Source organism: Haloquadratum walsbyi C23 (assembly GCF_000237865.1).
GTDB lineage: Archaea > Halobacteriota > Halobacteria > Halobacteriales > Haloferacaceae > Haloquadratum > Haloquadratum walsbyi.
Genome location: NC_017459.1, coordinates 1,957,936 through 2,015,606, shown reverse-complemented (window position 1 = coordinate 2,015,606; position 57,671 = coordinate 1,957,936). Strand labels below are relative to the sequence as shown.

At 47.1% G+C, this 57,671-nt stretch carries 44 protein-coding genes and 2 pseudogenes (2 of these 46 only partly in view); 16 read left to right on the top strand and 30 right to left on the bottom strand.

The annotated features are described in order from the left end of the window. Together HQRW_RS08845 and HQRW_RS08840 are read left to right on the top strand one after the other, a co-directional pair. Positions 1 to 1,818 carry the 3' portion of an ATP-dependent DNA ligase gene (locus HQRW_RS08845; RefSeq protein WP_014556319.1) on the top strand. Its footprint begins 39 nt before the window's first position, so only the last 1,818 of its 1,857 coding nucleotides appear in the window; the start codon falls outside the window, past its left edge; its stop codon occupies positions 1,816 to 1,818. A 196-nt stretch (positions 1,819 to 2,014) separates the two neighbouring features. After that, complete coding sequence (locus tag HQRW_RS08840; protein ID WP_014556318.1) at positions 2,015 to 2,731, top strand: MBL fold metallo-hydrolase; 717 nt, start codon at positions 2,015 to 2,017, stop codon at positions 2,729 to 2,731. 111 nt (positions 2,732 to 2,842) lie between these two features. Here HQRW_RS08840 and thiD read toward each other — a convergent pair whose 3' ends face one another. The 5 genes from thiD to HQRW_RS08815 all read right to left on the bottom strand — a co-directional run bounded on the left by thiD (position 2,843) and on the right by HQRW_RS08815 (position 10,955). Beyond that, positions 2,843 to 3,664, bottom strand: coding sequence for a bifunctional hydroxymethylpyrimidine kinase/phosphomethylpyrimidine kinase (gene thiD, locus HQRW_RS08835; protein WP_014556317.1), 822 nt, complete (start codon positions 3,662 to 3,664; stop codon positions 2,843 to 2,845). A 201-nt stretch (positions 3,665 to 3,865) separates the two neighbouring features. Then, a complete protein-coding gene (thiM, locus tag HQRW_RS08830) occupies positions 3,866 to 4,732 on the bottom strand; it encodes a hydroxyethylthiazole kinase (RefSeq protein ID WP_014556316.1) in 867 nt (288 codons plus the stop codon). Next, positions 4,732 to 5,403: a thiamine phosphate synthase gene (gene thiE, locus HQRW_RS08825; protein WP_014556315.1), complete on the bottom strand. Its 672-nt coding sequence runs from the start codon at positions 5,401 to 5,403 to the stop codon at positions 4,732 to 4,734. The genes thiM and thiE overlap by 1 nt, the downstream gene beginning before the upstream one ends. Positions 5,404 to 5,640: 237 nt before the next feature. Continuing rightward, a complete protein-coding gene (locus HQRW_RS08820) occupies positions 5,641 to 6,735 on the bottom strand; it encodes a DNA topoisomerase IV subunit A (protein ID WP_011571881.1) in 1,095 nt (364 codons plus the stop codon). Between the two features lie 305 nt (positions 6,736 to 7,040). Next, on the bottom strand, positions 7,041 to 10,955 hold the full coding sequence (locus HQRW_RS08815; protein ID WP_014556314.1) for an ATP-binding protein: 3,915 nt from the start codon (positions 10,953 to 10,955) through the stop codon (positions 7,041 to 7,043). A 175-nt stretch (positions 10,956 to 11,130) separates the two neighbouring features. Here HQRW_RS08815 and gyrB point away from each other — a divergent pair, with 175 nt between their 5' ends. Together gyrB and gyrA are read left to right on the top strand one after the other, a co-directional pair. After that, entirely contained in the window at positions 11,131 to 13,680 is a 2,550-nt protein-coding gene (gyrB, locus tag HQRW_RS08810; protein ID WP_014556313.1) for a DNA topoisomerase (ATP-hydrolyzing) subunit B, read from the top strand. Beyond that, complete coding sequence (gyrA, locus tag HQRW_RS08805; protein WP_014556312.1) at positions 13,680 to 16,250, top strand: DNA gyrase subunit A; 2,571 nt, start codon at positions 13,680 to 13,682, stop codon at positions 16,248 to 16,250. Before gyrB ends, gyrA begins: the two co-directional genes overlap by 1 nt. Positions 16,251 to 16,432: 182 nt before the next feature. Here the strand turns inward: gyrA and HQRW_RS08800 are convergent, their stop codons facing one another. Continuing rightward, positions 16,433 to 17,350, bottom strand: coding sequence for an NAD-dependent epimerase/dehydratase family protein (locus HQRW_RS08800; RefSeq protein WP_011571877.1), 918 nt, complete (start codon positions 17,348 to 17,350; stop codon positions 16,433 to 16,435). Between the two features lie 81 nt (positions 17,351 to 17,431). On the opposite strand from HQRW_RS08800, the gene HQRW_RS08795 reads away from it, so the two are divergent. Further along, the gene (locus HQRW_RS08795) at positions 17,432 to 17,965 is read left to right on the top strand and encodes an Rrf2 family transcriptional regulator (RefSeq protein ID WP_011571876.1); all 534 of its coding nucleotides are present in this window, start codon (positions 17,432 to 17,434) and stop codon (positions 17,963 to 17,965) included. 298 nt (positions 17,966 to 18,263) lie between these two features. On the opposite strand, the gene HQRW_RS08790 is transcribed toward HQRW_RS08795, so the two are convergent. The 3 genes from HQRW_RS08790 to cdd all read right to left on the bottom strand — a co-directional run bounded on the left by HQRW_RS08790 (position 18,264) and on the right by cdd (position 21,191). Next, a complete protein-coding gene (locus HQRW_RS08790) occupies positions 18,264 to 19,460 on the bottom strand; it encodes an NAD(P)/FAD-dependent oxidoreductase (RefSeq protein WP_014556311.1) in 1,197 nt (398 codons plus the stop codon). Positions 19,461 to 19,667: 207 nt separating this feature from the next. After that, positions 19,668 to 20,492 carry a nucleoside phosphorylase gene (locus tag HQRW_RS08785; RefSeq protein WP_014556310.1) on the bottom strand — a complete coding sequence of 275 codons (825 nt, stop codon included), beginning with the start codon at positions 20,490 to 20,492 and terminating at the stop codon, positions 19,668 to 19,670. 282 nt (positions 20,493 to 20,774) lie between these two features. Continuing rightward, entirely contained in the window at positions 20,775 to 21,191 is a 417-nt protein-coding gene (gene cdd, locus HQRW_RS08780; protein WP_014556309.1) for a cytidine deaminase, read from the bottom strand. 615 nt (positions 21,192 to 21,806) lie between these two features. On the opposite strand from cdd, the pseudogene HQRW_RS08775 reads away from it, so the two are divergent. The 3 genes and pseudogenes from HQRW_RS08775 (at position 21,807) to HQRW_RS08765 (ending at position 24,384) form a co-directional block, all read left to right on the top strand. After that, positions 21,807 to 23,061, top strand: a pseudogene (locus HQRW_RS08775) (IS4 family transposase). 406 nt (positions 23,062 to 23,467) lie between these two features. Then, positions 23,468 to 23,914 carry a hypothetical protein gene (locus HQRW_RS08770; protein ID WP_014556307.1) on the top strand — a complete coding sequence of 149 codons (447 nt, stop codon included), beginning with the start codon at positions 23,468 to 23,470 and terminating at the stop codon, positions 23,912 to 23,914. A 194-nt stretch (positions 23,915 to 24,108) separates the two neighbouring features. Next, positions 24,109 to 24,384, top strand: a complete 276-nt coding sequence (locus HQRW_RS08765) for a hypothetical protein (RefSeq protein ID WP_049892294.1) — start codon at positions 24,109 to 24,111, stop codon at positions 24,382 to 24,384. Between the two features lie 691 nt (positions 24,385 to 25,075). Here HQRW_RS08765 and HQRW_RS08760 read toward each other — a convergent pair. The 6 genes and pseudogenes from HQRW_RS08760 to HQRW_RS08730 all read right to left on the bottom strand — a co-directional run bounded on the left by HQRW_RS08760 (position 25,076) and on the right by HQRW_RS08730 (position 32,286). Next, positions 25,076 to 25,675 (bottom strand): GNAT family N-acetyltransferase, encoded by a 600-nt coding sequence (locus HQRW_RS08760; RefSeq protein ID WP_014556305.1) that lies wholly within the window; start codon positions 25,673 to 25,675, stop codon positions 25,076 to 25,078. A 151-nt stretch (positions 25,676 to 25,826) separates the two neighbouring features. Then, on the bottom strand, positions 25,827 to 26,624 hold the full coding sequence (locus HQRW_RS08755) for an acyl-CoA synthetase family protein (protein ID WP_014556304.1): 798 nt from the start codon (positions 26,622 to 26,624) through the stop codon (positions 25,827 to 25,829). 130 nt (positions 26,625 to 26,754) lie between these two features. Then, entirely contained in the window at positions 26,755 to 27,918 is a 1,164-nt protein-coding gene (dnaJ, locus tag HQRW_RS08750; RefSeq protein ID WP_011571868.1) for a molecular chaperone DnaJ, read from the bottom strand. 619 nt (positions 27,919 to 28,537) lie between these two features. Next, complete coding sequence (dnaK, locus tag HQRW_RS08740) at positions 28,538 to 30,463, bottom strand: molecular chaperone DnaK (RefSeq protein WP_014556303.1); 1,926 nt, start codon at positions 30,461 to 30,463, stop codon at positions 28,538 to 28,540. Positions 30,464 to 30,746: 283 nt separating this feature from the next. After that, positions 30,747 to 31,439: pseudogene (locus tag HQRW_RS08735) on the bottom strand (nucleotide exchange factor GrpE); the annotation flags it as partial. 100 nt (positions 31,440 to 31,539) lie between these two features. Next, positions 31,540 to 32,286, bottom strand: a complete 747-nt coding sequence (locus HQRW_RS08730) for a proteasome assembly chaperone family protein (RefSeq protein WP_014556301.1) — start codon at positions 32,284 to 32,286, stop codon at positions 31,540 to 31,542. A 159-nt stretch (positions 32,287 to 32,445) separates the two neighbouring features. Between HQRW_RS08730 and HQRW_RS08725 the strand changes: the two genes are divergently transcribed. Beyond that, positions 32,446 to 33,384 (top strand): RsmB/NOP family class I SAM-dependent RNA methyltransferase, encoded by a 939-nt coding sequence (locus HQRW_RS08725; RefSeq protein WP_014556300.1) that lies wholly within the window; start codon positions 32,446 to 32,448, stop codon positions 33,382 to 33,384. Next, complete coding sequence (locus HQRW_RS08720) at positions 33,381 to 33,902, top strand: DUF7122 family protein (RefSeq protein ID WP_014556299.1); 522 nt, start codon at positions 33,381 to 33,383, stop codon at positions 33,900 to 33,902. The genes HQRW_RS08725 and HQRW_RS08720 overlap by 4 nt, the downstream gene beginning before the upstream one ends. Positions 33,903 to 34,051: 149 nt before the next feature. Here the strand turns inward: HQRW_RS08720 and HQRW_RS08715 are convergent, their stop codons facing one another. Together HQRW_RS08715 and HQRW_RS08710 are read right to left on the bottom strand one after the other, a co-directional pair. Beyond that, a complete protein-coding gene (locus HQRW_RS08715; RefSeq protein WP_014556298.1) occupies positions 34,052 to 35,560 on the bottom strand; it encodes a DUF790 family protein in 1,509 nt (502 codons plus the stop codon). A 6-nt stretch (positions 35,561 to 35,566) separates the two neighbouring features. Next, entirely contained in the window at positions 35,567 to 36,889 is a 1,323-nt protein-coding gene (locus HQRW_RS08710; RefSeq protein WP_014556297.1) for a DEAD/DEAH box helicase, read from the bottom strand. A 141-nt stretch (positions 36,890 to 37,030) separates the two neighbouring features. Here HQRW_RS08710 and HQRW_RS15570 point away from each other — a divergent pair, with 141 nt between their 5' ends. Further along, complete coding sequence (locus tag HQRW_RS15570) at positions 37,031 to 37,207, top strand: hypothetical protein (protein WP_158298130.1); 177 nt, start codon at positions 37,031 to 37,033, stop codon at positions 37,205 to 37,207. An 80-nt stretch (positions 37,208 to 37,287) separates the two neighbouring features. Here the strand turns inward: HQRW_RS15570 and HQRW_RS08705 are convergent, their stop codons facing one another. Genes HQRW_RS08705 through HQRW_RS08695 form a run of 3 tightly spaced genes read right to left on the bottom strand, consistent with a single transcriptional unit; the run spans position 37,288 to position 40,081 of the window. Next, entirely contained in the window at positions 37,288 to 38,106 is an 819-nt protein-coding gene (locus HQRW_RS08705; protein ID WP_014556295.1) for an ABC transporter ATP-binding protein, read from the bottom strand. Further along, complete coding sequence (locus HQRW_RS08700; RefSeq protein ID WP_014556294.1) at positions 38,094 to 38,999, bottom strand: ABC transporter permease; 906 nt, start codon at positions 38,997 to 38,999, stop codon at positions 38,094 to 38,096. The genes HQRW_RS08705 and HQRW_RS08700 overlap by 13 nt, the downstream gene beginning before the upstream one ends. Further along, the gene (locus HQRW_RS08695; protein ID WP_014556293.1) at positions 38,996 to 40,081 is read right to left on the bottom strand and encodes an ABC transporter substrate-binding protein; all 1,086 of its coding nucleotides are present in this window, start codon (positions 40,079 to 40,081) and stop codon (positions 38,996 to 38,998) included. Before HQRW_RS08695 ends, HQRW_RS08700 begins: the two co-directional genes overlap by 4 nt. A gap of 303 nt (positions 40,082 to 40,384) precedes the next feature. On the opposite strand from HQRW_RS08695, the gene HQRW_RS08690 reads away from it, so the two are divergent. Further along, positions 40,385 to 41,506, top strand: coding sequence for a pyridoxal phosphate-dependent aminotransferase (locus tag HQRW_RS08690; RefSeq protein ID WP_014556292.1), 1,122 nt, complete (start codon positions 40,385 to 40,387; stop codon positions 41,504 to 41,506). Positions 41,507 to 41,553: 47 nt separating this feature from the next. Here HQRW_RS08690 and HQRW_RS08685 read toward each other — a convergent pair whose 3' ends face one another. Further along, positions 41,554 to 42,726: a redox-regulated ATPase YchF gene (locus tag HQRW_RS08685; RefSeq protein WP_014556291.1), complete on the bottom strand. Its 1,173-nt coding sequence runs from the start codon at positions 42,724 to 42,726 to the stop codon at positions 41,554 to 41,556. A 54-nt stretch (positions 42,727 to 42,780) separates the two neighbouring features. Beyond that, a complete protein-coding gene (locus HQRW_RS08680; RefSeq protein ID WP_020936614.1) occupies positions 42,781 to 43,662 on the bottom strand; it encodes a polymer-forming cytoskeletal protein in 882 nt (293 codons plus the stop codon). Positions 43,663 to 43,784: 122 nt separating this feature from the next. Between HQRW_RS08680 and HQRW_RS08675 the strand changes: the two genes are divergently transcribed. After that, on the top strand, positions 43,785 to 43,982 hold the full coding sequence (locus HQRW_RS08675; RefSeq protein WP_011571853.1) for a DUF5800 family protein: 198 nt from the start codon (positions 43,785 to 43,787) through the stop codon (positions 43,980 to 43,982). Here HQRW_RS08675 and HQRW_RS08670 read toward each other — a convergent pair. Both HQRW_RS08670 and HQRW_RS08665 read right to left on the bottom strand, forming a co-directional pair. Further along, complete coding sequence (locus HQRW_RS08670) at positions 43,975 to 44,676, bottom strand: dolichyl-phosphate hexose transferase (RefSeq protein ID WP_014556289.1); 702 nt, start codon at positions 44,674 to 44,676, stop codon at positions 43,975 to 43,977. The two genes, HQRW_RS08675 and HQRW_RS08670, sit on opposite strands and share 8 nt — an antisense overlap. Positions 44,677 to 44,729: 53 nt before the next feature. Next, positions 44,730 to 45,515: a ribonuclease H-like domain-containing protein gene (locus HQRW_RS08665; RefSeq protein WP_014556288.1), complete on the bottom strand. Its 786-nt coding sequence runs from the start codon at positions 45,513 to 45,515 to the stop codon at positions 44,730 to 44,732. A 216-nt stretch (positions 45,516 to 45,731) separates the two neighbouring features. On the opposite strand from HQRW_RS08665, the gene HQRW_RS08660 reads away from it, so the two are divergent. Then, entirely contained in the window at positions 45,732 to 46,475 is a 744-nt protein-coding gene (locus HQRW_RS08660; protein WP_014556287.1) for an SOS response-associated peptidase, read from the top strand. 210 nt (positions 46,476 to 46,685) lie between these two features. Here the strand turns inward: HQRW_RS08660 and HQRW_RS08655 are convergent, their stop codons facing one another. Both HQRW_RS08655 and HQRW_RS08650 read right to left on the bottom strand, forming a co-directional pair. Beyond that, positions 46,686 to 49,469, bottom strand: coding sequence for a DUF2309 domain-containing protein (locus HQRW_RS08655; protein WP_020936613.1), 2,784 nt, complete (start codon positions 49,467 to 49,469; stop codon positions 46,686 to 46,688). Further along, positions 49,459 to 51,045, bottom strand: coding sequence for a proton-conducting transporter transmembrane domain-containing protein (locus HQRW_RS08650; RefSeq protein WP_014556285.1), 1,587 nt, complete (start codon positions 51,043 to 51,045; stop codon positions 49,459 to 49,461). Before HQRW_RS08650 ends, HQRW_RS08655 begins: the two co-directional genes overlap by 11 nt. Before the next feature lie 977 nt (positions 51,046 to 52,022). Here HQRW_RS08650 and HQRW_RS08645 point away from each other — a divergent pair. Continuing rightward, positions 52,023 to 53,039: an amidohydrolase family protein gene (locus HQRW_RS08645; RefSeq protein ID WP_014556284.1), complete on the top strand. Its 1,017-nt coding sequence runs from the start codon at positions 52,023 to 52,025 to the stop codon at positions 53,037 to 53,039. 99 nt (positions 53,040 to 53,138) lie between these two features. Here the strand turns inward: HQRW_RS08645 and HQRW_RS08640 are convergent, their stop codons facing one another. From HQRW_RS08640 to HQRW_RS17165, 3 genes are all read right to left on the bottom strand, one after another. Next, positions 53,139 to 53,615 (bottom strand): Lrp/AsnC family transcriptional regulator, encoded by a 477-nt coding sequence (locus HQRW_RS08640; protein WP_011571846.1) that lies wholly within the window; start codon positions 53,613 to 53,615, stop codon positions 53,139 to 53,141. 217 nt (positions 53,616 to 53,832) lie between these two features. Further along, positions 53,833 to 55,131 (bottom strand): DUF7405 family protein, encoded by a 1,299-nt coding sequence (locus tag HQRW_RS08635; protein ID WP_014556283.1) that lies wholly within the window; start codon positions 55,129 to 55,131, stop codon positions 53,833 to 53,835. 14 nt (positions 55,132 to 55,145) lie between these two features. Continuing rightward, complete coding sequence (locus HQRW_RS17165) at positions 55,146 to 55,454, bottom strand: DUF7350 domain-containing protein (RefSeq protein ID WP_455429227.1); 309 nt, start codon at positions 55,452 to 55,454, stop codon at positions 55,146 to 55,148. Positions 55,455 to 55,639: 185 nt separating this feature from the next. Between HQRW_RS17165 and HQRW_RS08630 the strand changes: the two genes are divergently transcribed. After that, positions 55,640 to 57,058 (top strand): hypothetical protein, encoded by a 1,419-nt coding sequence (locus tag HQRW_RS08630; protein ID WP_014556282.1) that lies wholly within the window; start codon positions 55,640 to 55,642, stop codon positions 57,056 to 57,058. A gap of 216 nt (positions 57,059 to 57,274) precedes the next feature. On the opposite strand, the gene HQRW_RS08625 is transcribed toward HQRW_RS08630, so the two are convergent. Next, positions 57,275 to 57,671: the 3' portion of an ISH3 family transposase gene (locus HQRW_RS08625; RefSeq protein WP_014556281.1), read on the bottom strand. Its footprint extends 794 nt past the window's final position; only the last 397 of its 1,191 coding nucleotides appear in the window; its start codon lies off the right edge, out of view; it ends in the stop codon at positions 57,275 to 57,277.

The window sequence follows — 57,671 nt, the reverse complement described above, 5'->3', positions numbered from 1 at the left end:
GAGGCTGAATCTGCAGATCTAGAGATTACTTCACTTGTTAGTAAATTATTAACAACGGCTGGAAACATGGATGACAAAACGCTCAGTATTGTTGTTCGGTTTATTAAAGGAACGGTGTTTCCTGCATGGTCATCACAAACCCTCGATATTGGACCCGCGTTGTTACATACGACGATTGCTCAGGCTGCTGGACCGAATGTTGACTCAGCAGATGTTGAAAATCGCCTTGCAGAGTATGGCGAGATTGGGGCTGTCGCAGCGAGTTATGATCTGAACGGGCAGCAGGGATTGTCTGCATTTACTCCATCGACGCCAGATTCGCTAACCGTCGGTCACGTCGATAAAACGCTTCGTGCAGTTGCATCAGCAAGTGGTGATGGGAGCGAAAGCCGTCGTCGTAATCTGCTTTTCGGATTGTTCTCTCAGGCCTCATCATCAGAAGCTCGCGTTCTTGCACGACTCATCCTCGGTGAAATGCGAATTGGTGTTGGAACTGGAACTGTTCGTGATGCAATTATCTCAGGGTTTATCGAACCAGCGGCAGATGCCGATAAGAAAACACTAGAATCTCGTGAAGATGCCGAATCAGTGCCTCCTGCGTCCCAACCGGAGATGACTAATAAAATCAGCGGTGACACAAGCCCGAATACGTCTGAGAGTGTACAAACTAAAGAAAGCGACCCTGATACGTCTTCTAATGTAGATCCATCTGCAGTTGTTGAACGTGCGTTGCAGGTATCAAATGATTATGGCATGGTTGCTACTATTGCACGAAACCAGGGGCAAGCAGGACTTATAGATATCAGTCTTGAAGTCGGGCGACCAATCCAGGCAATGCTTGCACAAGCAGCCGACGGTGTTGATGCTGTTGATACGTGGGATGCGGTGGCTATTGAGACGAAATTTGACGGAGCACGAGTACAGATACACACAGATGGCGAGTCAGTCTCGTTGTATTCACGCAATATGGAGGATGTTACTGATCCGCTTCCCGAGATTGTTGAGTTTATTTCTCAGAAAGTTACCGTTCCAGCTATTCTTGATGCTGAGGTCGTCGCGGTAAGCGATGATGATGACCCATTGGCATTTCAGGAGGTCCTTCGTCGATTTCGGCGAAAATACGATATTGATGCAATGCGTGAGTCTGTCAATCTCAACGTATATGTGTTTGATTGTCTCCATATCGATGACGCTGATTTACTTGATATACCACTCCGTGAACGACGGGAGAGACTTCGTGAGTTATTCAATACGACTGATGCCCTCTCACCATTCCAACTCACAACTGACCCCAATGTAATTGCGCAAGCACGGAGCAAAGCCCTTTCAAATGGACATGAGGGTGTCATGCTGAAAGATCCTGACTCAACATACAACCCAGGATCCCGTGGACAACACTGGCTTAAACACAAACCCGATGTTGAAACACTTGATCTTGTTGTTACCGGTGCCGAGTGGGGCGAAGGTCGGCGTGCAAATGTGTTTGGAACGTTTGTTGTTTCTGCACGAACAACAGCAGATGAACAGCAATTTAATTCACTCGGGAAAGTTGCAACAGGACTCACAGATGACCAACTTACAACCCTAACTGAGCAATTGCGCCCACATGTTCGCTCAGAAGATGGACAGACCGTCATGATTGAACCCGCAATTGTTGTTGAAGTTGGATATGAGGAGATTCAACGCTCACCGACGTATGACTCTGGATTTGCCCTCCGGTTTCCGCGTGTTGTTGGAATCCGACATGACAAAGCAATCAGCGACGTTGATTCACTTTCTCGAATCAAACATCTCACCACAGGCGAGTCACCTGATTAGTGATACGAAGAATTACTTCAGCGCCCTTTCACCTCAAGCATAACCCCACTAATCTTTTTCATCGTATCATCTGATATTTTATATTGCTATGACCCACGGATTGGAATCACTCAATGAAATGTGTCGAAATATCAATATATTTACTTTAATTGGAGTCTCCAGAGAACTTTTTACAACAGTTTCTTGAATACATATCATGACTGTTCGTATCGAATCTCTCAGTATATCATGGCTTGGATATGCAACCGTTCGAATTGAGAGTGCAGATGGCTTTGTGACATATATTGACCCAGGTCGGTATGGCGTTCTTGACAATTACTACGCTCATGACGGCGATCTCGTGGTTGTTACTCATAACCATCATTATGATTCCGATGCTATCAATCAGGTCGCCGATGAAACGGCAACCATTGTTGCATTCGAGGGCATCAAAACAGAGCAAATCGATCGCGACGTCACAGCCGTTTCAAATCTGTCATACGACACAATCCGCATTGATGCTGAATCTCATTGTGTCGTTGGTCCAGTTGACATCTGGAGTCTTCCAGCATATAATGACCCAGATGGACCGACCGCAGAAGCAGATGGCTCTGTTGTGCATCCACGTGGGCTTGGCTGTGGATATCGACTTTCAATAAATAACCTCTCGATTTTTTGGCCTGGTGATTCAGATGTGTTGACTGGATTTCAGCGATTGCCGGTTGATGTTTTCTTAGCGAATATCGGTGGAAGCGTAGTTATGAACCGCCATGCAGCAGCATCCCTTACCGCTGCGCTTGATCCTCAACTGACAATTCCAATCCACTACGACACGATTGACTTACTCAGCACTGACGCCGATGCATTTGTTATTGATGTCGCACAACAAAACTGCCCAGTTGTTATTGAAGATCCGAATGAGCGACCCACGTAAGACTCGAAACATAAGTATGGTTAATATTTTGATTTCAATTGAATATCACTGCAATATCCAAAATAATAACATCGCACCATTCAGCCATTCACGTCTATCAAATCAGACGAATCAGTCAGCGTCCCGGGTGAACTCGACAAGATGATTTACGCTTCCATTCGCACCAATCGTGGCTGCGTCTTGTAGTGCGGTTTGAACAAACTCTACGCCATCTGATACAGCCGTTTCGATATCAACATCATGAGCAAGCCCAGCGGCAATCGCACTTGCAAGTGTACATCCTGACCCATGGGTGTGAGCTGTCTCAACGCGGTCACCGGTGATCGTAAGTTGTGTTCCTGCATCCGCACCAATGAGTATATCCTGGACGGTATTTTCATCAGTTTCTATATGACCGCCCTTGAATAATACCGCATCAACACCCCAATCAAAAAACTGCTCAGCCGCACGTTCACGCGCCTCAACAGTATCAGGCCATACACCAGTGAGTGCTTCTGTCTCATCGGCATTTGGTGTGAGGAGGGTTGCATGTGAAAATAGATCAGTGTATACATCAATCGCATTCTCTGCAAGCAGTCGATCCCCCGATGTTGCTACCATTACGGGATCAATGACAACTGGTCCATCATATTCCATGAGACAATCATCAACGGTCTCAATGGCTTCAGCAGTAGCTAACATCCCAAGTTTAATCGCATCAATGTCGATATCCTCAGCGACCGACTCAAACTGTGTGCGAATTTCTGCAGGCGGGAGAACATGTGTTGAATCAACACCTTGTGTATTCTGTGCTGTTGTTGATACAACGACAGACCCGCCATACACGCCGAATCGAGTCATTGTTTTTAGATCTGCTTGAATCCCCGCTCCTCCACTAGAATCACTGGAGGCGATTGTGAGTGCGTACGGTAGTTCTGTGGTCGTTTCGTTCATATGGTATATATCGTTATTTCACCGCATTATATTATCTGGCGTTGTATCAACACTATGCTACATTACACTGCATTACATTACACTGCATTGCATCGCGTTTGAGTAGAATATTGAGTAAGAGCGTCTCCCTATGTATGTAATAGTATTCAGATTATGATTCTCATCTGTTCTGCATACCGTATCGAAACTACAGAGATTTGTTCATTTGGCTTCTGCAAGCACACGATTAACCCGGTTATCAATATCAACAGCAGCTATCATCTCAGGGTCGGTTCCAGCTGCAGCATCAAGAACTGTTGTCTCATAGCTCGCCGGACCAGCATACTCGCCAAACTCACCATTCGCTGCAGCTTCGCCCGCAAGCCCAAATGCAACTGTCCCCGTCAGCGCGGCTGTTAATGGGTCATCTAACCCACCACAAAATGCAGCGATTGTTCCACCAAGCATACACCCCGTTCCAACGAGAGTTCCGAGCATTTCATCACCGACATTCAACTCAAATGCTGTTTCCGCTGTCGCGACAATATCAGTTACTCCTGAAGAAACGACAACCGCTTCTGTATGTTGAGCACACGCAATCGCTGTCTCGGCAGCATCGGGATGTTCACCAACCGATTCAACACCCCGAACCTCAGCATCCTCGCCGACTAACGCTGCGACTTCACCACGATTTCCATTGATGACATCAATATCGAGAGTAGTACTTAATCGCTCTGCAACCCGTGATCGGGTCGCTGTCGCGCCAGCTCCAACTGGATCAAGAACCAATCCTGCATCGTGCTCAGAGGCTGCTTGTCCCGCGGTCATCATCGCCTCCTCACCCGTTTCACTCACTGTTCCCATATTCAAGAGACACGCCTCTGCAGCGTTAACCATCTCATCAAGCTCTCTTACGTCATCCGACATGACCGGCAGCCCGCCCCAGTGTAAGATGATATTTGCAACCTGATTTACTGTTACGTCGTTCGTAATGGCATTCACGAGTGGCGTTGTCTGACCGAGTTGTCTCAGCGCAGCCTGGGTAGTCGTATTCGTTTCTTCGACAAGTGTTGTGGTATCTTCGTTCATTATGCTGATGGCTCCTCACTAGGCAATTGGCTCTCTACACTGGCTGTATCGACCGATTCTTGTAGCTTTCGCGTCGCTGCAGCCGGATCATCGGCAGTCGTAATCGCAGAAACAACTGCGACACCATCCGCGCCTGCTCGTATGACCTCCGTCGTGTTCGATGGGGTAATCCCACCGATTCCGATAACTGGGATGGAGACTGCATCTGTAATTGCGGTCACAGTTTTCGGACCTATCTCGGCGCTTTCAGCTGTGACGTCTTTTGTTCCTGTTGGATACACAGCCCCAACCCCAAGATAATCTGCGCCGATATCTTCAGCTCTCTGAGCTGCTGCTGGTGTTGAGACTGACCGTCCGATGATCGCGTCCTGACCAAGAACTTCTCGGGCAGCCGTGACTGGAAGATCATCATCGCCGAGATGAACGCCATCAGCATTAACGGCAGCAGCAAGATCTACGCGGTCGTTCACAAGAAACGTCACCCCCGCCTGGGCAGTTTGCGTACGAACTGTCTGACCGATCTCATACCGCCTCCGAGCAGTTGTCTCCTTTTCACGTAACTGCACAATATCAATCCCTCCGTCAATAGCCGCCTCAACAATCTCGGTTGTTGATCGCCCGGCTGAGCGGTCCTCCTGTGTGACAAGATATGTTTGCATCGACGTATTCATTCGTAATATTATATATTCATATCTCAGTCAAAAAAGCTGTTGAACAGTTCTTTATTTTGTCTTCTGATTTCAGTCGTTTCGCTCGTCAATACTCAATTTCGCGTTTGTGTGCGACTACAACTTAGTATAAAAACATCATATTACGTCGAATAGATACAAAGCTGTTCTCAAGAAATAACCTGCATGATATATCGATTAATTACTGAAGCGATATTTTGATTCCTTTTGAGTGTATGATCATATAACTCCCATATCGTCAAGTCGCTCTGGGAGATATGTCTCAGTTACAAAATCAAGTCCACGAGACGCAAGTGACTGTTGTTCGGCCTTCTTTTCAATGTCTAATTGTAATTCTATTTGTTCAGTCCAATACTCTGACTGGAATCGTGGGTCTTCAAGTTCGGACTCAAGTGCATTCACATCAGAGTCCGCAAGTGGATCCGTTGGAAGTTCGTATTCGACAATGTCAGTCGGTTGAATCCCAATAAATCGCGCTTCTGGTGTCGCAAGATACTCTGAGAGATGCGCGGACTTAATCGACCCATATGCGACTGATCCATAAATCCGGTATGACCATGGGTCACCATCAGTAAACACGACAACTGGAACACTCAGTTCATCATGCAGTCGCTTTGTAATTCGTCGTGTTGCCCGTGCAGGTTGACCCTTCAAATGCACAATGAGACAGTTGTACATGTCATCAAATCCATTTTCAATTAATCGGTCACGCATTCCACCAGTTTCGACACAGAGGACAAAATCAATGTCATGATCAAGAAAGTCAATTGTGTCTGGATTATTCGGGATCTGATATCCGCCCTCACCGACATCCTCTTGACAATGAATTGCTCGCTCACCCCGACGGGTCTGTTCGCGCAACTCGAGTGGTCCCATCAGTGTTGCACCGGACTCTTCAGGTCGCATATGAAAGTCCTCACGCGTTACCTTTGAGACAATCTCAAGATCTTCAACAAGCTGATTTGATTCATCCTGGTCAGAGAACTGTGCCTCTTTATTATCCCATGATTCAGAAAGATAATACAACTCACGAAGCGTCGATGACCTATCTTCTTCAAGTTGGTCAACGAGAAATTCAATTGTATATGCCGCTTTGAGCAATTTTCTGGCTCCACGAACGCTATTTGCAGACCGCGTCGAGGTGCGATCCCCATATACCCACACTTCTGAATCCTCATCAAAGACGATATTCGTCTTTGTCCGCGTTGGAATTTCCATCGCTGGAATATCTCCGCTATCGAATTGATCATAAAACTCTGCTGCGAGGTCGATGAGCCGCTCCTGCGCGAGCTCCTCGTCTTGTTTTGTACTCATAATAGATTCCTTTGTCTTATTTCTGGTTTACTGATGATTAATATCACGTTTACGACATAGACACATTACATTTCTCCTTGTCGGTATCCTGCATCTGTGATATCGATACTGTCTGATGCAGATGCACATACTGCTGGGCTATCTCATATTATGCAATATATACTCGTTGTATCATTGCAATGTCTCAGCTTATTGATGCTCATATGAGTGAACATAGAGGGCAGTATATCGCTGAGAATAATCATGGTTTTCGGCGTCGTTGTCTCCAGATATGACTGATTATTCCTTTTGATGACGGGCGTCCCTCATGCGTCAATGGTTAGTTTCTCGGTTTCAACATCGTCGACATCAAGCTCAAATGACGCACCCGTCGGAACTTCATATGTCACAGTAGCCGACTCACCAGCGTCAACGACTGGCTCCCACGTCAGGAAGTATTCATCCTCAAGTTCGACAATTTCGATTTTATCTGGAATAGTATCCGGCTTGGAATCAACAATATCAGTCAGCGTTGGTGATTCCTGACGATCTGAGTAATTCTGCACTGTTAATGTAACTGACCCGTTATCCACATCACGCTCAACACTGACATTATTCATGATTCGTGCTAGTGCATTGTCAATATCTGGGCGGTCATTCTCTGTTACGTCTGCGAGTTTGTTTGCCATCTCTGGAAGAATCCGCCCAAGCACATCCTGTTTTTCTCGCCGTTTTTGCATTGATCGGCGCTTGTTGAGATATGATTTTAGTTCGCGTGAGGCTTCTCGAACTGCAAGTTCAATTTCGTCTTCAATGGCTGGGATATTTGCAAGTGCATCCTTTGACTCACTCGTGAATGGCACATTTGTCGATGCCACGTGAATCATCACCACTGCTGGTCCATTCGGCATTCCAGACCCACCGGGTTGATCAAGTCCATAGTTTCGCCATCCAATTGATTTAATCACATCTGTTGTTGCACATGCACCCCGTTGATAAACCAATGGGACTCGATTTGCAAATCGGAGAAGCGAGATTTTTCCACCCTCGAGTTCACCACCATAGGCAATCCCAGCCTCAACAATAAATGGATCACCCCCGTGAACCTCCGCATCTCGGGTTGCAGCCGCATAGAAATCGGCATCAAACTCCTTTCGTAACCCTGCCTCAACGAGATCTGCTGTAATCGGCGATAGACAATCTGTTGGTGGCGCCAAGATATCTGTTAATCGCATTGCTTCAAGCAAATCCGAGGCGATATTACGGTCGTCTGCAACAGCCTTGACTGCTGGTAACTCATCATCAACAGTCTGCATCGCCGTCCATACCGCATCGACCACGTTTTCACGGGCAGTTTCGCCAAATGACACCTCCTCAGAGACAATCATATCTGCTGATCGATCGACATACTCACGAACTGCGTCTCGGGTCGCACGAAGGGGTTCGGAGCCATCAGCGAATTTTGTTGCAATCCGGTCTGTAACACCTCGAACTGTTTCATGATCTTTTTGCGTGCTTGTTGCATCCGCAACAAGCGGGTAGATATCTTCATCAATATCTGTGGTTAGGACATCCCATGCCGCCTCAACTGCATTCTCTCGAACGGTCGTACCGAATGTTGTCTCAAACTCATCTTCAATGTCCTCTGCAACCGTATCAACAATCCCGACAAGTTCGCCCTGTGTCGTTCCAGATCGTTGATTAACTGTCTCTGCGACGCGGCTTGCAAACGTGGTAGTTGCAGATGCACCTTTGTTTACGACCGCAGCTTCAATGATGGACTCAAGCGATGAGGTTACTTGCTCATCATCAGTGTCGTCAGCATTGTCTGGTATCGTTTCTGGCGCGGACATAGGAAGTGCCCGACCAAAGTGACGGTCGCGAAATTGATCAAGGATCTTTGTTGCCGTTTTTGACCCAACGCGGGTGAACTCCTCACGAAGGAAGCCTGACACAGAGTATGACTCCGTTGCTTCAAGCATTTTCAGTAGTGTTCCTAGTTCAACACCGTGTGGATGTGGTCGAATTTCCTCAGTTTGTGCCGGCAGTTCGGCGCCGTCGACTCGCTCGTACTGGCGAGGCTCCTCAAGCCCAGGTTCATCAAGCGTGATCCGTGCATGTGGATTCACAACCGCTGTGTCTTTCACATAATCACGAAGTTGTCCGCGAGCTCGCATATTTGCCTCCATCTCTAGCTCAATCCGCGTGCCATGTGTCGGTGATAATGATGCAGCACCAGGGTCACGCTCCTGGTCAGCGCTCACCTCAGGTTCGTTTGTGTCTGTATCAATGATGAGCTCAAAATACTGTGCTGTATCGGAACTCTGTGTTCGTGTGGTTATCCTTGCTGGCTTCCCTGAGGTAAGTTGTGAGTACAGCACTGCTGCAGAAATTCCAATACCCTGCTGTCCACGACTATTTTTGACGCAAATTGCCCCGTCATTTGCAGTCACAAAGTTCTCATCATGACCGCTTGCACCAGGCACCGAAATATCGTATACATATGGTGGTGCGTCAATCTCCTCAACACTACTCACTGATACCAAACAAAGATCGCCATCACCCTGCTGGCAGTCTGAATCGGAGCCAGCTATATCAGTCTCAATCTCAGCCCGATCGACTGATACTTCATATATCGTTGTTTGTGCGCTTTCATTTTTGATCTCATCGGACTGTGATGTCTCTGTCTGCGTATTCGCTGTCGCGACTACACCATTCATATTCCATAACGTGGTGAGCTGCCTTGCAAGCGTAGCACTTGTTGTCGTATATGTTACCGTATCATCACCAGCATTTCTTCCGTTTGATGCTTCGGGATATCGATACAACTGAGTCAATAACTGTTGTTGTTGCTTCGGGTCAGATTCAAAGACAAACGATGGAAGTTCTATCTCCCCATCATCCTCACAAATGAGCGGAATCACCGAATCAAGTGGTCTCATCGTGTCGCTAAAGGACCGATCCACCGTATTATGACTCTCTTCTGTAGTATAATCTACACTACTATCAGATACCGGCGATATATCTGATGTGGATGCTGTTGCAATGTATCTCACAAGAGAGGTAATAAACACATTATCGATAGAAACTGAGACCGGCAATCGTGATGATTCACCATCTGGAGTAACAATCTCAAGGGTATAATCAGCGACTGTGGACATTTTATTGTTTTCACATACCGATTTGATCGACAGGCACTCGTTGTTATGATGATCACCACCGGGTGTGTGTTCTTTTGATTGTCGCTGATCTGCACTGGACTGAATCTGCTGTCCGCCGGCGGATGCTATGACCTCACTCGATGCCAGCTGTGATGACGCCAACGAAGCAGATGAAGATTTATGATTTCCGCCTGAAGAGAGAGACGCTTGGTCGGCTTCGTGGATCCGGAACGTTGCTGCAGACTCTTTGAGGTCATCCGGTTTGATATGTTCAAGAATATTGATTCTCTGTGTCTGTGCTCCCGTACTCGATTGTGTTTTTTCATCTACGGTCGTACCGGTATCCACAGACTCTGAAGCCATCGGGAGTTGCTTTGGTGCAAGAATGCTATCGCCCGGTGAAAGCTCGCCGGCATTCACCTCTATTGTCTCATTATCAGAAGAAAGTGAAAACAGACTATGATTACCCGTTATCTCAAGCGTTCGACCGCATGCTGTTGAAATTCGATATACACGCTCATCTGTTCGATGACGAATCGCATTGGTCACCGGCTGCCATGTCATTTCATGCGTTGCTCGGTCAAATGATGGCACCTCAATATTGGCGTCTACTGGAATGGGAGCTGATGCTGGTCCATCCGCAGGGAGATATGAGTCACAAAAGTCGCCGATTGAAGTAAACGTCACATCGCCATCACGACGGATAAGAAGCGTTTGAGTTGGTGTCAACGACTGTTCACGGGCATGGAATCGTGATCCATACAGTAGCTTTCCAAAGACTTTCGGCACCTGTTCGCGGGTTATTCCTGGACCGTTGTCTTCAACAATAAGAGTATAATAATCGCCAGACTCACGAATTTCAATTGAGATATCCGGCTTAATCCCGGCTTCTTCGGTCGCATCAAGAGCATTATCAACTGCCTCCTTAACAGCGGTGACAAGCCCTCGAGCTCCTGAATCGAAGCCCAACATATGTTTGTTCTTTTCAAAGAACTCGGCGATTGAGATTGCCCGCTGGCTCTCCGCCAACTCGTCGGCAATCTCGCCCTCTTCGCCGAGTGTCGACTGAAACGAGGTCATTCTGTGAGGATTGCTATCCGACCGATAGTTAAGAAGGGTTCGGGAGTGCAGTGAAAGTAAACAACAGCATACAATTGCAATTCATCCTGCCGGAGCAAGGACATCTAGTTTGCTCACTTCGCGCCCGCGCGTGCGAGGGTTTATGAATAGACGCGACTTATTGTATCTATATTCAATGTCGCATGAAACAGAATACGGAGCCGGCGATATCCAGGTTTTGGAGGGTCTGGAAGCAGTGCGAAAACGTCCGGCAATGTATATCGGTTCGACGGACTCACGGGGGCTTCATCATCTCGTCTACGAAGTCGTTGATAATGCAATCGACGAGGCACTTGCTGGCCACTGTGACCAGATTGATGTGACACTCCATGAGGATGGCTCAGTCTCGGTCGCCGACAATGGCCGCGGAATTCCTGTTGATACACATGAGCAACATGACATCCCTGCCGTTGAAGTCATTATGACTGTCCTCCATGCTGGCGGGAAGTTTGATAATAAGTCATATCAAGTATCTGGTGGATTGCACGGCGTTGGGGTTTCCGTCGTCAATGCGCTCTCACGCTGGCTTGAGGTTGAAATCAAACGTGATGGTGCTCTTTGGCGAGATAGATTTGAGTATGGTGAACCACAACCTGGAGCATTTGAACGGGTTCGAGATCTTGACTCTGATGAAGAGACAGGAACAACAATTCGATTCTGGCCAAGTGATGATATCTTTGAAACAACGGAGTTTGAATTCTCAACACTCGAAAACCGTCTTCGTGAACTCGCTTTCTTGAATTCTGGTGTTGAGATTTGTATTAATGGTGAAACTGATGATATTAACTCTAAGTTTTGCTTCAATGGTGGTATCCGCGAGTTCGTGAAATATCTCGATGAGACAAAGACGGTACTTCATGATTCAGTTGTCCATTATCAAAACGAACAGGATGGGATTGAGGTTGAGGTTGCATTGCAAGCGACAGAAGAACTCCAAGGTTCAATCCATGCATTCGCGAATAATATCAATACCCGCGAGGGCGGGACGCATCTGACGGGGTTCAAAACAGCACTGACACGAGTAATTAATGACTATGGACGTGAGCATAATCTTCTTGATGGGTTTGATTCATTACAGGGTGAGGATGTCCGTGAGGGGCTTACTGCTGTTGTCTCAATAAAACATCCAGACCCGCAGTTTGAGGGGCAGACAAAGACAAAACTCGGTAATAGCGATGTAAGAGGTATTGTCGAATCAACGACGCATGAGCGACTTGGCACATATCTTGAAGAAAATCCTGACGTTGCCAAAGTCATCGTACGAAAGGCTGTTGAGGCTGCAAAGGCGCGGAAGGCTGCAAAACAGGCTGAGGAACTCACACGTCGAAAGTCTGCACTCGAATCAACATCGCTTCCTGGAAAACTCGCTGATTGTCAAAGTCGGGACCCGGCTGAATCAGAATTATTTATTGTCGAGGGTGACAGTGCCGGTGGCTGCTTTAGTGGTGACACTGAAATTGCACTTGCATCCGGTGATTCAATTACATTTGAATCACTCGTCGACGCGTACGAACGTGGTGAGACACATTATTGCTATACTATCGGCGATGATGGTCGAATCAGGATTGAGGAAATCATGAACCCACGTGTCACACAGGAAGACGCAGCATTACTGGCAGTCACACTTGATAATGGCGAGGTAATTCGCTGCACGCCAGATCATGAGTTCATGCTTCGCGATGGAAATTATTGTGAGGCACAGAATCTCACCGACGGTCAGTCATTGATGCCATTGTATCGAACCACGACTGAAATGACTGAGACAACTGAGACAACTGGGACAGCTGAAATGGTGAAACAGCCGTTTGCTCAAAATAACTGGGAGTCAGTCTCTCAGCTCGCCAACCGGTATACCCGTAGACATACAACAACTGATCATATAGTTGAGACCCAACAGATACAGTCACAACAACAATCACAGATTGAGACCGTTCAGATATCTGAGCGTGCAGACGTACACAATCATACCGTTGTCTCTGTTGAGTCGCTTACAGAAACAGCAGATGTCTATGATCTTGAGGTCCCTGTAACACACAACTTCGCGCTTGCGTCTGGGGTATTTGTCCACAATAGTGCAAAACAGGGGCGTGAAAGACGCTTCCAAGCTATCCTCCCATTGAAAGGGAAGATACTCAACGTTGAGAAACATCGACTTGACCGAATATTGGAAAATGATGAGGTTCGTGCACTTATTACCGCGATTGGCGCGGGAATTGGTGATGAATTCAATGTTGAGGACGCCCGATATAATCGTCTGATTATCCTCAGCGATGCCGACGTTGATGGAGCACACATCCGGACGCTTTTATTGACATTATTATATCGACATATGCGTCCACTTGTTGAGGCAGGATACGTCTACGCTGCGAAACCACCGCTATATCGAATTAGATATAACGGCAACACGTATGATGCCATGACAAAATCAGAACGCGATCAGATCATCTCGGACGTTTGTAATGGCAATCCAACCCAAGTACAACGATTCAAAGGACTTGGTGAAATGAACCCAGAACAACTGTGGGAAACAACAATGAATCCTGAAAACCGCGTACTCAAACAGATTACAGTTGAAGATGCCGCTGCTGCTGATAAAATGTTCTCAGTACTCATGGGTGATGCCGTCGAACCTCGAAAGGAGTTTATCAAAGATCGAGCAACAGACGCTGAGTGGGTGGATATCTGATGAGTTCAGACGCACCTGACCGTTTCGACCCTGAGACCGGAATTGCTGCTGAGGTTGAGACAGCCCGAATCGAGCGGGAAATGGAGCAATCATATATCGATTACGCAATGTCAGTGATTGCGGGTCGAGCGCTCCCAGACGCTCGTGATGGACTCAAGCCTGTTCATCGGCGGATCTTGTATGCAATGCATCAATCAGGGATTTCTGCTCGGTCTGCTCATCGTAAGTCATCATCGATTGTTGGTGAGACAATGGGTGATTATCATCCACACGGGGACTCTGCGATTTATAATGCGCTTGCACGGATGGCGCAGGACTTTTCGATGCGAAATCCGCTTGTCGACGGTCAAGGAAACTTTGGATCTGTCGACGGTGATCCACCAGCAGCGATGCGATATACCGAGGCACGTATGTCGCCAATCGCTGAGGAGTTACTGGATAACATCGAAATGGATACCGTTGAGTTCACAGCAAACTACGATGACCGACTGTCAGAACCAGCAGTCCTTCCGGCAGCCTTTCCAAATCTCTTGGTTAATGGGTCATCCGGTATCGCGGTTGGAATGTCAACAAATATTCCACCACATAATCTTGGTGAGGTGATTGATGCGACAATCCATCTGATTCATCATCCTGAGTGCACAGTTGAGGACTTGATGAATCACGTACAAGGTCCAGACTTTCCAACTGGTGCAAATATCGTCGGGCAGAATGCAATTTATAAAGCATACAAAACTGGGCGTGGACGCGTTCGTGTTCGTGCAGAATTTGATGTTCAAGATGACCGAATCGTTATCACAGAACTGCCGTTCCAGACGAACAAAGCACGGTTAGTCGAACGAATCGCTGATAATGTTAATGCTGGGACAATCGAAGGCATTCGTGACCTCCGGGATGAATCCGATCGAGACGGGATTCGCGTTGTTGTTGAACTGAAACGAGGGGCAAATCCGGATATTGTCAAAAACCAATTACTCGAACATCATCTAGAGTCAACATTTGGGGTAATCAATCTTGCACTTGTTGACGGACAACCACAGGTGCTCACGCTCAAAGAAACGCTACATGAATATCTTGAGCATCGCCGGACCGTTGTCCGTCGTCGGTCACAGTATGAACTCGATGAAAAGCGTGATCGTGCGCATATTCTTGAGGGTCGGCTTCGCGCACTTAAGCAGGTCGATGATGTCGTTGATATTATCCGTAACTCGACAGATCGCGATAATGCAAAGGCTGCACTTCGCGGTGAGCATGTTGTCGAATCAGATGAACGCGGTGAGTCACTACCAACATTTGATTTCTCTGAAGATCAGGCTAATCACATTGTTGCGATGCAACTCGGCTCGCTCACTTCGCTTGAATCTGATGAGATTGAAGATGAGTATGAATCTGTTCAAGAACGGATTGAGCGTTTACAGACGATTCTCAATAACCCCGACGAGCTTGATGCTGTTGTTGAAGATGAACTCGCCACGATTCGAAATAAATACGCCGATGAGCGGCGAACGAGAATAATTGAAGACGATGGAACAGTTACACATGAAGATCTGATTGCGCAGGAAGATGTTGTTGTCGTCGTTACCGAGGATGATTACATTAAGCGGATGTCACTTGAAGACTTCCGTAGTCAACATCGCGGCGGGAAAGGCATCATTGGAACATCACTGAAAGATGGCGATACTGTCTCATCAGTATATGTTGCAAATACTCATGATTATCTGCTGTATTTCACCAGCCATGGGCAGGTATATCAACTCAAGACATATCAAATTCCGGAAATGTCACGGACTGCCCGTGGGAAGTCGGCAGTAAATCTCTTAGAGTTAGACGATGGTGAGCAGATTACTGCCGTTGTCAATACTGCTGAGATGGATATTGATGATGACGAAGAGCGATATTTCACGATGGTGACACAATCAGGGTATATCAAACGGACGAGTGTTAACTCCTTCCAGAATATCCGCTCAACGGGTATCATCGCCATTAGCCTCGGTGCTGATGATAAGCTTATTGACGTTGAGGTAACAGATGGAAATCAAGATATCATCCTTGGAACGCGTAAGGGAATGGCTATTCGATTTAATGAGGGTGATGTCAGGTCAGTGGGGAGATCGGCCCGTGGTGTCCATGGGATCAAACTCGAGGATACTGACGCTGTTGCCGCACTTGCTGCTGTGGATGATGATCAAGACGATTGGGTGCTCACCGTTACTGAGCATGGATATGGAAAGCGAACCGACATCGATCGGTATCGACAACAGTCTCGTAATGGAAAGGGACTCATCGATATCAAGACAAACGAACGTAATGGGCACATCTGTGAGGTTGAAACAGTTGGGATAAGCGATGAACTCTTTATGATGAGTCGAAAGGGACAAATCCTCCGGACCCCTGTCGATGACATTTCAACAGTCGGTCGAAACACAATGGGAGTCATTGTAATGGATCTTGAAGACACTGATACTGTTGCAAGCGTTGATACTCACCCGCGTACAGACGACTCATCAGGAGCAGATAGCGGTGATGGTGAGAGTGAGTCTGAGAATGCAACAACGACAACACCTAGCTAACAATTAGCCCTCGAACAGAACTATACACAAGATATCTTGATTTTGGTCACGAATCAACGACCCCACCCTACTTCGCTCGCTTCATGTTGCTCGCTCGTTAAGAAAGGGGACTCCACCTCAAAGATGTTGAATCGTTTCAGTGACGTCATCGCCAATAAAGAATAATAGCTTTTTCGAACAGACTAATTCATATACGGTTCGCAAACCCGTGAGACGCCTTCTTCAAATGTGATTTTAGGTGTCCATTCGGTCGCCTCACGTATTTTCGTGCTATCAGCCATTGTATCATGAACGTACACCTCAAGTGGGTTCTCAATATATTTGGGGTCAATATCGGTCCCAAGTTCATCGTTGATCATCTCGACCATTGTGTTGAAATCATAGCTTTCGCCCGTGCCAAGATTATAAATTCCCTGTAATTCATACTCAGCAGCGTCTTCGATCCCGCGAACAATATCATCAACATGTGTGAAATCGCGCGTTTGCGTTCCATCGCCAAAGAGTGCTGGTCGCTCACCATTCGCGATTTTCTCTGCAAACTGTGCAACGGTGTTTGCATACTCGCCTTTGTGTTCCTCGGCGCCTCCATAGCCTTGATACACCGAGAAAAATCTCAATCCTGCAAGTGTCATATCATAGTGATTATTAAAATACTCCGCATACGTTTCACGAGCCAATTTGGAGGCTTCATAGCATGTCCGTGCTTCAACTGGTAAATCCTCTGGAGATGGATTTGTCCGTGAACCGTATATTGATGAGGTTGATGCGTACACAACTGTTTGACACCCATCCTCGCGTGCTTGTTCAACAGTATTGACGAACCCCTCGACGTTTACCCGGGTTGCTGTTTGTTTGTTTTCTTCAACCATCGTATATGAGGAGTATGCAGCAAGATGAAATACAACGTCGATATCAGCAGTCGGGAGATCGTCTTCAAGTACACTAGCGTTGACAAACTCGACTGTCTCATCAAGATTTGATGGTGTTCCAAGGTGGAGGTCATCGACGGCTATGACTTCGTTCGTCTCTGCAAGATGATTCGCCAGATTTGAACCAATAAAACCCGCTCCACCGGTTACGAGAACACGATTCTCATGCATATAATATATGTACGGCAGGAATTACAAATCGATACCGAATTATCCACCGGATTTAATACTGTCTGTGGTAAATAATGAAATATGTCATCAATAGAACTAACGTCAAGTCAAAAGAGTATCCTGACAGCACTCATTAATCTTCACCGAGAAGATGAGGAAGCTGTAAAGGGTGAAACGATTGCGGATGAAGTAGATCGTAACCCTGGGACAATCCGAAATCAGATGCAAAGTCTGAAAGCACTGCAACTTGTTGAGGGGGTACCAGGTCCAAAGGGTGGATACAAGCCAACAGCAAATGCATATGAGGCGCTTGAGCTGGATCAGATGGAAGACCCAGCATTCGTTCCATTGTTTCATGAAAATGAAGAAATCAATAACGCGAATGTCGAAGAGATTGATCTGTCATCTGTTCATCATCCTGAGCTCTGTCGGGCAGAAATTCACATTCAGGGTTCCGTTCGTGACTTTCATGAAGGCGATTCAATGACTGTCGGTCCAACGCCACTCTCAAAGCTTGTTATCGAGGGAACGATTGACGGCAAAGACGATACAAGTAATATTCTTATTCTTCAAATTGATGATATGCAGGCACCTGCTAGCGAACCAGCACATTAAATAGTATTTGTCTCGCTCCTTACTGATTTATTATACTCGGTACATTACCGCGGTATCGGATCGGCTTCTTTTGAGAGTCTATTCGGTAGATACCTGCGCAGTTGACATCCTCCTCGCACTAAAGAGCGAGGTTCTGCGCCTGCTCATCGGATATAATATAGTATAATATAATTGAACCGACTTGAGAGTCTATAAATCTAGTATTTTTGATTATGTTCGGTATGCGCTCTGTTCGATCATGACTGTTTCACACACTATCGATATGACTGTTATCAATCATCAATGACTCCAAGACAATTCACATGCTTTCCCATGCCTCAAGTGCGTGTCGAGTCGAGGCAACATCAGCAATCCAACGAGCAGCAATCCCCTTCTTCAATGTCCGAGCTGCTGGACCGGCAAACACATTAATTGGGAGCTTTCCAAAGACAGGGAACTTAACACCATGTGCAACCGCATCGTCGCCAACGGAAACGACAGTCCCTTTATCATCATGTCGCCATGTTTGAAGCGGCTCTTCATTGATTGCCCGTGCGACGTTTTCACCGGCTACCTCAGCGGCTTGCCATGCAGCCTGTGCAGTTGGCGGTGCAACTGACTCAGACCCTTGTTCGATAAGTGCTGTGTCACCAACAGCAAAGATACGTTCATTTGATGTTTGGAAATCCGCATCAGCGAACACGCGCTGTGACCGGTCATCCTTGTTAATGCCAACGTCAGTAACTTCATTATGACCGGTTATACCACCTGTCCAAACAAGAGTATCATATGGCAGTTTCTCAGCGTCATTATCATCATCACCACCAACGTATACCATCTCTGAATCAACTTCTGAAATAAACTCTCCAGTAAGGATTCTCACATCACGTGCTTCTAGCCGCTCTCTAAGCGCCCCTTGCAGTTCCGTGTCATTCCCAGGGAATACTTCATCAAGCCCCTCCACGAGCGTGATTTCCATTGGTGCTCGATGCTCATCACGATATTCTGCAATCTCCCCAGCCGTTTGAATACCTGAAAGACCTGCTCCTCCGACGATAACTTGTGCTGGATCTTCCTGTGTTGCTTCCTTAGCAGCGGTGGCAACATCAGAGTGAATCGCTCGTGCATCATTAAGCCCCTTCAACTCATGAGCATGCTCTTTGAGCCCGTCAATATTATAGAATGCAGTCCCTGAGCCAATGGCTAACAGAAGATAATCATATCCAACTGTCTCCTCACCATTGTCAATTTCGACAGTGCGGTCATCCACATCAACATTCGTCACTCGGCCTGTATGGAAGTCTGTCTCTGATGTCTTGATATCATCAATTGGGATTGCAACCTTTGATTCAACGCTTGGGTCACGAATGCATCGATGAACCTCATGTAAAACGAGATGATAATCATGTTCTGAAATCCATGTGAGTTCAGCATCCGACCCAAGTTTGTCCTCAAGACGATTTACAGCACCGGTACCCGCATATCCAGCCCCAACGACGACGACTTGTGTGCTCATATATGCTTATCAGGTGTTATCGAATAAATGAACTGCGGAACGAGTTGGACAAATCGACGATGATATACCCCAAACAATGCAAATACCGAGATATAACCTCTTGATAATATGAGAATATATGATAGAAATCCAGAACGATCGTATCTCTGTTTATAAATAGTTGGTAGTATGACCACTATATATCAAAAATCACAATATCAATAGCTATTATTCAGATTCGATTGAGAGTCCGGCATGCCACCGGTCGGCTCCAACTGAGCGCTTCACAGCATCCATTTTTGCGAGGAGATGACTTCCAAGGCTTGCAGTCTCTGCAGCTTTCGTATCATCCCCACTCTGAAACTCCCCAGTCTCTCGATTTGCATAGACAGTGCATACAGCTCCCGCGCGAAGCTGATATAGACTCGCAATCGTAAGCAATGTTGCAGCTTCCATCTCAATGTTCATCACATTCATTTCCTTAAGATCTGAAATAAGTGACCCCGATCCCGGTGGAGTATATTCATTGAATCCCATCCGATCCTGTCCTGGATAAAATGAGTCAGTGCTCAATGTCATACCAACGTGATAGTCATACCCAAGCTGTTCTGCAGCGGCGGTGAGTGCAGAAACAACCTCATAATCAGCGACTGCTGGATAATCATCACGTACATACTCTGATGATGTTCCTTCCTGTCTGATTGCTCCTGATGAAATGATTAGATCACCAACGGCAACATCAGCAGATAACGCACCACAGGATCCTACTCGAATGAATGTCTCAGCCCCAATTCGTGCTAGCTCTTCAACTGCAATAGCTGCTGAGGGACCACCAATTCCTGTCGACGTAACTGAAATCGGTGTTTCCTGATACGTCCCAGTCGCTGTCCGAAACTCCCTGTGATCACCGCGCACTGTTGATTTATCCCACATTTCAGTGATTGTCTCAACCCGACCTGGATTTCCCGGAAGCAATACCGTCTCAGCAATATCATCTGCGGTAATTTCGAGGTGATACTGCTCATCATCGTTGGGATCCTCGCTATTTTTCATGCGTTGTATACCGTCTCAGACGACAATATCCTGTCGTGTATTGGCGTGTATTGACGTATATCGCTATACTAGAAATAAAAATCCTGCAAGTGTTACATATTAGTGATGATTAAACAACAGGTATGGTCTGAAATATTATCTACTCGAATAGCACGATGACATGCCGGTATATATTGTAATTGGTATTCGGTAACAGAGTTAGACTATACTACGTAATATCAACATCAATTGACAATGAATTGAGGCGAGTGCCTCGGGGCTCAGATGTGACCCCTGAGTACTTTATTGTCCGTCTGCACTCTGAAGTGTCTCCTCTGAGATTGTTTTCGGAAGTAGTTCTGTGAGTGTATACGTCTCAACTCCCTCCGCACCCTTATCACAAAGAACTTTAAGTGACCCATCAGCAAACTCTGCGAGTGTTTGTCGACACATGCCACAGGGTGTAACGCCATCCCTCGCAGCTGACGCGACTGCGATACGTTCGAATGTGTCCTGACCATCTTTCACTGCAGCGGCAACAGCAACTTCTTCGGCATGAAGACTATTCGAATAGTTTGCATTCTCAATATTACAGCCTGTGTACACCGACCCATCGGTCGTCTCAATTGCAGCCCCGACACGGTATTCAGAGTACGGAACATATGCTGATTCAAATGCTGTACGAGCACGGACAATCAATGTGTGATCACTACTCATCATCGATTCATTCTATATCTAGAGTATAAATAGCTCGCTGTGAACCTGCCTCGGGGGCAAGCCTGAGGCTTCCTGTTTCTCTGACAGAACTTACAAATCCACTCTTACCGAGAGAGTCGTTTCATACTGGTTCCGGTCTCCACAGGTCGTTCGAAAATCGAATATTTTCGTGATCACGAGAGACTTCGTCTCTCGGACGACGTTGATTCGAAACGTCCCATCTCTCTCTGTGTTGGACAGTGCATGGTGTCTGACCGCCCATGTTATTGGACTCTCAGCCAAACACACTGACCATCAGAGTCACTATTTAATCACCAATCAGATCACATATTACGGGTCACTGAGAGGTGTCGGCTTGATCTTGGGGTTAAGCCACGAGGCAGCCGCCTTGACAATCTGTACAGTTACACTATCATGCTCAGACTTCTCAACAGTAGCTCAAACATTCCCTCATGTTCTGATTCGAAGGCGATATTTCATATTGCTCGGTGTGATTCAGCTAAGCAATGGTCGTATACAGCACCATACTTCTCATAGGCAGCCGCTTATGATAATTTACTTTGAGTTTCAAATAGGTCCTGTCGCGTTCTGAGTATATAAAAACGGCGTGAGCCGTTAGTGACGGCCCGTAATGTCTATGCAATTTGATTCAGCAAACAGGCCGTCAGAAGACGTAACGGACGCCTCTAACATCAATTCTACTGATCTCGTCGCTGACGAACTGTACTCGCTGCTCGACGAAGTCGACAGCGAGTCGATTGCCGATGAGTTCAAGATTGGGCTCCACTCCGACAAACACGACTTCACAAACCACGTCAAGACGGCTGTTCGTGAGGGTCTTGACCCCTCCAGCTCACTCGCTGAACTTGAGGATAAGACCATTGTCGACGACTCACTCGAACACATGCCTAAATCACGGTTTTCAGAACTCACGAACGACCGCGACTACTGCGCGGTCGTTCAGCTCCTCTTCGAAGTACTGCACACACCACAGTTGTATCATCAACGTGGAGTTCAACGAAAACGACTGGAGTGGATGACACGAGATGTCGTCGCTGTTGATGCCACAAACCTCGAACTCACGCGCTCTGTTGTCGTCTCAGACGAGTTCGTCGGAGACGACGACAACGTCTACAAGATCGACACAGACGATGGTGGTCTCGAACTTCACTGCGCAGCACGTGTGGATGGAGAAAATAAACATCCACTCGACGCTACTGTTACAGAGGGCGACACCCACGAAAGCCCGCAGTTCGATCTCCTCAAGGAAGATGTCGAGGTCTTTGCAGACCTCGACTCGGTAATCTGGGTCTTTGACCGCGCATACACGCGATATCTACGGTTCTGTGAGATCAAGCATAGTGACAATGATTTTGTCACACTGATGCACTCAGACGCTCGATTTGAACTCATTGAGACACTCGAAGAGTTCGAGGTCACCGTCTCAGGGAACAACGCCGCTCAGCCGACTCACTCAGATGAGGAATCAACGTGACGGGTTCGTGATGAACGAATTGAATTAGCTGAGACTGGCGAAGAGTTCCGCAGGATTATGCTGGAAACACCCGATGGAGAAGAGATTGAGTACCTGACGACGCTGGCGTCGTCAGAGTACGATCCAATCGACGTGATCAACATCTACACACTACGGACAGTGATTGAGATCCTCTTCCGAGAGTGGAAACAGTACCTCAACATCGAGAACTTTCACTCGAAATCGCTGAACGGCGTGTTATTCGAGCTGTTCTGTGCATTGATTGGATATATGCTGGTCGTATGGTTTCGCCAACGCCACCCAGTCAAGGGTGGCGTGGCGCGTGCTATCCAGAAAGTTCGCACCTTCTGGAATGAGACGCTGGATTCATTCGGCTAATCAATCTTCACTTTCCGGCGACAGCCGTCACCCACCAGCGACGGCTGTCGCCTGTACCGCGATCATTCATCATTTCTTTCCTTGAACTGCTATTTCTCTTGGCTCAACACGGATGTCACCGACAACTGTTCGATGAGTGAACTCCCATACGATTCTTACCCAGCAGTTCGTTGGGAGAGAATTTCGCCGGGCTTTATGAACTCAGAACGCGACAGAATAGGTCCCTGCCTCTCGTGTCTAATTTTTCGGGGTCTGTAACGATATGGTATCAATCCAGGTGAGTCTGACCGCCAATTATTGGATTCTATGAGGCTGTGGACTCCATATCGGTTGAGCAGTTCCCGGTCGTGGACAATAGAAAAATAAGTCGAACAGCATATACCAACCGTCTGCGTACCATCAGTCAATGACGTCCGCCGAGGAGACGGCATCATCAACGTCGAATGATCCGAATGGGAGTGCCGATGTTGATGTTGATGTTGAGTCAACCATGACCACTGAAGAGTCATCTTCAACGCGTGCTACCAACCAACCAAAGCCGTCACCACAGGGACAGCCTGGACTGGGTCGTCGGATTCTTCTCACACTTGGTGGGACTGTTATCATCCTCTCAGCCGGGATTGGGTGGATTGTCGGAAGTAACGCCGCACAGACCGTTGCTCGTATTAAGATTCTTAATACACCTGTAGCGATTCCAATAACTCCACTCTCTCTTTCATTATATGGAATTCTCGTATCATCCCTATTTATAACTGTGCTCTTTGGACTTGTCTTAATTGCATCACGTATAGAAAGCCACGATGAGATCAATGTTGATAACAGTGGCAGTACCGGTACTGACCACGATTCCTAAAATAATATATAACTAGATAATAGAGTATACAAAAGTAATTAATTATTAATAATAAATTATGCACAACATGATATTTTTATTTATTGCAGAACTATGTTAAAACTATGAGCCCTCCATCATCAACTAAAGAAAGTGCAGATGCGAGTGCAAATACAGATCAAAGAGTCAAAACTAGCACTACTGCGAGACCCGAAATGGTGACTCAACATACAGAAATAGTCAAAAACACGGACGCAGCATCATCGTTTGACCCAGACGCACCACTGGAATCTGATAGTGATGGAAATAATAGACGACGAGCCATTCTTGCTGTTACTCCTTTTCTCGTGATTGGGCTTGGTAATCTTGTATTACTGCTTGGATGGGGGATTGAACCATTGTGGGCATTTGCAATTTTACCTCCAATTCTTTTTTGCAGTGCTCTTGCGTATATTGTCTTCAGTACAGACTTTCTTTCCGACCGAACATAGTCTCATAAGTGACCACAACACGGACGCTCTTGGCTCGTATACTCAAGATTCAGTTTGTCTGTAGGAAAACCGTTCCAAGGTGTCTTCTCAGACAAGACCCTTGTAGTTGTGCGAAGGGAAGCAAGTGCAATCGACGGTTTATCGGGGTCCCTCACTCTCTGTCATCTCTCATGTCCTTGAGGTCTTCAAAAACTATAATCGGGTTCTTGAATACTTCCGCCCAGTCCACCACTCGACGTGATACCTGATGTAACTGGTCGTGAACAAACCGTTTTTCACGACCTTGGATTTCATATTCGAGTGATGACTGACCTGCTTCTTGAGCTTAGGATACTCGATGACAAGCGAGTCTCCAATGCCAGTCTCTGTCACAGCGACGAGTCAAACACAGTCTTTGTTCACATCGATGCCAACAAGGGTAGTTGCGTCTTGCTTGTCGGCAACCTCTGCTGTTTTATACGTCGCTGTCCTTTCTCATTAGATTTGAGTTGAAATACGAGGGTTGAACTTAGCGACTTCTAGATCCTTTTCAATTGGAACTGGAGTATATACATAGTTTTGATGAATTGTTAGACGGGATTTACCCTCAGAGTAGCCCCGAGGCACTCTCCCTCTTTCCCTGTAAATCCGAAGCGGACAGCCGGATGTATAACATGATATCCATCACTTCTAATACAAGTAGCAATCTGACCTAACCAGTATCATATTTATACGTTGTCTCTGTTGGGTCAATCCCGAAGTCTTCAGCTGTCTCTTCAATGACAACTTCACCTTCCGGGGGTTCATCTGATGGATGTGCACGCTTGAACCGATCACGAAGTCGCTGTGGAACGGTCAATTCTCCAGTATTGATTGATAGTGCTACGAACCGATTGTTGTTGCTTTCACGACTTTCACGCACGGTCTCAAATCGATCTGTTACATGTGGGTCAAGCTGACCTGATTCTTGTGGCTGAAACCCAAACATCGTGAAATATCCGGGCTCGGTTGTAAACACATATACCGTCTCATACTGTTTATCAGCTGCCTCTGCAACTAACCGCTCAATAACGTGTGCACCAACGCCCTGATTACGCCACATTGGTAATGTGAATAGGACTGTGAGTTCACAAAACGTTCCACTATCGTCGCTATGATTCCGAATTCGACCAAATCCAGCTTTCCGAGATGTCTCTTCGTTAAGTGCAATTACATAATCCCGGGACCGAAATGCTGGGTCTTCAATCTCCGCCTCCTCAATCCAATCGAGTAACCAAGCCTCATCACGATTTTTTGCGTCCCGGACGTACATATAGCATCATATGATATCAGAGTGAAAATATATTATGGGTTCTCTCAGCATGCTCAAATATCGAGTTAATTCTTGTCCACTATTATAATATCATCTTATATTCAAATAACTGACATTCCCTTATCCTTTCATATCTATGCTATTGCTGTTACTACCATATTGAGTTCAGATCAATCTGCTTCGGTTCTGGGACAGTATCGGTGCTCACTCCAATCTCTCCCGTTGTCGTTTCATCAGGGAATACAATCGTTGCTCCAGCGAGAAGCGGAGCAATAAGCCCAGCAACAACAACATGTGGGTTCATTAGACTCTCTCGTACAACGACATCTGCACCCGGAGTAATATTGACTCGATCAACCACACGCACTGCTGCAGTTATGAGTTCTTCATGTGTATATGTCTGTTTATCAGCATTAAGAGCAATATCGCTGGGTGCAACCGATGTTGGATGAATTGCTGGGTTCTCACTCCAGACTTCTGTTTCCCAGTGTGTTGTTTCTGTCTCCGTGGGTGAATCACCATATACAGCGAGGTTATGCCCCGGTGGAAGTTCATATGCTTCCTCCTGCGTCGATGGCGCAAGCACAACTCGTGGGAGTTCTTCTGTTGAGTGATTCAGTTGAACTGTCTTATCAAATCGTGTCGCAATACCTAATTGTGCAGCACCATAGAACGCTAATACCGGCTCAGGAAGCGGATCAGGAACAAGAAGCATCTCATCACCGCTTCTTCCACCTAAATAACGAATCACATTTCCGGACTTATACGAGGTCGTAATGAAATCCCGGTATGTATAATATCTATCAGCAGCATCCGCACGAAGTGCAATTGTGCCATTTCGACGATTTCGATCCATAATATCGCCAATGATCGCTGGGTCAGTTACCCGTGCTGGTGGATCATCATCGATAGTATCGCTTTCAGATAAGTCACCGGGGTTATTATTCATTATTGCCCACTCATTCTAAGCAAATAAAATCTCATTGGTGAATGGTTTGGATGTATTATACTCTCGTCAGTATATCAGATGATAGCTATTTTTAACGAAAGGGAATCAGAGCGATATTAATTAATCTAACTTAGAATGAACTTTTGATCTTCTCAAAGAATCCCTGTGAGACGTCTACACTTTCCCCGCCAGCCTCAGCGAATGCCTCAAGTGCCTCTCGCTGTTTTTGACTCAAATTCTCAGGCGTCACAATCTGCACTTGCACATACAAATCGCCTGTCCCTCGTCCGCGGAGATGCGGAATTCCCTCGTTTCGAATACGGAATTCCTCACCACTTTGTGTCCCTGCAGAGATATCAAGTGTCGTCTCTCCATTGACTGTCGGCACTTCAACCGTTGATCCAAAAACAGCCTGCGGGAAGGAAATTGCCAAGCGATAATATAAGTCGTCTCCATCACGTTCGAAGTCAGGATGATCACGTACACTCACATCAATCAGTAAATCACCCCGCGGACCTCCGTTATCTCCTGGCGCTCCCTCACGCTCCATTCGTAATGTCTGTCCATCACGTATCCCCGCTGGGATGTCAACTGAAAGCGTTGCTTCCTGCCGCGTTACACCATCACCATTACATGTCGAACATGTTTGCGTGTACATTTCACCGCTTCCGTCACACCGTGGACATGTCTGTGTCTGCTGGACACGACCAAGTGCCGTTTCACGAACGGTCGTTGTCTGTCCTTGTCCATTACACTGTGGACAGGTTCGAACATCAGCATCGCTTGGGTGTCCACGTCCATTACAGTCCGGGCATTTTTCCGGTCGCCTTACAGTGAATTGCTTTTCAACTCCAGTATAAACTTCCTCAAGATCTAATTGAACGCGTGTCTGAAGATTCTGCCCCTGACGTGGTCGATTTCCCTGTCGACGTTGACCCTGTCCGCCGCCAAAGAACTGCTCAAAAATGTCGCCAAATGGACTTCCCTGTCCTCCCATACCACCAAATGGGTCACCACGTGCACTGCCACCGCTGCTGTTGCCACCGCCACCAACACCACCGCGCTTTTCTGCTTGTTGAAACCGGTCATGACCAAGTTGGTCATACATCTGACGTTTCTCACCATCTGTGAGGACCTCTTTTGCCTTTTTGATCTTCTTAAATTTCTCTTCGGCGTTCGGATCGTCAGAAACGTCCGGATGGTACTTTGCTGCTTTTTTCCGGTACGCCTGCTTGATGTCGTCCCCATCGGCGTTCCGACTCACGCCGAGGACATCATAGAAGTCCTCGCTCATTCGTTGTGATATCAATAATTGGTTGAGATACTTCAACGAACCGGGTCAATGACATCCTCCCCACCCTGAAACTCTGTCTTTTAGACATAACTCGTCCCGGCGAGATGGACGGGGCGAAGCAGTAAAAATTGCTTTCATCGTCGGGAGTTGGGAGTCTTATTTCGAGCAACCGGGTATGCCGACGACAAGTTGCCCCGGTTTGAGCAGCACCTGTGACCTGATCGGCAATCCCGGTCGATGTCTCAGTCTGCCAGGATTTGTCTCAGATCCTCCTCGACAGCGGCTCAAACGCCACGGTGGGATGCTGTGGACTTATGGGCAAGAGACAAGCCTGAAGATTGAGGCTTTCTCCTCAATTTTCCATAATCAACCATCAACAGACATTGCTTGGGTGTTAATGGTAACTATATTTCACGTACTTGTGTTCGGGTTTGTTAATAATATGTTATTTGATATATGTCACAAAAAACTCGAAGGTGAATGCGATGGGCGTGATGCCCAAGCGGTTCACCAGCGACAGCAGCCATCCAGTTCTGAGTAACTAAGAAATAAAATAAAATATGTAATCAGATTTCAGATTCGGAATCGCAGCTGCACCGGTCGACGATGTCCGACGATATCATTCGTCTTTTGTGTCATCATCAACATCCTCGAAGTCCGCATCAACATACTCATTATCAGCATCACCTGAGCCAGCAGCACCGCCCATGTCACCCATATCACCCATATCACCCATGCCACCTGGACCCGCACCGGCACCAGCACCTGCTGCGCCGGCACCTGCGCCAGCAGCAGCCTGTTGTGCGTCATACATCTGCTTTCCGATCTCTTGTAGTTCTGATGATAGCGACTCTGTTACGTCCTCAATTTCTTCTTTTGTCGCATCTTCATCTTCAAGGACAGCCTCAACGGACTCGACCTCATCTTCAATCGACTCTTTGAGATCGTCATCAATATCCTCTTCATTCTCCTCAAGAAGAGTTTCTGCTCGCTGGACAGCACTTTCAGCAGAGTTTCGAGCTTCAATACGCTCACGTCGTCGCTCGTCTTCTTCAGCATGTGCTTCGGCTTCTTCTTGCATCTGCTCGATCTCTTCATCAGAGAGACCAGCACCACCTTCAATAGTGATCGACTCGGCGTTGCCAGACCCCTGATCTTCGGCTTCGACGTTGACAATCCCGTTTTCGTCGATATTGAATGTCACCTCAATCTGTGGTGTTCCCGCAGGCGCTGGTGGGATGCCAGCGAGTTGGAATTCACCGAGCAACTCATTCTCTTCAGCGATTTCACGTTCACCCTGGAACACTCGAACATTTACTGAAGTCTGATTGGCTGCTGCTGTTGTGAATACCTTTGACTCCTCGGTCGGGATTGTTGTATTCTTATCAATTAGACGCTCAAACAATCCACCCTTCACCTCGATTCCAAGACTTAGCGGAGTCACGTCGAGAAGGACAATATCATCAACATCACCAGCGAGAACGCCACCCTGAATCGCAGCACCAAGCGCAACCGCTTCGTCTGGGTTGACATTCTTCTTTGGCTCAGTATCAAGAAGATCCTCGACCTTTTCACGAACTTGTGGCATTCGTGTTGACCCACCAACAAGAATCACTTCATCAATATCGCTGTCATCGTATCCTGCATCTTCCAGCGCTTGTTCAGTCGGTCCAACCGTTCGCTCAATAAGATCCTCTGTCAGCGACTCAAACTTCGCTCGAGAGAGCGTCTCCTCAAGATGCACCGGTCCTGAGTCTGTTGCCGTAATGAATGGCAGGTTAATCGTCGTCTCTTTTCGCGAGGAGAGCTCAATCTTAGCCTCTTCAGCAGCATCTTTCAATCGCTGGAGCGCTTGTCTGTCATCTCGGAGGTCAATCCCATGGTTATCCTCAAACTCACCAGCGAGCCAGTCGATGACAGCGTCATCCCAGTCATCGCCCCCAAGGTCGTTATCACCGTTTGTCGCAACAACCTCATATACACCACCACCAAGGTCAAGAACGCTCACATCAAATGTCCCTCCACCAAGGTCATAGACAAGGATTGTCTGGTTTGACTCATCATCAAGTCCATACGCCATTGATGCAGCGGTCGGCTCATTGACAATCCGATCAACTTCAAATCCAGCAATTTCACCTGCGTCTTTCGTCGCTTGTCGCTGTCGATCGTTGAAATATGCAGGGACTGTAATAACCGCTTTTTCGATCTCATCACCGAGATATTCCTCAGCATCGCGTTTAATCTTCTGAAGAATCATTGCTGAGACCTGCTCAGGTGTGTAGTCTTCGCCACCAAGTTCGACGGTATAGTCCTCCTCACCCATGTGTCGCTTAATTGAGCGAATTGTCTGATCTGGGTTCTGGATAACCTGATTCTTTGCTGGCTTCCCTACAAGTCGCTCTTCGTCGTCGGTCATCGCAACGACAGAAGGTGTTGTGCGGTCTCCCTCAGCGTTGACGATGATCTCTGGGTCATCCCCCTCCATCACCGCGAATGCACTATTCGTGGTACCGAGGTCGATACCAAGGATCTTGTTGCTGGCCATCTTATTCGCATTTACTCGTCTAAGTCGGTTAAAGGTTACTAGACAAGCGCTCAAGCATCTCTCCACCGTGACGTCGCTGTCATGCGATTTTAGATGTGAAACTCTCTCATGGTGCGAGGTTTTATATTGAACCGCAGAACAGGTATATCTAACCAGAGTGTTATATTGTTGATCACTCTGATTCGTTTTCGAGGCTGTTTGTTTCTTCTTTCATAGCGTCAGTATCGGTGTTTGCATTTGCATCCGGATTTTCATTTTCATTTTTATTTTCGGTTATATCCGCGCCTGTGCTGACTGTTATTTGTGCTTCTTGAATGACTGTCCCAGCCATCTGATATCCCTGTTGAAACACTTCAGCAACTGTTCCCTCAGGTAAGTCGGCATCGACACGCATGAGAACCTCATGCTGCGCTGGATCAACATTGTCCCCACGCTCTGGGTTAATTAATGTTACATTTTCATCTTCAAGCACTCGATCAAATTCATCAAGTGTTGACTCAACTCCGGGGCGAATATCTGCGTCTGAATCTTGTTCAAGTGCCCGCACAAGATTATCGCGAACGCCAACGATTCGTCCGACAAAATCCTCCGTGGCTCGTTCACGAATTTGCTGCTCGCGCTTTTTTGCTCGTTTTTTATAATTCTCGAAGTCTGCTTTCGAACGCTTGAGTGCTGCTTCAAGTTCATCAATCCGTTCACGCTGTTCATCATATTCATTTGTTAGTGATTTGACCTCCACAGCAAGCGCTTCATCATATTTAGCGACTTGATCCGCAAGACTTGATGCTTCAGTGGTCGCGTCTTGATTATTTTCATCAGGATTCTCAGATGAGCCATGCGTATCCTTGGTTTGATGCTTTTCTTCTTCGTTCATGTTATGTTCACGTTCGTTTTCATCCTCATCCTCATCACCTGATATATCGCTATCCGGCGACGGCTCGGCTGTTTGGTGGCTCTCAGTTGACTCATCACTCATACGATGTGGAAGTGTGTGCCCACTCTTAAACACATAGAACTGGTGATGCCTCATCACCGGCGAACAGCAAGTATTCCATAGGTCAGCTAATTATATTATCTTACTGATACATTCCAATCGGACGAGCTTGTGTACTCTCTTCACCCCCCTCTTGCATTTGCTTCGCAAGGCGCTCTTTAGCTTCCCGGATTTGTTCGGTTCGATCAACGAGATCATTGACGGGCACGTCAATACTAGTGAGCGGTTCAATCCCGCGATTAATGAGCACCCGTGCCGCCTCTGGATCAGGGAACTGTGGGTCCGACTCAACGACTAAGCCAATGGCATCTCGATCTGACATCACAGCATCGCTCAACAGTGCTCCGGTTGGACCTGAGATCAGTCCTGTTTCATCTGGTAACGCAATATCTGCTTTTTGAACTTGATTCACCCCTTCACTAACACCAAAGCCATACAACGATGGAACTGTTTCAGTTTTTTCTTTGGGAATGCCGGAAAGATATATTGGTGTCATGGCTGTTTCATCAATAAATTCAGACAAACATGTTGCGACTTCCGTTGCTGCCTCGGGGCTGATTGGGACATCACTTTGAAGCACGGCAAGATCGCGATCAACATCAACGTACAACCGAACAGGTGATCGAAGCGCAGGGTCGTCTTCCTGATACACTGCTACTGCAGGGATTGTTTCACAATGAACGTCCGCGTAGTGCGTCATTTCAAACTCTGCAACGAGATGATCAGCCGCAATTTTCCCGACAAGCCCAATGCCAGGAAATCCTTCGATCAATGATGGATCTGTCAATGATATGTCTGTTGAATTTGTTAGTATCTCAAGTTGTGCCATACATGATATATTGCATATTATCATAAAAAACAAACAGTCACCACGAACGAATATCGGTTCAATCACTTCTGGGTCAACACGTGAACTGCCTCGAGATCTGTAGATCTGATTTGGAACCGAGACCGATACCGACAAATTTGGGCATCAGTACATCTGATTATGGACCCAATTGAGCGCTATGCAACGCTCATCGATGATGTGACAGCATTTCGGGATGCTTGCGCTCGCCCGCTTCCATCTGTCGTTCGAGTTAATACCATTAAATCATCTGTTGGACGCACTCAGGAGGCACTTAACGAAGCAAATATTAATTATGAGCCGATTGGATGGCACTCTGGTCTGTTCAAACTTGAAACAAATCGCCCTGGTATCTCATGGCCGTACTTTCATGGATGGCTCCATGGTCAAGAAGAAGTATCTGTGTTACCTGCGCTTGCAGTTGATCCAGATCCAGGTGAAATCGTCTGGGACGCGTGTGCAGCGCCTGGAAGCAAAACGACACAACTTGCTGCATTAATGGATGATACAGGTGTTGTTATTGGTAATGATAATAATCTTGGTCGACTGTCCGCACTTCGACATAATGCTGAACGATTGGGTGTCACAAATCTTGTGGTGACGAATCAGGATGCACGTAATTTTTCATTCAACCCATTTGGGGGGCGAACAGAAAGAGCAAATCGAATTGAGGCATTTGATCATGCGCTTGTTGATGCTCCATGTTCATGCGAAGGCACAATCAGAAAAAATCCGGACGCATTTGAGCAGTGGTCACGTGAGCATGTCATGAGCGTGGTCGCTATTCAGAAGGATATTCTTCGCCGTGCTGTCCAAGCAACACGCCCCGGTGGAACTGTTGTTTATTCAACGTGTACATTCGCACCTGAGGAGAACGAAGGCGTGGTCAATCACGTTCTCGAATCAGAGTCATGTCGCGTTGTTCAATGGAATCCACCAGCTGGATTCAAAACTATCTCCGGTATAACACAGTGGGATAATGAGTCATATGATCCGTCTATGGAATTAACACATCGTGTATACCCTCATCATAATGACACAGGTGGATTCTTTTGTGCGAAACTTGAGGTGACATCATGAATGACCGCACAGCATCGAACGATGGACAACAATTCGACCGCCTACCAGCAACCGCAACAGATCGTGTTGTCGCTGGACGACCCACACGTGAGGAGATAATTCAGTGGTGGAATAGTCGATTTGGTATTTCACCGACGATATGGGATTATCACACATTCTGGGAAAAAGGGAATGGAAAGATCTGGGCTGTTGCTGCAGAATATGTCTCGCCACTACCAATTGAGGGAGTCGGTCTCCGTATCCTTCGCACTCGTCAAGAACACTGGAAACCCTCAACAAATGCTGTCCAGCGTTTCGGTACTCATGCAAGCAAAAACGTCCTAACACTGGAAGATGAAGCAGCACTTCGATTTGCTGATGGCACTGATCAGTCGCTTCCACGGTGGAACGGTGATTGGGGGTATCTTATTGTTGCACATAAGATTGCAGGTAAGACTGAGCCTATTGGTGTTGGTCTCTATCTGCATGATGAACTCCGATCAACTGTGCCTAAAGGGCGACGTGAGGATCTCAGTTGAGACGCTACCTATACACACGGTTTAATTGAGTTGAATGACACATAGTGAGCGGAAGCCCACCCCCTTCAGGGGTAGAAGAAGGTCAATGAAACCAGATGATTCTTGATTATTATCATATATAACCGATATCGATATTGATATCGATATATTTATTCTGATCTTACTATCTTGGCTTCGTTCTGGTTGAGTGAAATATAGTTGACTGTATACCCCATTTCTTCAAGGATATCTTGTCCCACATCATATTTTTTTAAGATTGGATTCACATCAGCAAGTGTCATATTGTCTAATGCATCGATCTCAGCTTCAATCTCAGAGAGGGCTGTGTCCGGAATAAATTTCATCTTCGATATGACTCCATCATATATATCGTCCAAGTACATCTCAACAGCTGCTGGTTCAACATCGTGTGATCCGGCAAGTGCGTTGATATCAATAATTTCGTCATGAGCTATACTGATTTCGCGTTCGTACAGCCATTCAACATCGTCTTTTGCTTTACGTTCATCAATGGCGTGCAGTCGCTTCATTACTGGTTTCACTGGGATCTGATCAGTATAGAAGAACACGTCTGCTACGTTCGCCTCATCAAAATCTGACTTTGTGCAATTTAATGATTCATCAACCGCAAGTATAATCGGATGTTCTGATTTCACATAATTTACTTTTCGTCGTTTTTCTCGAAGATACTCGGGAGTCCAAAACCCAACCACTTCAAGATAAAATTCTGTCGTGTCTCGCTCAAAGCTGAAATCCGGAATCATAACCCGGTCTTCAGTTCGAAGAATGGTAGGTTCGTGATTGATTGTCCATCCATCGATCAACGTGCGAATCCGAGTTGCGAAATCTCGCTCAACCTCGCTATCGAACGAATTGCTCACCGTCTTTGCTGGGAAATAATCCGCACTCGTTGAATCAAGATTAAACTCATATATCTGCGGGTCACCATTCACATCTGTTTCAATCTTCGCAGTCAGATCCCATTCCGATGGCTTCATAATGTGAGGAATGAGCTTTGCCATCGTTGTTCCATATTTCCGTGTCTTCTTTACTAGCGATGTGGGTCCAGTGACAGTCACTGTTAAGTCCTCATCAACAGTGTACATCAATCCAAGATATGAAATCAACCGAAAGATTTCTTGGAAGTTATCCGACACGCTGAATTTTAATTCAATGGCATCGAATAACAGCGTCTGTGTCAGGGATATATTATACTGACGAAGCAATTCACATGGAGTGATTTCAGGCTCGGATCGAAGAACTGCATGGTCCTCTCTGTCAGCCCACAGGTTACTTTCTACTTCATTTGGCGTTAATTCAAATTCATCTCCGACAGTGGCAAGCACTTGTTCTCGTTGGTCTGTCGTGGTGACAAAACCATGAGTAAAAACAGCGTTGCGTAGTTTTGATGGATCGACTGGAAACTGCTGTTCAAACTTAGCACGCCGGTCAAGTAGTTTTGATAACCCACGAACCAATTTGAACGTATCATGTGTTTCTAATGTCTCGATTGTCTCATCAATCTGCTTTTTTGTCTGTCCTGACTCATACGCATCAAGAACGTGCGTTGCAACTGATTGATATTTATCAATGTCTCGGTAGCGTGGATTTATCTTTGGTTTTCGTTTCGTCACCTCAAGCAATTCCTTTGTCAACATAGATATTCAGGACTTCCGTCGAGTTGATGTTCGAATTTCCCCGGTGCCGCTTGAAACAATTTCATACAGGTGAGCCGTGTCCCCTGAGGGACGAAGAATACGACCAAGCCGCTGTCGATACTCTCGATTGCTTCCTGTTCCGCTTAAGATAATACCGATATTTGCATCTGGGACATCGATACCTTCATTCAGTACCTGTGAACTCACAATTGCGTTGTACGTGTTATTTTTGAACTGTTTGAGAATTTGCTGACGCTCACTCTTTTTAGTTGTATATGTAATGCTTGGAATGAAGAACCGGTTCGAAACGTCATATACGAGATCGTTATATCGCGTAAAAATGATAATACGATCGTCGCGGTGTTGTTCAAGTAGAGTTGCGAGTTCATCAAGTTTTGATTCTGAGCTATATGCAATCTGACGGGCTGTATTTCGGGAACGAACCGCACGCCACGCTTCAGGGTCATTTCCACTTCGTAAAACAACCTTCTGGAAATCCTCTGGACTACGCATGGTGATGTCCGTCGACATCAGATACTTCCGAAAGGTCTCAACATTTTCATCATACGCTTTCCGCTCTTCCGATGTCAGATCAACAGTGATCCGCTCAACAGTGTATTCTGACAGGTATTCACCAGTGAGTTCCTCCGTCTCAATCTCATAGACTTTTCCACCGAGTAGCTCACCCAATACTTCGTGTTTGCCATCTTCACGCTCGAATGTCGCTGTCAACCCTAATGCAAAGGGGGAAGCAAATAATTCTGCTATCTGTCTATACCCTTCAGATGCAAGATGATGAACTTCATCAAAAATCAGCAGTTCAAACCGATTTCCAAGCTTCTCAGCATGAGTATATGCTGAATCATATGTCGAGACTGTAATTGACTTAATTGTCTTTTGACGACCAGTATATTCACCAATCGGAAGATTAAATACCTGAAGCTCTGATTTCCACTGGTCTACAAGATCAAGCGTTGGGACAACAACAAAGGTTGAGTTGTTTATCTCATCAATAGCCTCTATTCCAACATATGTTTTCCCAGCTCCTGTTGGCAGGACAACAACACCACGGCGCTCGGAAAGCCAGCGATTCAGTGCCTGTTGTTGATATCCCCGTAATTCAATCTCACTCGTCAGCTCAGGTGATGGAACAAGATTCAGCACATTATTCTCGTATTCAACCTCCGAGGTGTCAAGATAATCCTTGATCTCTCGATACCGAAATCCAAGAGCCCGATCGGTGTTTGTTCGCTCATCCCATGTGGTGTGCGGAACAAGAGAGTCATCTCCCTCCACGGCTATAGTTCCGCGCTCGAAGTCCAACCGCATCTTTCTAGAGATAATGACGAGATGAATAAAACCTCTCTGGCTTATATCATATAACGCTCAAGAGTATGGTGACTACAATACCAGCGACATTGAATGTGAGTCTGACGGTATCTTTTTTCGACTCCAATGATGCATATGTATATGTTAATGGACACTGATTCAGATGATATTGAATTAGCAACGGCTGTTGCAACGTTTCTTGATGATGTTGATGCAGCCTATGACGATTACGAACAAGGATATGCAGACCCAGATGTGACACTTTCAGTTATCATGTCGCATGTGAAGGCGCTCCGTGAGGCCGCTGATGAGTCTTGAGATATCGCAAATTAGCTCTCTTCCGTAAAAAACAAATAAAAATAAGAAGTCTCAGAGCTTAGATATGAAACTGAGACAGTTTACTCGCCGATCAGTGATCGAATCTGCTCAACATATTCACCGAATGTGACGTCTGTTCGCTGTCGCGGACGATCAACATCAATATCAACGATTTCATTGACTCTACCGGGTGACGGTGCCATCACAACAACTCGGTCAGCGAGTGTCACTGCTTCTTCGACATCATGTGTCACAAACAGTACTGTCTTTCCAGTCGTTGTCCAAATTGATAATAACTCATCGTGTAACATCTCCCGTGTTTGTGCATCAACACTTCCAAATGGTTCATCTGCAAGAAGAATCTCTGGGTCAACAGCAAGCGCTCGTGCAATCCCAACGCGCTGTTTCATTCCACCAGAGAGTTCCTTCGGATATGCGTCCTTGAACTCTGTAAGACCAACTAACTCAAGCATTTCATCAACCCGACGACTGCGGTTTGGTTCGACAGCGCCCTGCTCTTCGAGTCCGAATGCGACATTTTCCTGGACAGTTCGCCAAGGGAATAACCCGTATTCCTGGAATACCATCCCACGATCAGTCCCGGGACCTGTGACAGTGTTACCCGCAAGTCGCACTTCACCGTTTGTGGGCATTTCGAGACCGGCAATTACTCGGAAGAGCGTTGTCTTACCGCATCCAGACGGTCCAACAAGACACACAAACTCACCATCGGAGACAGTGAATGATACTTCATCTAGGGCTCGAACTGTCTGCCGTTCAGATTCGAATACCTTAGTTACCGTATCAACAACAACTTTTGCTCTTGTCTCGTTGCCACGGTTGTTTTGATGATTGTCTGCTTTTGCATATTGGTCTGAGTTTTTATTTATACCCGCCATTCGAGAAGCCTCCGCTCAACCCGTCGGAATACGCCATCACTTACGAGAAATACAAGACTGATTACAACCATATATGCGACGCTAACATCTGTTGCGAGGTTTTGTGCTGCATTGATAATCTGAAAGCCAACTCCAGGGGCACCAAATAGCTCTGCGGCGACAACAATCATCCAACATTGTCCAATACTCGTTCGAAGCCCAGTCGTAATCGATGGCATTGCTGCTGGGATAATCACCTTCCGGATCATCGTCAAATCATCATCTACGCCAAGACTCGCAGCTACTTCTTTGAGATGTGTTGAAACGCCCTCAACACCGGCATATGCGTTATAGAAATTAATCCAGAATGCACCAATCCCAACAATAAATGCAGCGCCGCCATGACCAATACCAATCCAGACAATCGCAAATACAATCCATGCAAGCGGTGGAATCGGTCGGAGAAACCGCGTAACTGGGGTTAATGCGTTATCAAGCCGCCCACTCCACCCCATTGCTAGTCCAAGACTGACTCCAAGTGTGCTTCCAACAACAAGCCCTGGAAGATAATGGAGGAGACTCTGTGCGAGATTTGCAGTAAGTCGAGTCATTGGCACTGTTATACCCGCAATTGGAAGTGTAAATGTGGCTGAGGCAGTTAATTCAATAATGAATGCTGTTGCTACCTCAATCGGTGATGGAAGCAAATATGTCTGGTCAACAGCAGCAGCAGCGACTTGCCAGATTGTAACAAAGATTGCACTTCCAACAATTCCATACCCGATACTTGCTGGATCAATATCTCCGAACAACCCTTGAGTTGTCTCAACTGACCCTGTCTCCTCATCGCGATCTTGATTACGATCTCCTGTTGGGACTGCTGGCTCTGAATCAGTTGGTGTTTCAACGCTCATACTGAATCATACACACTGAAATCGAACAGTTGATCATTTGATAGTACTGAGTCAATCTTCCCTGCTTGAGCGGCATATTCAGAGAAAATCTTTGCACCATCAGCAATCTTATGTGGGTCTGTAATGAAATCAGACGCCCGCGCATCGATTGCACGCCGTGCTGTCTCAACTGGGAGGACACTCTCACCGATGACCGTGCTCGCGTGTGCGGCTGCTGTGTCAGGATTTTCTTTCGCGAATGCTGTTGCACGTTGATGCTGCTCAATGAATGTCTGTGCGACCTCAGGGTTGTCAGAGCGAAGTCTATCATGCATGAGCGTGACTGCGGCTGGTTGTCCTGGCATGAAATCTCCAGCCCATGCAATCGATTGATATGGAGCATCATTCATAGAAGCGACCGTTGGGACCGGCTCCATGATTGATGTTCCATCAATTCTACTGGAAAGTAACGCCTGTCGAACCGGGCCAGCCCCACCAAGTGGTGTGATTGACACATCGGATCCAGGCTCAACTCCGACAATCTCAGTCAGCCAATAACGAAGCAGGATGTCAGGGACCGATCCTGGTGGAAATGTTCCAAAGGTGAATTTCCGACCACGCTCTGCTTCAAATTGTGCAAACGCTTCAGCACCTGACTGGGCATTCTCCCATATCGATGCAAATGAATCACGCGCTAAAATCTCCATTGCGTTCTGAATATTTGCCCCGGTGATCTTTGATGGAATACCCTTATCCATGATAATCATTGCCGGAACGATTCCAAACATCATAACATCGAAATCTCCTGTTGCTGATGCTTGGACAATGCTCGGACCATCAGAGAAAACCTCACCCGTTACGTCAGCATCAATTGCATCAAAATACCCCTCCTCTTTCATAACAAAGTATTGCATATCGGGATAAATCGGCATATACGCAACACGAATCTCTTCGATCCCGCTGTTGCTTGCACCTGTGCTCCCGCCACGAGTGCCGGAACAGCCTGCGAATGCACCTATACCGGCTGTTGTAACCGCCCCACTTGCCTGCAGGACCCGACGTCGAGATACGTATGTCTGGTCGCTATCCTGTCTATTACTCATCTAAGCAAACTAGATGGTCAACATGCTTTTGCCTCAGGTAGCCGGCGAAGGTCGCATATATACCGGACGTCATAAGACTACCTAATACCACGTTTTACCGTTCAATAATTCCGTTATAGGAGGATATACGAGTTTGTTTCTGTCAGTTATACCGGTAATATTTTCTTATTTAAGATCACGAATAACTGAATATAGATTCTCAGTCTCTCATGTGCTTGAAGATCGTATCAGTACATGCATACAATACAAATCACCTGATGCAAAGAGACAAGAAATAACCTCGTGGCAATCTCCAATGTGAATATGTACTCATTCTCTGATCGTGTGGAGTCAGTATCAATCAGTGGAATCCGAGAGGTATTTGAGGCCGCAGGTGAGGACGCAATTAATCTTGGATTAGGACAACCCGACTTCCCAGCACCAGCACACGCACGTGATGCAGCCGTTGAGGCAATTCAGGCAGGTGAAGCAGACGCGTACACAGAGAACAAAGGAATGATGTCACTTCGTGAGGCAATCGCAGCGAAACATCAGCGTGATCAGAATATCACTGTTAATCCTGATGAGATTATCGCGACTGCCGGCGGGTCTGAGGCACTCCATATTGTTATGGAAGCACATATTGACCCCGGCGATGAGGTTCTCGTTCCTGATCCGGGGTTTGTCTCATATGACGCCCTTACCCGACTCGCTGGTGGGACACCTGTTCCAGTTCCACTTCGTGACGATCTGACACTCGATCCTGCGGCTATTGAGGAGCGCATAACTGCTGATACTGCTGCATTCGTTGTTAATAGCCCAGGAAACCCAACTGGTGCTGTATCATCACAAACGGATATCCGTGAATTCGCTCGGATTGCTGATGAATATGATGTGTTCTGTATCTCAGATGAAGTGTATGAGTACACAGTTTTTGATGGGGAATTTCACTCACCACTTGCGTTTGCTGACCGTGATAATGTGGTTGTGGTGAATTCTGCTTCAAAATTATATTCAATGACCGGATGGCGACTTGGGTGGGTTCTTGGCTCGACGTCCCGGGTTGAGCGCATGCTCCGTGTACATCAATATACACAGGCATGTGCGGCAGCCCCGTCTCAATTTGCTGCAGAAGCTGCTCTTACTGGTCCGCAGGATGTCATCACTGAAATGACGGACTCATTTGAGCGTCGGCGTGACCTCATTGTCGATGGGCTTACCGATATTGGTCTTGAGGTTCCAACACCACGTGGTGCATTTTACTGTATGCCGAAAGTTCCTGATGGATTTGTCATGGAGTGTCTTGAGCGTGGCGTGATTATTGTCCCTGGTGATGCATTTGGTGCGAACGGCAATGGGTACGCTCGATTATCATATGCAACTGATGAAGAATCACTTCGCGAGGCACTCGATATTATGCAACAAGCATATACTGCCGTTAGCTGAGGATAACCGAGAATCGTTGAGAGAAGCTTTTTTTGGCTCTGGGATGATCAAGCTGTGCTTACAATCTTAACGACGGCTCCCTCAGAGAGTTCATGATCCTCGCTAATCCGTCGTTCTGCGCGTGCATCAACGGCGTATAGATATCCATCGCCAATATCAGAGTGGACTGCATATGCAAGATCAAGCGGGGTTGACCCTTTTCGGAGTAAGACCGCATCTGGAAGCATATCGTCGCTTCCATCGGTCCATCGGGTCTCATTTTCCACTGGATAAACAGTAATCATTTCAAGAAGATGATAAACAGCTGTATTGATAGCTGCTTGCACACCTGTCCCATCGGTATTTTCCATCACATTCTGAATCGTCTCAAGACCTGCCTGTTGTGTTGAAGAGATATCCCCGGTAATTGTGATTGCTGTATCTCCTGGATTATATTCAATTAAATCGGCGTCTGCAGCTCGGCGAAGGGCGCGTTCCCCATCTGCTGTCGCTGGAACGACCGGCTTTGAGGTATCGTGGAGTCGATTGATATTTTCGACAGGGGCAATGTCAGCCTTATTCGCCACAAGTACGATTGGCTTTGTTCGTTCGCGGATATCAACTGCGAGTGCCATCTGATCGTCCATGCTCCACTGTTGTGGGTCATCAGGATACGATATTGACCGGAGCGCGGTTGCAACATCATGTTCACTCGCTCCGAATCCCGTCAGCAATTCTGTCACTGCCTCATCAATCTTAAACTCTGGTGCCCGGGACTGACGAACGACTGTTTCCCAATTGCGGTCAATAATTCCAGCGAGCCATTGTTCTAACTCTTCCTCAACGAAATTAGCCTCCTCAACCGGGTCATATGTCCCAACTTCGACGGGATCACCTTGAGCATTAGTTGCACCTGCCGCATCGACAACAGCAAGAATAGCGTCAGCGTCAGTTAGTGCATCAAGAAACTGATTTCCAAGTCCGCGACCCTCATGCGCACCGGGAACAAGCCCAGCAACATCAAGCAACTCGACTGGAACGTATCTAATCCCATCCGTGCAGTTTCCACACCGAGTTTCTGTATCAAGACAGGGACAGCGGGTTCGTGCATGTGTAACTCCCTGATTCGGATCAATTGTGGTAAATGGATAGTTCCCAACATCAACATCAGCCATCGTTGCTGCCTGATAGAAGGTCGATTTACCGGCATTCGGTTTTCCGGCAAGCGCAATAGAGAGCATACTGACAGGAAGGCGAGACGCCGGCAAGTACGTTTCCGTCCATCACGTGTATGATTACTCATCGGCAATCGGTGCATGGACAATATTCACCTCACCGCTTGCGCGAATCGTCCCATACACCTCCGCATCATCGTGCAATTGAAGATTATCACAAACAACATCGCCGCGAATTCGAGCGCCAGCACTGATTGAAACAGCACCATTACGCGTTGTGACATCCCCATGGATTCGTGTTCGCTCATCAATATCGATATCTCCGCGAGCGCGAAGACTCCCGAATAAATTGGTGTCACAACCAACAGTAATCGATGCTGCCCGGACATTTCCGTGAAGCCGGCAGTCATCACCAATCGATGCCGGTGTGGATACCTGCCAGATATCATCTGATACTGTTGCTCCACGCGGAATAACAATCATCATTACATCATTGCTATCAGTATCTGCATCGTCAGTATTATTCTCTGCTTCAGCCGCGATTTCTTGAACGAATTCGCTTGCTGCCTCGCTTTCATTAACCTGCAGTAGATGTGAGAGGATAATAAAGTAAAATACCAGTGAGGATACTGGGTTGCGAATTACAATCCATCCATTTGCTTCAAATCCTTCTTCAACCGTCACGTCATCGCCAATGTCAAGATCACCAGCAACCAATAGCTGTCCTCCGATGTGTACCCGTTCACCAAGATATGCATCTTTTCCAACAAGAACGTTGTCGGCGACCTCACACCAGACATCAAGTCGGCAATCGCGCTCCGCTTCAATACTTCCACCGAATTGAACACGCTCACCGGCGAGAATATTTCGTGCTCTCACGCCGAACTCGACGGTGCTTTGACCGCCAATCATTACATTCCCCTCGGTAACAAGATCATATTCCTCGACGGTCGTGCCGTCAGGAATCGTTAGCGAGTCGAACGGATCATTCCCGAATGACACACTTTTCAACACGAGACGCATCCCTAATAAACGACCCGTACGACACCCGTCAGACAGGCACTAGTGAACATCTCACGATTGCAGAGTAACGCGTTTTTATTCACCGATTGAATAATACATGTATGACTGTTCTCTCATTTGACGACGATGGCGTTGATGTGATCTATGACGGAACTGAATTTCGACTGGAAAAAACGCTTATTGAGGAAGCAATCGAGAAGCCATACCCAGACGTCACTGATCATGAAGTGCTTAAAATAATTGAACAGGATCCAACACTCGGCGATGAACCTCGCCGTGTTGCTGATATTCTCAGGTGAGTGTAATACCAAGTCGCTCTTCAATTCCTATAGTAACAATTGACTTGGCAATCGCAAGTCCCCCGTCAACTGGGTCGAGTGTTGTCTCACCTAATCGCTCATCATATGTGATCGGTTCCTCTCGAACTTGATAGCCACGACAAAGTGGTCTCAGTAATAGTTCTGCGGATAATCCAGTATTCTCAGTCCACTCAATATCCTCAATTACACGCCGACGATATGCACGCATCCCTGTTGTTGTATCATGAACACGTTCGCCAACAAGTGCTGAGGCAACAAGCGCGAACGCTGCATTCCCAATGCGATTCAACAATGGCATTGCTGTAGCCCCATAGTACAGCCGATCACCAGATACGACATCATATCCATCATTGATAAGTGTAAGAAACGTTGGAAGTGCATCCATTGGATATGTATCATCACAATCAGTCGTTACAATGACAGGTGTCTCTGCTTTAGACAATGCAGTCTCAACAGCGTACCCATATCCACGTGGTGGCTGTTCGATCACTGTTGCTCCATGTTCACGAGCAATCTCAGGAGTTCGATCATCTGAACTATCAACACAAACAATATCAGCATGCCCGTCAGTCACACGTTCAATATCTGTCAGCACTGACGTGATTGCATCTGATTCATTATATGTTCCCATTACAACTGTGAGATCATCAAATGTATATGCTATATCGTCCATGCCAGCTATTTCTGACCGAGGTATTTCTATTTTTAGGTCGACCAAAAAGCAGCTTATTCGCGTGGATCCGCAATTCCGCACGGTGTCCCAGTTGCCGCCCCCAGCGATTGCTCATGCAGCGTTCGCGCCACAACGTCAGCAAGATTACGAAGATTCACCGTATCATCACGATTATATGAGATTAGCGTCTCAAGCGCATCAGTGTCATTATTTCGTTTATATTGACTCCACAGCCGGACTGCATCCCGACCTGAAAGATCAGGTCGATCACGGTCAATGCCAATTTCATTCTCGATTGACTTTAATCCGCCAGTCAAATTGACTCGTCGACATGGATACATCAAATCAAGATGTGGTGTTTCAATCGATATATCAAAGCACTGCTCTAGAAATGGGACATCAAATCGTTTGCCATTGAATGAAGCAATAAGTGGTGCAGTGCGAAACTGTTCACGCACTCGGTTGCGTGTCAGGTCGTCACCGCGAACAAGTGTTGTGGTCTCGTCTTGTTGATGAAATGAGACTGTCGTAACATCATTATACCCTGCATCGAGTCCTGTGGTTTCTATATCGAAGAATACCGTCTCGGTACGAGTATTTTCATACAGTCGCCAAATTTCACTATCGGGAAATTGCTCATTGAAATACTGTGTATCGCCGTCATCAAGTCGCGGGAGTGCTTCTGCAAGGAAGGATTCAATTGCTGTTGCTGTCTTTGGACCGACAGGGGCATCTGTCGGGTCAAATCGTTCCCAAGAAATGATATCTGCCTCCCATAGTGAACGCTCGCGCGACTCGCCAACGCCTGAGACAGGAATAAAACTATTCTCAATTCGCATACACTATTTTCAGCAACCGATAAATTAATTTCTTCTTATTATCAGTGAGTTATGAAACTACAGAATATGGATATTCAACGTCGTTGATTCATGATAATACAGAGAAGAATAGCAATCACAGCGTTGACTCCACCGACTATGCTCAACGCGTGAGCGGTTTATGCTGTGAGGATTTCGCCTGGAGGAATTAAGACGTTTCTCCCAAATTAGTATATTATGTGTGGTCGTTACACGCTCTCCGCTTCTGCATCAGAACTTAGTGATCGATTTGATGCAACTGCCCCGCCGACGATAGCAGACGCGCTCCCACGATACAACTGTGCGCCAGGACAGACACTCCCGGTAATTACGAATGCAAATCCAAATCGGTTCCAGGAACTAAAATGGGGACTGATTCCCTCATGGGCGGATGATGATACTGGTGGGCAAATAAATGCTCGCGCAGAGACAGTCGCAGATAAGCCAACTTTTGCAACTGCGTATGAATCACAGCGATGTCTTGTTCCTGCAGACGGATTTTATGAGTGGGTCAGTGACGATGGTGACCTGAAGAAAGGCAACGACAGTAAACAACCGTACCGAGTCGCCTTCACAGATGACCGAATCTTTGCAATGGCTGGACTCTGGGAACGATGGGAACCGACGCATACACAGACCGGACTTGGTGACTTTGGCGCTGGAGAGACAGATAACACAACTACTGACGCAACAGGAGCCATCGAGTCATTTACAATCCTTACAACGGAGCCAAACGAGGTTGTGTCCTCTCTTCACCATCGAATGGCTGTTGTTCTTCCACCCGAGTCAGAATCAGCATGGCTTCATGAAGATACTGACACTGTTGAGTCATTACTTACGCCATATTCAGGAGATAAATTGGAAGCATATCCTGTCTCAACCCGTGTAAACAGTCCTGAAAACGATGAATCGTCATTAATTGACCCGATAAACGATGTATGATACTGGATGTGGGTTATCGACTCCACCCTGAGGATATGCATATAGTTCACTGATACAAACCCTGAAACCCACTACCCGCTATGCGATATTCTCTCATGAACGAAAATAACAGCCTCCGATTGATTGAGTTCAATTCATCAAGAATCAAGACGGATACCTCGGGGCTTGATCCCAAAGCAGTTGACCCGTGCCCATTTGTTGATGGGTGGTTCAATCGCTTGATGACGAGACAGTCTGGTTTTTCTGTGGGGAGATGCATTCGGTAGCATCGTGTTTGTACCCCTCCCCATGTGGTAGCCATTTAAGCTCTTTCACATAATGAAATGCATCGTTTTCGCGTGTTGGATCAATAACAGTCAGCGAAATCCAATTATTATCTAACAGCTCAGTGACAGACTCAAGATCAGCAAGTGCGTGCGTGACCTTTGATACTGGTGCATGGACGACCGTCGAGAGTCTAATCGGCTGATGATATAGATTGTCAGTGCTTTTTCGAACGGACTGAATCGGTAATCCTCGCATAAGATCGCCACCATTACCTTGATAAATACCAACATTCCCCACTGGATTCTGTGTAACCTTTGAGCCACTACCATAAACCGCTGTGTCGACGGTTGCAAAGTAATACTGTGCGTTGATCCACTGCGTCACAATCAGTGGTCCAGTCAAAATTGATTTGAGTGCGCTTCCGGTTTCATCCTGTTGCCAGTCGTATGAGTGTAAGAACACACGACCCTCGAGATCAACGTCATCTGTCAGCCGTCGGGGGCCGATAACAAAGCCGGCATTACCAGCAAGTCCCCATTCTGGGCGCGTTTCCGCCCAATCAGCGGCTCGTCGCTCAATGTCTTGGATGGCATCCACTGTGGTATCGCCACTGAGTGATTCAAGACGTTCAGCCGCTGCATCCTCCTGAGCGATAGAGAGGTCTGCTTGTAGTGATCTAATATCGTCCTGATGGCTATCCGGAATTGCCTCAGTATAGAGTGTTATTTTATCTGTCGTTGTGGTATGTTCACCTGCAATAAACACCGTATCTACTGGAATATCGATTCCACGGTCACGAAGCGATGATTTAACCGCATCATCATTGCAGATCTGTGCAAGCACACGCGCACTCGGTCCTCCGGCATTCCCTGCACACGCACCACAGTCAAGACTTGACCCGAATGGATTGTTTGCAGTCTGACTAGCGTGTCCAATAAACCCAACAACACGACCGAATGTTTTCAATCCCATCAATTCAAACGCCGATGCGGCATATTCGACGCGCTCCTGATGAGTGAGTCCGTATGGAAGTACATCCTCAGAATGTGATCCATCTGTTTCATTGTGACTATATTGATTCACTTCTCCAGTCGCTGTGTTGAGTTGTGGCTGTGAGATAACATCTATACGCGGTAATCGATTCTCAATCCGCGTCAGGATATCATATACCCTCTGTGGGAACAACGTCCGGACTGCAAGTCCGACTCCATAGCCGCTCCCGGTCGTCTCAACAAAATTAAATGCTGTCGTTACGTTTGATGCGAGCGAATCAACAATATCTATCCCTGCATCATATATGTCGCGTATACGCTCATATCGAGAATTATATTGACCATTCGGTGTCTTGTTCTCGTCTGGATGTTTTGCACTCTCACTGATACGGTGCTGTGCATCGACAATCGGCGGACATGCATCAATGCTGACAGCATCATCATACCCTCTATATCGCATTGGAATTCCAAAGAATCCAGCATATCCATAAGTCTCATATTGACCTGTTGATTCAATATGTCGACGAATAATTTCTGATCGTGTGTCAATACAAAATACAAGTTGTGCATCTGGACGAACCGAGGATGAACGTGAGTCCGCCTGTGGCTCTACATCATCTCCTATTGTCGTGTCGGCATCATGCTCATGATCATGCTCATGCTTATGATTATCTGCAGTATCAGCAATTTGCTCAATAAGCTCTTCGCGGTAGGTACGCTCCCATGCGATTAGTATAATCTCTTGAAGTGGATACGTTTCGATATCTGCTGTTGATTCTTCTGTGCTCGTGACTGAATGTGCTGGTCGGGAGATACTGTCGAGTGGTATTGAAAGCGCATCTGCGAGCATCATACGAGCCGCAAGATACCCAACAAGTGTAATTGGGTATGCTGTCTGCCACGCCGTTTCATTCTCAGTTCGATAACATATCAACCCTGTCCATCCTGGAAGTGCCGTTATTTGCGCTTCAATGATCTCACTCCATTGTGATCTTGGATACGACGCAAGCACCGTGGAAACAGCATCAATTGGGTCAGCTGGTGGATCCTCAATCAAATCAGTATCAGGAATCATCGTGTCATATGTGGCAACTGATTGAAAAGCCGTATAAAATCCACTCCCACGATTTGGCATCTCCCATTCTGCACTCCCTGCGTCAAGGAATGCTGAGAGCCACTTTATCACTCGTTTGTCAATTTCATCCCAATTATTTATTTCATCGCCCACCCCTGTTCCCGTTCTTACTCCCGTATCACGACCTGATGTTGCTTGTGTACCTGAGTCGATTGCAGCGATAGCTGATGCTGGGGTGTGATCAGTCTCATACTCATCCAGTGTCTTTTTGAGAATTTCTTGATTAATCTGTCCAGTCTTCCATGCGTGCTCAAACACATCTGAATCAGGATATCCATCACCACCAAATCGGGTTGCGCCTGCAGCGACAGCCTTGTGAAATGGTTGGTCCTCAAACCCGTTGAGTGGATTAGCTGTCACAAATGAATGAATCGGCCACAACGCTCCAACACTCTCTGCGGCTGATTCAATGTATTGTTTGACGATTGTATTTGCTGACACTGATGTGTCATCATTATCAGGGTCAGACTCAGTGCTGACCGGTGATGACCCAGGACGCGACGCATCCTCTGATGAATTGCCTGAGTTCGAAAGGTCATTCCTCTGTTCTGTCTCCGTCTCAGTCTTAGTCTTACTCTCAGATGTTGATTCAGTGGTCATCATACTCCTCCGTTGTAGTGAGTAATGTCTCTCCTGGCGGTTGTGAGATGTTCATCAACAGCACATACAGTCGATGACTACGCCGATATATTTCTGTCTCAATCACTACATATGATATAAGAAATCCTCCTGCGACAATACCATGTGCAATCGTCAATTCTGTTGGGACTGCTGGAGTAACACCTCCTATTTCCATTATTGATGCAATACCGGCATACAAGAGCCCATACACACCGATTGCAGGAATAAAAACAATCATGATCGCACCATATCGGAGGTGTTTGGCGATTGTAGTATGCTGCAATATACGCTGTGTGGCGTGCAATGTCGTAATTACGATAAGTCCACTCAGAAGCAGACCACTGTCCAGCGTTGCTCCTTTACCAGTAATGAACGTGAATACACCGCCCCCAATGATTGCTATGATCGCTGTTATGATAATCCTCGAAATTGTGAGTTCACTCTCGTTTTCGGTTTTTTCATGTACTGTCTCTGGAGTTACGTGTTTGACCGTGTCGCCGACTGAGAGGAACTGATATGCCTTATAACAGCCATGCAGGATTAGATGTGCAATTGCTGCAGCGAAGAATCCAAGTCCGACTTGCATGATCATAAATCCCATCTGCCCGATGGTCGAACATCCAAGTTTCCGTTTGACATCCGACTGCACCGTCTTGAGGAATTTTCCTCCAAGTGCACTCAGTGCTCCAATGAGCATAATAAAAATCAGTAGGCGAGTGTCTGCTTCGATAATCGGTCCGAATCGAACAAGAAGAATCCCACCTGCATTCACAAATCCAGCATGCATGAGTGCAGAGGCTGGTGTCGGTGCAGTCATTGATGATAGCATCCATGTATGAAATGGAATCAATGCTGACTGAATCATCGCTGCGAGAACTAATATAATCGTGACACTAGCGATTGTGAGTGAGCTGAGCCCGGATATAACATCTGCGCCAACCGCAGCATCGATTGTGACGACGTCAGCCGTCCACCAAAGGACACCGCCAGCAACAGCAATGAGCGTGCCGCTGATGAGAAAATACCGTCGTGCAAATGATGCAGCCATTTGTGCTTGTGACCATCCACGATTATGACCGATCAGCGCTGTCATCAATAGTCCCATTATCATCCATGAGAGTGTAAATATCACAATATGATTAGCAACGATGAGAATAATCACTGCCACCGTGAACCCGAATGCGGATAAAAAAAAGCGATTTTGATGTTGTTCACCTGCGAGATAGCGTCGGGCATAACTATGAATGATACCGCTGAAAAATGTCGCTGCAACCCAAATTGTGAGCGTGAGACCATCAATACTGAATAGTTGTGTCGGTATCCATGCGATATCGATATCTGAAGACACACCAAATGTGCCCCCGCGCCACGTCCAAACAATGAGGGCACAAACACTTAGAATCCATAATGTCCACATTGTCTGCGTGAAACGAACTGGAATCCATGTACGCGAACGTATGAATGTGTCCTGATCAGTTGTGTTGGCGTCACCGCTTAGCGATAGTTTTGATTCTGAATTTGATTCAACCGTCTGCGACTGATTATCAACCGTCATTATTCGATTTACCGTCGACCGACACCACCGATGGCTGATATAATCGTTTCCACTACTATCACTGCATCACCACAAGTGGTTTCGAGTGTCGCTATAGCAGTGGGCGATATTAGCGTAATCGGCCGTATTGAATATAATTACGAACAGACTGTTACTTTAATTCTTTTATTATACCATATCGTTCTCAAATAATCAATAAAAGAACATTATATTCGATATAGATAATGACTATTATATGCTGAGCAGGCGCAATACCACGGTCTTCAGGCCGTGGATACGCGCCGTCACGCCCTCCAAAATCCTACTGTCGTCGCTCGATTTAAATTTCAAAATACACATATTTAAATAGGCAATCACGCAATAAAATAGGAATCGGTTGGAAACAGAGCGATTCCCGCCAGTCCTACGATGGCGGCCTGTCCGCCCCAAGCAATAAGACAATCATCGGAACCAGTCTGGTGAACGGTCGGTTCCTATACTGAACCGATGCAGATGCAGATGCTGTGCCCGACTGCTTGGAAGCAACATTGAAAGTAACTCCGAGTTTGCTAACGCCTGCCGGCGTCCCTGCGGCAAAAACAACGCTTGGACGCTGTACATGGTCGAGAATAGGAGTAGGAGTACCGGCGGCTTGGCACCGCCAGCAGTCCCACCCGCCCCCGCCCCCGCACCCGTCTCAGACCGCGAACAACCCTTCAGATTCGCACTGGCTGGTTGTTCGGTGGGAGTGTGAAACCTGAAACTCCCACCGCTCGGGATTCCTCCGCGTGAACCCGGAGGAGGATGTCAATTCTGGAATATCCAACCAGTATACATCACGGAGACATATTAGTATCTTAACCGCATCTGTTCACTCATACGCATAGCTGCAGGAAATAATGCTCACAGATATGACCATACCGGGCAAATGATACTATTGAATTGTTCGTCATTACCGAAATGGAAAGTCATATTGTGATTTATCTGGCTTATATCGTATGGAGCGGTTCGAAGGAACAATTCTCAGAGGTGAAACACTTGAACCAGTACGTGGGCGGGTTTTAATTGATAATGGAGAGATTATGGCGGTTGAGGAGGAGCCAAACTCATCAACGGATATCATTCTTCCTGCATTTGTCAACGCACACACCCACCTTGGTGACTCAGTAGCGACTGAGGCTGCTGTTGGACTCTCATTGACAGATGCCGTCGCACCACCAGATAGTCTCAAACACCGTCGACTTTCAGCCGTTGATCGAGAGACGCTTATTGAAAGTATATATCGCACGCTAGGATTTATGCAATCGACAGGGACAGGTACCTGTCTTGATTTTCGAGAATCAGGTCTTTCTGGGGCAACTGCACTCCGTTCGGCTGCATCAAAACGGGACCTAACAGCGTTTATTTTTGGTAGTGGTGAGGACGATGTGCTGGATGTTGCCGATGGATATGGTGCAAGCGGTGCGACGGACGATGATTTCAGTGCTCAACGGACTGCTGCTCAAATGGCTGATATGCCCTTTGGAATCCATGCAGGTGAACCGGATGCAAGCGACATTCATGCCGCCCTTGCGCTGGATCCAGACCTCTTGATACATATGGTTCATGCTGAAGCTGAGCATCTTACCGAAGTAGCAGACAACTCGATTCCAGTAGTTGTCTGTCCACGGGCAAATCATGTACTTGATGTTGGTCGACCGCCAATTCGTGAACTTCTTGATCACACGACCGTCGCTTTGGGAACCGATAATGTTATGCTCAATTCCCCATCGATGTTCCGAGAAATGGCATACACTGCGAAACACTTTGATGTGACAGCACGCGAAGTGCTTCAGATGGCTACAATCGCCGGTGCCGAGGCTGTTGGACTGAATTGCGGGGTAATTGATGTCGGTCGTCGGGCTGCATTACTCATTATTGATGGTGATTCGAATAATCTTTCACGTGCCGTTGATCCAATCCGTGCCGTTGTCCGACGGGCGGGACCACTTGATGTTACGCGTGTTGTTTTGTGATTCGACCCTCAGCAGCTAGCAAGCTCTATGTCATCACATATATAATCGCTCTATATGAGCGCTTTTTCAACTTTTTGATTAATCTACCAGCAAATCGAATTATGATTCATTGACATTCTTATCAAATCCACCGAATGGTGTCGTTTCATGACTTCGGACGAGAACCTCGTCAGCGACTGTTAATCCACAATCAAGCAGATCCTGTGCAACAGGCGTGATGTCATCATCAGTTTCACCAACGGCTGTCACAAGTAGATTTTGCTCACCGGTGACCAACTCTTGGACCGATACAACACCATCAATTGCTAAGACATCAGAAACGAGCTCGCCACGCTCAGGAATTGCTGCGGTGCAGAATAAGAGCATCCGAAGTGGATATCCAGATTGCTGATAATTAACCTCTGCACTATACCCTTTGATGATTCCTGCAGACTCAAGTCGTTGAATCCGTTTTCGAACCGTGCTATCTGCGGTCCCAGTTCGCTCTGCGATATCACTTGAAGACATGTTTCTCGCGTCCATCTGAAGGGCATGCAAAATCGCGCGGTCGGTGTCATCGATTTTGTTTGCTTCCATATCGGCTATTCTGAGTGGTGCTCACAAAGAAGTTGAGTATCATATCTTTGGAGATAATCGTATAACTGAAGACTTGATACATAATCTGATTGTAATTTAAGTCGAAATCAGATATCGACGATCTCCCACAATTCGCGTCCTGGTAATCTTTACAATTCAAAAACTTGATTCTGTTTCTATGGTTGAATCGTTGCTATGGGACACACAGTAGTTATAATTATGACTCGGGTTTCGGCGTCGGAGCTGCCCGGTGTCGACGAGGGGGGACAAGGAAGTTCCCGCGACGGCGGACGAAAATATACTCAAGAATACCGTTGTTAACACGTTGACGGATTGCTGGTGTAGCTTCAGTCAAATCAGTCCCGTTCATCGCCTGGCGTACATCCTCGAAATCCGTAATTTGATGCTGCAGGGATGGAAAGTGAAGGCTTGCTACCTTCTGGTCCGACTCAATATCATCCGTTGATTCAAAATGGCGACGAAGGAGTTTCACGTTTCCAGCTTCGTCTCGATTCGCACGAGCAGCCTTTTGTGCGTGACCAACGCGACTATACTCTCTTGCATCCGCTTCGATGTCATCAACGAACTGATCAATACCACTATCAGAGCCCAGATTCGAACCGGTCCCCTCAACGAGTTCGTTCTCGGCGTGACTAGGACTAAACATTTCCATTATGCGGTCCTTGGATGATTGCTCATCGTACCAGTCCTCGAGACGCTGACGAATATTGGCGATTACCTTCGTTGTTGCACCCGCAAACGGTCCATCCTGGATAGTGACGTAGTCCTCGGTAGCCTGGTTTCCGCGGAATCCCACCTCGAAGCCCATAAACAGCGGCGATGCCTCCGGAACAGGATTTGAGTCAGGAATGCCAGCCGCATCTTGGTGTTGCGCTGGGAGTCCAGCGCCGATGAATCCGGTCCGTCGTGAATCGACCGTTGCGACGTCAGTGAGTTGACCGTCAACGGACACGCCATTCGCTTGATCTTGTTTGCCTTGAAGGGTTTGTTCGGCTTCAAGCACTACGTTGGCGCGATCGCTTGCGAGGTGGATAACCGCGTCCTGTGTATCGAACGTCGGTGATTCAAACGGTGAGAGCGCCCGTGGCTGAGGAAGATCTATATTCTCAGGAAGAGGCTGATCAAACCGCTCGAAGTACGATGGCGAGTACGCAATCGAGTGAAGCAATCCCTTATGACTCCATTCATACGCCCGATCCAGAGTCGTCAATGCTCGTTCAAGCGTCAACCGAGTATCACTTGACGGTTGAGCATCCGCGTCAAAATTAATATAGAGGAGTATCTGATGTTTCGGGAGCTGTGAGTTCCCGTGCTCGTCTTGGCGGACGTACTCACGCCAAGCGTGTTGGCGTGAGGGTTTCGCGTTCAGATTGCCGGTTGGAACCGGTTCGGAGCCACCGAGGTCTAAACAGGCGCTTAAAGCACTCGAACCCCCAAGTGCCACCGCTGTCTTGAGAATCTGTCGCCGTGGGAGGTCGGTATCAGAGAGATCCATTGCTGTATTGAATGTTATGAGTCGATACCAAGCAGGATTGTGGTTTGACTCTCGAAACAACTGCTGGGGCTGTGAGTGTCGTCATTCGAATATGAATCGGAACATGCACACAGACGTTTCAAATCAAATGAGTGTCGATTCGAAGATAAACGTTGCTCAAATAGCCGCACAGTCTTTAATAGAAACCGTGTCATCTGAATGAATGCTGTTTCGTCCCCACCATGACGGGCGACTTGTGGTGGCGATTCGACAGTTATGATGATATCTGCCCTTAGCAGTCGTTGGCAATATAACCGATGTTTATATCCGGAATCACAGTCAATTCAACTGGAACGCCGACTTAGACGTTCCGTTTTGGACAAAAAATCAAATTACCAACAATTGTTAGCAGTGAACCACGCTCCACCAGTGCCGTAGTAATATATGCTAAATATTTGGGACCTCTGAGCCCTCATTGTAGGGACGAACTTTCGCGTCCGTTTTGTATTCGTGCTGCAAAACAAGAGTAATGGGAGATCGGAACAGTGCACTAACTGCGGCACACGCACTGATTATCTTCCTCGGACTTGGACTGTTCGTGACACCCGTCTCGGCACACCAGTTCGCTACTCGCTTTGATGCGCCGATCCCACTGGGATTCGTTTACATTGGAGCGGGAGCTACGGTGTTTTTAAGCGCGGTCCTCCTCGCGAGATTCGACACAACACCAAGCCGAGATCATATTATTGGCGCTGTGTCACGCCGTCTTATCAATGCACTCCGTGTCATCAGCCGCGTCGGGTTTCTTATAGCGTTCCTCGCTGTGTTGTTCCACGGCATTGCCGGTCCGCGTGCTCCAGGGGAAAACGTCGCAACACTGTTAACATGGTCCGTGTGGCTCAAAGGTGTCGCTCTTGTCGCCGTGATCGTTGGGAGTCCATGGCGGGTACTCTCGCCATGGCGGACGGTATATAATTCTCTTTGTTGGATTGAGGGCGGCGAAATACGGTGGCGTCGATATCCCGAATGGCTTGGTCACTGGCCCGCGTTTCTCGGATTCGTCATACTCATCGGCATCATCGAGAACCTCACGCGCGTCCCTCGACTCCCTGAGGTGACGGCTGTTGTCGTCGCTGCGTACGGACTCGTGATGCTTCTCGGTGCTTTTGTGTTCGGTCGGGAGTGGTTCGAGCGTGCGGACGCAATGGAGGTATTTTATGAGCTTTTGGGGACGGTCGCACCAATTAGACTCCATGCGATGGATAAAAGCCAGCCTGCAATCGTCTTCCGGTACCCCTGGCAGGACTGCACTACTCCAGTCGAATCCCAGACGATGGTCGCGTTCGTCGTTACGATGGTGTATACAGTCACCTTTGATGGATTCGCAGAATCGCCCATATACCGCGAAATCTACTTTTGGGTACAGGAAACGTTCGGGGTTGGCGGAATTGTCAGTGTTCTCCTGTACTGTCTTGGACTTATTGGGTTCGTCGGCGGATTCATGACAATCGCGATTGTCGTCGGTCGAGTTATCACTGAAGGACAAACACGGGCAGGACTGACGAATCAACATCATATCGACTCTGATGGAGAGGGAACCGTCACGACGGTACTTGCCCTTGGACCGACGGTACTCCCCATTGCAGCGGCGTATGAGTTCGCACATAACGTTAGTTACGTATTGACGTACACTGGTCGACTACCGACCATCGTCGGTGCTCCGTCAATTAACCCACTATGGTGGCTCTCTTTGCCACTGCTCTGGGGGGCACAAGTGCTTCTTATCGTTGCCGGTCACATCATCGCCGTCGTCACAGCTGACGCGATTATCCGGGAACTCACTCCGACAGATCAGTGGGCAATAGTCGCTCATATGCCGCTTCTCATCTTGATGATTGGGTACACTCTCCTCTCTTTATGGATCGTCTCCCTACCGGTTGCGGTCTAATATCGCTAGTTGTCCACTCTACCGATAACCGCAGCCGCGAAAGTAAGACTTCACGTCCGGAAGACGTCGAAACAAGACAAAGACGCCAACAGCTGTCTCAGTGACCTAAACAGATATCGAGTTTACTACTTGTCTCTACTGAGCTCTGTGTTGAAGCCGCAATTCAGATACAGCTGTCGCTGGTCGCCAGCTTCGCTTCGCCCGAAGCGAGGCGGCTTACCCGAGTCCGTGTTCGTGCCCTGCTGGTAGTCCCTGGCCGTTCGTCTGGTGTTCATCTTTCCAGCCGAGCTCATCGTCCAGCACCTCTTCGACCCCATGGAGAAACGCGTTGTTGAACGTGAAATCGGTCGGAAGTGCTCGCCCGCCACGCCGTGGTCGGGCGAGCACTGCCCACTGCAACACAACCCACAACTGCTCCAGCAGGAACCCAACGCCCACGTAGAACAGCCGAATCGTCGTCGATGGTGTTGTTGTCAGAGCACGCGCTTTCCGGAATGTCTCGTAGCTCTTCTCAATCTGTGCCCGGTGGTTGTAGACCTGCGCCACTTGCCGCGGCGTTCGGTCTTCCAGACCGTACGCCGCGTATCCTGTCTGTTTGAGCCCTGACTTCCCG

Excerpts from the sequence above, each read along its gene's own strand:
- HQRW_RS08690 (WP_014556292.1), top strand. The coding sequence starts at position 40,385 with ATGTACTCATTCTCTGATCGTGTGGAGTCAGTATCAATCAGTGGAATC.
- thiM (WP_014556316.1), bottom strand. The coding sequence starts at position 4,732 with ATGAACGAAGATACCACAACACTTGTCGAAGAAACGAATACGACTACC.
- HQRW_RS08840 (WP_014556318.1), top strand. The coding sequence starts at position 2,015 with ATGACTGTTCGTATCGAATCTCTCAGTATATCATGGCTTGGATATGCA.
- HQRW_RS15570 (WP_158298130.1), top strand. The coding sequence starts at position 37,031 with ATGTTAATGGACACTGATTCAGATGATATTGAATTAGCAACGGCTGTT.
- HQRW_RS08670 (WP_014556289.1), bottom strand. The coding sequence starts at position 44,676 with ATGGACGATATAGCATATACATTTGATGATCTCACAGTTGTAATGGGA.
- HQRW_RS08720 (WP_014556299.1), top strand. The coding sequence starts at position 33,381 with ATGAATGACCGCACAGCATCGAACGATGGACAACAATTCGACCGCCTA.
- dnaJ (WP_011571868.1), bottom strand. The coding sequence starts at position 27,918 with ATGAGCGAGGACTTCTATGATGTCCTCGGCGTGAGTCGGAACGCCGAT.
- HQRW_RS08655 (WP_020936613.1), bottom strand. The coding sequence starts at position 49,469 with ATGACCACTGAATCAACATCTGAGAGTAAGACTAAGACTGAGACGGAG.
- HQRW_RS08800 (WP_011571877.1), bottom strand. The coding sequence starts at position 17,350 with ATGCATGAGAATCGTGTTCTCGTAACCGGTGGAGCGGGTTTTATTGGT.
- HQRW_RS08795 (WP_011571876.1), top strand. The coding sequence starts at position 17,432 with ATGTCATCAATAGAACTAACGTCAAGTCAAAAGAGTATCCTGACAGCA.
- HQRW_RS08770 (WP_014556307.1), top strand. The coding sequence starts at position 23,468 with ATGACGTCCGCCGAGGAGACGGCATCATCAACGTCGAATGATCCGAAT.
- gyrB (WP_014556313.1), top strand. The coding sequence starts at position 11,131 with ATGTCGCATGAAACAGAATACGGAGCCGGCGATATCCAGGTTTTGGAG.
- HQRW_RS08675 (WP_011571853.1), top strand. The coding sequence starts at position 43,785 with ATGACTGTTCTCTCATTTGACGACGATGGCGTTGATGTGATCTATGAC.
- HQRW_RS08640 (WP_011571846.1), bottom strand. The coding sequence starts at position 53,615 with ATGGAAGCAAACAAAATCGATGACACCGACCGCGCGATTTTGCATGCC.
- thiE (WP_014556315.1), bottom strand. The coding sequence starts at position 5,403 with ATGAATACGTCGATGCAAACATATCTTGTCACACAGGAGGACCGCTCA.
- HQRW_RS08705 (WP_014556295.1), bottom strand. The coding sequence starts at position 38,106 with ATGGCGGGTATAAATAAAAACTCAGACCAATATGCAAAAGCAGACAAT.
- cdd (WP_014556309.1), bottom strand. The coding sequence starts at position 21,191 with ATGATGAGTAGTGATCACACATTGATTGTCCGTGCTCGTACAGCATTT.
- HQRW_RS08695 (WP_014556293.1), bottom strand. The coding sequence starts at position 40,081 with ATGAGTAATAGACAGGATAGCGACCAGACATACGTATCTCGACGTCGG.
- HQRW_RS08815 (WP_014556314.1), bottom strand. The coding sequence starts at position 10,955 with ATGACCTCGTTTCAGTCGACACTCGGCGAAGAGGGCGAGATTGCCGAC.
- HQRW_RS08685 (WP_014556291.1), bottom strand. The coding sequence starts at position 42,726 with ATGCTCTCTATTGCGCTTGCCGGAAAACCGAATGCCGGTAAATCGACC.
- HQRW_RS08790 (WP_014556311.1), bottom strand. The coding sequence starts at position 19,460 with ATGAGCACACAAGTCGTCGTCGTTGGGGCTGGATATGCGGGTACCGGT.
- HQRW_RS08725 (WP_014556300.1), top strand. The coding sequence starts at position 32,446 with ATGGACCCAATTGAGCGCTATGCAACGCTCATCGATGATGTGACAGCA.
- HQRW_RS08700 (WP_014556294.1), bottom strand. The coding sequence starts at position 38,999 with ATGAGCGTTGAAACACCAACTGATTCAGAGCCAGCAGTCCCAACAGGA.
- gyrA (WP_014556312.1), top strand. The coding sequence starts at position 13,680 with ATGAGTTCAGACGCACCTGACCGTTTCGACCCTGAGACCGGAATTGCT.
- HQRW_RS08755 (WP_014556304.1), bottom strand. The coding sequence starts at position 26,624 with ATGAATAATAACCCCGGTGACTTATCTGAAAGCGATACTATCGATGAT.
- HQRW_RS08665 (WP_014556288.1), bottom strand. The coding sequence starts at position 45,515 with ATGCGAATTGAGAATAGTTTTATTCCTGTCTCAGGCGTTGGCGAGTCG.
- HQRW_RS08730 (WP_014556301.1), bottom strand. The coding sequence starts at position 32,286 with ATGGCACAACTTGAGATACTAACAAATTCAACAGACATATCATTGACA.
- HQRW_RS08650 (WP_014556285.1), bottom strand. The coding sequence starts at position 51,045 with ATGACGGTTGATAATCAGTCGCAGACGGTTGAATCAAATTCAGAATCA.
- HQRW_RS08645 (WP_014556284.1), top strand. The coding sequence starts at position 52,023 with ATGGAGCGGTTCGAAGGAACAATTCTCAGAGGTGAAACACTTGAACCA.
- HQRW_RS08630 (WP_014556282.1), top strand. The coding sequence starts at position 55,640 with ATGGGAGATCGGAACAGTGCACTAACTGCGGCACACGCACTGATTATC.
- HQRW_RS08710 (WP_014556297.1), bottom strand. The coding sequence starts at position 36,889 with ATGCGGTTGGACTTCGAGCGCGGAACTATAGCCGTGGAGGGAGATGAC.
- HQRW_RS08765 (WP_049892294.1), top strand. The coding sequence starts at position 24,109 with ATGGTGACTCAACATACAGAAATAGTCAAAAACACGGACGCAGCATCA.
- thiD (WP_014556317.1), bottom strand. The coding sequence starts at position 3,664 with ATGAACGAAACGACCACAGAACTACCGTACGCACTCACAATCGCCTCC.
- HQRW_RS08820 (WP_011571881.1), bottom strand. The coding sequence starts at position 6,735 with ATGAGTACAAAACAAGACGAGGAGCTCGCGCAGGAGCGGCTCATCGAC.
- HQRW_RS08760 (WP_014556305.1), bottom strand. The coding sequence starts at position 25,675 with ATGTACGTCCGGGACGCAAAAAATCGTGATGAGGCTTGGTTACTCGAT.
- HQRW_RS08660 (WP_014556287.1), top strand. The coding sequence starts at position 45,732 with ATGTGTGGTCGTTACACGCTCTCCGCTTCTGCATCAGAACTTAGTGAT.
- HQRW_RS08715 (WP_014556298.1), bottom strand. The coding sequence starts at position 35,560 with ATGTTGACAAAGGAATTGCTTGAGGTGACGAAACGAAAACCAAAGATA.
- HQRW_RS08635 (WP_014556283.1), bottom strand. The coding sequence starts at position 55,131 with ATGGATCTCTCTGATACCGACCTCCCACGGCGACAGATTCTCAAGACA.
- HQRW_RS08785 (WP_014556310.1), bottom strand. The coding sequence starts at position 20,492 with ATGAAAAATAGCGAGGATCCCAACGATGATGAGCAGTATCACCTCGAA.
- dnaK (WP_014556303.1), bottom strand. The coding sequence starts at position 30,463 with ATGGCCAGCAACAAGATCCTTGGTATCGACCTCGGTACCACGAATAGT.